52 protein-coding genes (2 of these 52 only partly in view) are annotated in these 56,384 nt (G+C 73.0%); 21 read left to right on the forward strand and 31 right to left on the reverse strand.

Translation table 11 applies throughout. The features are described from left to right. Positions 1-947, reverse strand: the start of a protein-coding gene (locus tag ACFQPP_RS08285) for a UvrD-helicase domain-containing protein (protein ID WP_376916093.1). It extends 2,200 nt beyond the left edge of the window; the window shows 947 of its 3,147 coding nt (coding positions 1-947); the start codon lies at positions 945-947; the stop codon falls past the left edge of the window. Continuing rightward, on the reverse strand, positions 944-3,955 hold the full coding sequence (locus ACFQPP_RS08290; protein WP_376916094.1) for a PD-(D/E)XK nuclease family protein: 3,012 nt from the start codon (positions 3,953-3,955) through the stop codon (positions 944-946). Before ACFQPP_RS08290 ends, ACFQPP_RS08285 begins: the two co-directional genes overlap by 4 nt. A 98-nt stretch (positions 3,956-4,053) precedes the next feature. Between ACFQPP_RS08290 and ACFQPP_RS08295 the strand changes: the two genes are divergently transcribed. Beyond that, positions 4,054-4,272, forward strand: coding sequence for a DUF3107 domain-containing protein (locus tag ACFQPP_RS08295; protein ID WP_376916095.1), 219 nt, complete (start codon positions 4,054-4,056; stop codon positions 4,270-4,272). Continuing rightward, entirely contained in the window at positions 4,272-4,565 is a 294-nt protein-coding gene (locus ACFQPP_RS08300) for a hypothetical protein (protein WP_376916096.1), read from the forward strand. The genes ACFQPP_RS08295 and ACFQPP_RS08300 overlap by 1 nt, the downstream gene beginning before the upstream one ends. 55 nt (positions 4,566-4,620) lie before the next feature. Here ACFQPP_RS08300 and ACFQPP_RS08305 read toward each other — a convergent pair whose 3' ends face one another. Further along, positions 4,621-5,337 (reverse strand): ferritin-like fold-containing protein, encoded by a 717-nt coding sequence (locus ACFQPP_RS08305; protein WP_376916097.1) that lies wholly within the window; start codon positions 5,335-5,337, stop codon positions 4,621-4,623. A 133-nt stretch (positions 5,338-5,470) separates the two neighbouring features. On the opposite strand from ACFQPP_RS08305, the gene ACFQPP_RS08310 reads away from it, so the two are divergent. Continuing rightward, on the forward strand, positions 5,471-6,934 hold the full coding sequence (locus ACFQPP_RS08310) for a DEAD/DEAH box helicase (protein WP_376916779.1): 1,464 nt from the start codon (positions 5,471-5,473) through the stop codon (positions 6,932-6,934). Positions 6,935-6,987: 53 nt separating this feature from the next. Here ACFQPP_RS08310 and ACFQPP_RS08315 read toward each other — a convergent pair whose 3' ends face one another. Next, on the reverse strand, positions 6,988-7,656 hold the full coding sequence (locus ACFQPP_RS08315; RefSeq protein ID WP_376916098.1) for a suppressor of fused domain protein: 669 nt from the start codon (positions 7,654-7,656) through the stop codon (positions 6,988-6,990). A 95-nt stretch (positions 7,657-7,751) separates the two neighbouring features. Next, complete coding sequence (locus ACFQPP_RS08320) at positions 7,752-8,639, reverse strand: PHP domain-containing protein (protein ID WP_376916099.1); 888 nt, start codon at positions 8,637-8,639, stop codon at positions 7,752-7,754. 53 nt (positions 8,640-8,692) lie between these two features. On the opposite strand from ACFQPP_RS08320, the gene ACFQPP_RS08325 reads away from it, so the two are divergent. After that, complete coding sequence (locus ACFQPP_RS08325) at positions 8,693-9,700, forward strand: endonuclease/exonuclease/phosphatase family protein (RefSeq protein ID WP_376916100.1); 1,008 nt, start codon at positions 8,693-8,695, stop codon at positions 9,698-9,700. A gap of 63 nt (positions 9,701-9,763) precedes the next feature. Here the strand turns inward: ACFQPP_RS08325 and ACFQPP_RS08330 are convergent, their stop codons facing one another. Genes ACFQPP_RS08330 through ACFQPP_RS08340 form a run of 3 tightly spaced genes read right to left on the reverse strand, consistent with a single transcriptional unit; the run spans position 9,764 to position 13,698 of the window. After that, positions 9,764-10,558 carry a ferritin-like domain-containing protein gene (locus ACFQPP_RS08330; RefSeq protein WP_376916101.1) on the reverse strand — a complete coding sequence of 265 codons (795 nt, stop codon included), beginning with the start codon at positions 10,556-10,558 and terminating at the stop codon, positions 9,764-9,766. A gap of 51 nt (positions 10,559-10,609) precedes the next feature. After that, a complete protein-coding gene (locus tag ACFQPP_RS08335) occupies positions 10,610-12,901 on the reverse strand; it encodes an HAD-IB family hydrolase (RefSeq protein ID WP_376916102.1) in 2,292 nt (763 codons plus the stop codon). Continuing rightward, a complete protein-coding gene (locus ACFQPP_RS08340) occupies positions 12,898-13,698 on the reverse strand; it encodes a hypothetical protein (RefSeq protein ID WP_376916103.1) in 801 nt (266 codons plus the stop codon). The genes ACFQPP_RS08335 and ACFQPP_RS08340 overlap by 4 nt, the downstream gene beginning before the upstream one ends. Positions 13,699-13,761: 63 nt before the next feature. On the opposite strand from ACFQPP_RS08340, the gene ACFQPP_RS08345 reads away from it, so the two are divergent. The 3 genes from ACFQPP_RS08345 to ACFQPP_RS08355 are packed head-to-tail and all read left to right on the forward strand — an operon-like array spanning position 13,762 to position 16,892. Next, positions 13,762-14,517, forward strand: coding sequence for an SDR family NAD(P)-dependent oxidoreductase (locus ACFQPP_RS08345; protein ID WP_376916104.1), 756 nt, complete (start codon positions 13,762-13,764; stop codon positions 14,515-14,517). Between the two features lie 9 nt (positions 14,518-14,526). Continuing rightward, positions 14,527-15,228, forward strand: coding sequence for a lysophospholipid acyltransferase family protein (locus ACFQPP_RS08350; protein ID WP_376916106.1), 702 nt, complete (start codon positions 14,527-14,529; stop codon positions 15,226-15,228). Then, positions 15,225-16,892 (forward strand): FAD-binding oxidoreductase, encoded by a 1,668-nt coding sequence (locus tag ACFQPP_RS08355; RefSeq protein ID WP_376916107.1) that lies wholly within the window; start codon positions 15,225-15,227, stop codon positions 16,890-16,892. Before ACFQPP_RS08350 ends, ACFQPP_RS08355 begins: the two co-directional genes overlap by 4 nt. Here ACFQPP_RS08355 and ACFQPP_RS08360 read toward each other — a convergent pair. The 3 genes from ACFQPP_RS08360 to ACFQPP_RS08370 all read right to left on the reverse strand — a co-directional run bounded on the left by ACFQPP_RS08360 (position 16,864) and on the right by ACFQPP_RS08370 (position 19,468). Further along, the gene (locus ACFQPP_RS08360; protein WP_376916108.1) at positions 16,864-17,871 is read right to left on the reverse strand and encodes a hypothetical protein; all 1,008 of its coding nucleotides are present in this window, start codon (positions 17,869-17,871) and stop codon (positions 16,864-16,866) included. The genes ACFQPP_RS08355 and ACFQPP_RS08360 overlap by 29 nt on opposite strands. 65 nt (positions 17,872-17,936) lie before the next feature. Beyond that, on the reverse strand, positions 17,937-18,665 hold the full coding sequence (locus tag ACFQPP_RS08365; protein ID WP_376916109.1) for an esterase/lipase family protein: 729 nt from the start codon (positions 18,663-18,665) through the stop codon (positions 17,937-17,939). Beyond that, the gene (locus ACFQPP_RS08370; RefSeq protein ID WP_376916110.1) at positions 18,662-19,468 is read right to left on the reverse strand and encodes an alpha/beta fold hydrolase; all 807 of its coding nucleotides are present in this window, start codon (positions 19,466-19,468) and stop codon (positions 18,662-18,664) included. Before ACFQPP_RS08370 ends, ACFQPP_RS08365 begins: the two co-directional genes overlap by 4 nt. A gap of 51 nt (positions 19,469-19,519) precedes the next feature. On the opposite strand from ACFQPP_RS08370, the gene ACFQPP_RS08375 reads away from it, so the two are divergent. Then, complete coding sequence (locus ACFQPP_RS08375; protein WP_376916111.1) at positions 19,520-21,013, forward strand: aminopeptidase P family protein; 1,494 nt, start codon at positions 19,520-19,522, stop codon at positions 21,011-21,013. Between the two features lie 6 nt (positions 21,014-21,019). Here the strand turns inward: ACFQPP_RS08375 and ACFQPP_RS08380 are convergent, their stop codons facing one another. Continuing rightward, positions 21,020-21,685, reverse strand: coding sequence for a LysE/ArgO family amino acid transporter (locus ACFQPP_RS08380; protein WP_376916112.1), 666 nt, complete (start codon positions 21,683-21,685; stop codon positions 21,020-21,022). Between the two features lie 85 nt (positions 21,686-21,770). Between ACFQPP_RS08380 and ACFQPP_RS08385 the strand changes: the two genes are divergently transcribed. Further along, complete coding sequence (locus tag ACFQPP_RS08385) at positions 21,771-22,703, forward strand: ArgP/LysG family DNA-binding transcriptional regulator (RefSeq protein WP_376916113.1); 933 nt, start codon at positions 21,771-21,773, stop codon at positions 22,701-22,703. On the opposite strand, the gene ACFQPP_RS08390 is transcribed toward ACFQPP_RS08385, so the two are convergent. Continuing rightward, positions 22,648-23,187 carry a general stress protein gene (locus ACFQPP_RS08390; RefSeq protein ID WP_376916114.1) on the reverse strand — a complete coding sequence of 180 codons (540 nt, stop codon included), beginning with the start codon at positions 23,185-23,187 and terminating at the stop codon, positions 22,648-22,650. The two genes, ACFQPP_RS08385 and ACFQPP_RS08390, sit on opposite strands and share 56 nt — an antisense overlap. A 76-nt stretch (positions 23,188-23,263) precedes the next feature. Here ACFQPP_RS08390 and ACFQPP_RS08395 point away from each other — a divergent pair, with 76 nt between their 5' ends. The 3 genes from ACFQPP_RS08395 to ACFQPP_RS08405 are packed head-to-tail and all read left to right on the forward strand — an operon-like array spanning position 23,264 to position 26,149. Then, the gene (locus tag ACFQPP_RS08395; RefSeq protein ID WP_376916115.1) at positions 23,264-24,496 is read left to right on the forward strand and encodes a magnesium transporter MgtE N-terminal domain-containing protein; all 1,233 of its coding nucleotides are present in this window, start codon (positions 23,264-23,266) and stop codon (positions 24,494-24,496) included. Further along, positions 24,489-25,070: a DUF1003 domain-containing protein gene (locus tag ACFQPP_RS08400; RefSeq protein WP_376916116.1), complete on the forward strand. Its 582-nt coding sequence runs from the start codon at positions 24,489-24,491 to the stop codon at positions 25,068-25,070. Before ACFQPP_RS08395 ends, ACFQPP_RS08400 begins: the two co-directional genes overlap by 8 nt. Continuing rightward, positions 25,067-26,149, forward strand: a complete 1,083-nt coding sequence (locus ACFQPP_RS08405; RefSeq protein WP_376916117.1) for an Mrp/NBP35 family ATP-binding protein — start codon at positions 25,067-25,069, stop codon at positions 26,147-26,149. Before ACFQPP_RS08400 ends, ACFQPP_RS08405 begins: the two co-directional genes overlap by 4 nt. Before the next feature lie 12 nt (positions 26,150-26,161). Here the strand turns inward: ACFQPP_RS08405 and ACFQPP_RS08410 are convergent, their stop codons facing one another. The 3 genes from ACFQPP_RS08410 to ACFQPP_RS08420 form a co-directional block, all read right to left on the reverse strand. Then, positions 26,162-27,580, reverse strand: coding sequence for a pyridoxal phosphate-dependent decarboxylase family protein (locus tag ACFQPP_RS08410; RefSeq protein WP_376916118.1), 1,419 nt, complete (start codon positions 27,578-27,580; stop codon positions 26,162-26,164). After that, on the reverse strand, positions 27,577-28,932 hold the full coding sequence (locus ACFQPP_RS08415; RefSeq protein ID WP_376916119.1) for an MFS transporter: 1,356 nt from the start codon (positions 28,930-28,932) through the stop codon (positions 27,577-27,579). The genes ACFQPP_RS08410 and ACFQPP_RS08415 overlap by 4 nt, the downstream gene beginning before the upstream one ends. 65 nt (positions 28,933-28,997) lie before the next feature. Continuing rightward, positions 28,998-29,402: a Sec-independent protein translocase TatB gene (locus ACFQPP_RS08420; protein WP_376916120.1), complete on the reverse strand. Its 405-nt coding sequence runs from the start codon at positions 29,400-29,402 to the stop codon at positions 28,998-29,000. 112 nt (positions 29,403-29,514) lie between these two features. On the opposite strand from ACFQPP_RS08420, the gene ACFQPP_RS08425 reads away from it, so the two are divergent. Next, on the forward strand, positions 29,515-30,147 hold the full coding sequence (locus tag ACFQPP_RS08425; protein WP_376916121.1) for an O-methyltransferase: 633 nt from the start codon (positions 29,515-29,517) through the stop codon (positions 30,145-30,147). Positions 30,148-30,222: 75 nt separating this feature from the next. Here ACFQPP_RS08425 and ACFQPP_RS08430 read toward each other — a convergent pair whose 3' ends face one another. From ACFQPP_RS08430 to dapE, 3 genes are all read right to left on the reverse strand, one after another. Continuing rightward, positions 30,223-30,396: a DUF3117 domain-containing protein gene (locus tag ACFQPP_RS08430; RefSeq protein ID WP_144718937.1), complete on the reverse strand. Its 174-nt coding sequence runs from the start codon at positions 30,394-30,396 to the stop codon at positions 30,223-30,225. 98 nt (positions 30,397-30,494) lie between these two features. After that, a complete protein-coding gene (locus ACFQPP_RS08435) occupies positions 30,495-31,649 on the reverse strand; it encodes a hypothetical protein (RefSeq protein WP_376916123.1) in 1,155 nt (384 codons plus the stop codon). A gap of 16 nt (positions 31,650-31,665) precedes the next feature. Beyond that, complete coding sequence (gene dapE / locus ACFQPP_RS08440) at positions 31,666-32,754, reverse strand: succinyl-diaminopimelate desuccinylase (RefSeq protein ID WP_376916124.1); 1,089 nt, start codon at positions 32,752-32,754, stop codon at positions 31,666-31,668. A 24-nt stretch (positions 32,755-32,778) separates the two neighbouring features. On the opposite strand from dapE, the gene ACFQPP_RS08445 reads away from it, so the two are divergent. The 3 genes from ACFQPP_RS08445 (at position 32,779) to ACFQPP_RS08455 (ending at position 36,107) form a co-directional block, all read left to right on the forward strand. Next, on the forward strand, positions 32,779-33,717 hold the full coding sequence (locus tag ACFQPP_RS08445) for a DapH/DapD/GlmU-related protein (RefSeq protein ID WP_376916125.1): 939 nt from the start codon (positions 32,779-32,781) through the stop codon (positions 33,715-33,717). A gap of 69 nt (positions 33,718-33,786) precedes the next feature. Next, on the forward strand, positions 33,787-34,548 hold the full coding sequence (locus tag ACFQPP_RS08450) for an ABC transporter ATP-binding protein (RefSeq protein ID WP_376916126.1): 762 nt from the start codon (positions 33,787-33,789) through the stop codon (positions 34,546-34,548). After that, positions 34,530-36,107, forward strand: a complete 1,578-nt coding sequence (locus ACFQPP_RS08455) for a hypothetical protein (protein ID WP_376916127.1) — start codon at positions 34,530-34,532, stop codon at positions 36,105-36,107. The genes ACFQPP_RS08450 and ACFQPP_RS08455 overlap by 19 nt, the downstream gene beginning before the upstream one ends. Positions 36,108-36,130: 23 nt before the next feature. Here the strand turns inward: ACFQPP_RS08455 and ACFQPP_RS08460 are convergent, their stop codons facing one another. The 7 genes from ACFQPP_RS08460 to msuE form a co-directional block, all read right to left on the reverse strand. Beyond that, the gene (locus tag ACFQPP_RS08460) at positions 36,131-37,075 is read right to left on the reverse strand and encodes a hypothetical protein (RefSeq protein WP_376916128.1); all 945 of its coding nucleotides are present in this window, start codon (positions 37,073-37,075) and stop codon (positions 36,131-36,133) included. A gap of 56 nt (positions 37,076-37,131) precedes the next feature. Continuing rightward, positions 37,132-38,580, reverse strand: coding sequence for an NCS2 family permease (locus ACFQPP_RS08465; protein ID WP_376916129.1), 1,449 nt, complete (start codon positions 38,578-38,580; stop codon positions 37,132-37,134). A gap of 47 nt (positions 38,581-38,627) precedes the next feature. Next, positions 38,628-39,914, reverse strand: coding sequence for a citrate synthase (locus ACFQPP_RS08470; protein ID WP_376916130.1), 1,287 nt, complete (start codon positions 39,912-39,914; stop codon positions 38,628-38,630). 9 nt (positions 39,915-39,923) lie between these two features. After that, positions 39,924-41,024 carry a succinyldiaminopimelate transaminase gene (gene dapC / locus ACFQPP_RS08475; RefSeq protein ID WP_376916131.1) on the reverse strand — a complete coding sequence of 367 codons (1,101 nt, stop codon included), beginning with the start codon at positions 41,022-41,024 and terminating at the stop codon, positions 39,924-39,926. A gap of 17 nt (positions 41,025-41,041) precedes the next feature. Continuing rightward, complete coding sequence (gene fdxA, locus ACFQPP_RS08480) at positions 41,042-41,359, reverse strand: ferredoxin (RefSeq protein ID WP_376916132.1); 318 nt, start codon at positions 41,357-41,359, stop codon at positions 41,042-41,044. 79 nt (positions 41,360-41,438) lie between these two features. Next, entirely contained in the window at positions 41,439-42,491 is a 1,053-nt protein-coding gene (locus tag ACFQPP_RS08485; RefSeq protein WP_376916133.1) for a PIG-L family deacetylase, read from the reverse strand. A gap of 50 nt (positions 42,492-42,541) precedes the next feature. Further along, positions 42,542-43,120, reverse strand: a complete 579-nt coding sequence (msuE, locus tag ACFQPP_RS08490) for an FMN reductase (RefSeq protein WP_376916134.1) — start codon at positions 43,118-43,120, stop codon at positions 42,542-42,544. Between the two features lie 119 nt (positions 43,121-43,239). On the opposite strand from msuE, the gene ACFQPP_RS08495 reads away from it, so the two are divergent. Together ACFQPP_RS08495 and ACFQPP_RS08500 are read left to right on the forward strand one after the other, a co-directional pair. After that, positions 43,240-44,625, forward strand: coding sequence for an LLM class flavin-dependent oxidoreductase (locus ACFQPP_RS08495; RefSeq protein ID WP_376916135.1), 1,386 nt, complete (start codon positions 43,240-43,242; stop codon positions 44,623-44,625). Positions 44,626-44,770: 145 nt separating this feature from the next. Then, entirely contained in the window at positions 44,771-45,670 is a 900-nt protein-coding gene (locus tag ACFQPP_RS08500) for an endonuclease domain-containing protein (protein ID WP_376916136.1), read from the forward strand. Between the two features lie 63 nt (positions 45,671-45,733). Here the strand turns inward: ACFQPP_RS08500 and typA are convergent, their stop codons facing one another. Together typA and ACFQPP_RS08510 are read right to left on the reverse strand one after the other, a co-directional pair. Then, positions 45,734-47,650, reverse strand: coding sequence for a translational GTPase TypA (typA, locus tag ACFQPP_RS08505; RefSeq protein WP_376916137.1), 1,917 nt, complete (start codon positions 47,648-47,650; stop codon positions 45,734-45,736). Positions 47,651-47,816: 166 nt separating this feature from the next. Beyond that, the gene (locus tag ACFQPP_RS08510) at positions 47,817-49,670 is read right to left on the reverse strand and encodes an ABC transporter ATP-binding protein (RefSeq protein WP_376916138.1); all 1,854 of its coding nucleotides are present in this window, start codon (positions 49,668-49,670) and stop codon (positions 47,817-47,819) included. A 65-nt stretch (positions 49,671-49,735) separates the two neighbouring features. Between ACFQPP_RS08510 and ACFQPP_RS08515 the strand changes: the two genes are divergently transcribed. After that, positions 49,736-50,323 (forward strand): PH domain-containing protein, encoded by a 588-nt coding sequence (locus tag ACFQPP_RS08515; RefSeq protein ID WP_376916139.1) that lies wholly within the window; start codon positions 49,736-49,738, stop codon positions 50,321-50,323. Positions 50,324-50,327: 4 nt separating this feature from the next. On the opposite strand, the gene ACFQPP_RS08520 is transcribed toward ACFQPP_RS08515, so the two are convergent. The 3 genes from ACFQPP_RS08520 to ACFQPP_RS08530 all read right to left on the reverse strand — a co-directional run bounded on the left by ACFQPP_RS08520 (position 50,328) and on the right by ACFQPP_RS08530 (position 54,846). Beyond that, complete coding sequence (locus tag ACFQPP_RS08520) at positions 50,328-51,338, reverse strand: ABC transporter permease (RefSeq protein WP_376916140.1); 1,011 nt, start codon at positions 51,336-51,338, stop codon at positions 50,328-50,330. After that, entirely contained in the window at positions 51,335-52,870 is a 1,536-nt protein-coding gene (locus ACFQPP_RS08525) for an ABC transporter permease (RefSeq protein WP_376916141.1), read from the reverse strand. Before ACFQPP_RS08525 ends, ACFQPP_RS08520 begins: the two co-directional genes overlap by 4 nt. A 176-nt stretch (positions 52,871-53,046) precedes the next feature. Then, positions 53,047-54,846: an ABC transporter family substrate-binding protein gene (locus tag ACFQPP_RS08530; protein WP_376916142.1), complete on the reverse strand. Its 1,800-nt coding sequence runs from the start codon at positions 54,844-54,846 to the stop codon at positions 53,047-53,049. 466 nt (positions 54,847-55,312) lie between these two features. Between ACFQPP_RS08530 and ACFQPP_RS08535 the strand changes: the two genes are divergently transcribed. Together ACFQPP_RS08535 and ACFQPP_RS08540 are read left to right on the forward strand one after the other, a co-directional pair. After that, positions 55,313-55,702 (forward strand): thiol-disulfide oxidoreductase DCC family protein, encoded by a 390-nt coding sequence (locus tag ACFQPP_RS08535; RefSeq protein ID WP_376916143.1) that lies wholly within the window; start codon positions 55,313-55,315, stop codon positions 55,700-55,702. Beyond that, positions 55,699-56,384 carry the 5' portion of a CPBP family intramembrane glutamic endopeptidase gene (locus tag ACFQPP_RS08540; protein ID WP_376916144.1) on the forward strand. It continues 127 nt past the right edge of the window, so only the first 686 of its 813 coding nucleotides appear in the window; its start codon is at positions 55,699-55,701; the stop codon falls past the right edge of the window. The genes ACFQPP_RS08535 and ACFQPP_RS08540 overlap by 4 nt, the downstream gene beginning before the upstream one ends.

Here is a 56,384-nt window from a genome sequence, read left to right on the forward strand (position 1 = left end):
TTCGGATCGCCGACCGCCATGACGGGGTCGCCGCGGAACAGCGTCGTGAGCAGCCGCACCTGCGACACGGAGGTGTCCTGGTACTCGTCGAGCAGCACGACCCCGTGCCGTGCACGGACCTCGTCGACGAGCCGAGGGGCCGCCTGCAGCGCCTGGAGCGCGAAGCGCACCTGGTCGCTGAACTCGATGACGCCGAGCTCGCGCTTGCGCCGGTCGTAGGTGGCGGCGAGCGCGGCGAGCGGCTCGAGCGCCCGCATGGCGAGGACGTCCTTGTCGCGCTCGCGGCCCACGCCGACCTGGCCCCTGCCCACCTCGAGGCTCGCGATGCGCTCGAACGGCCGAGCGAAGCCGTCGAGCACGTGGGGCTCGAGCGCGTTGTCGCCGAGCTCGGAGGCGAGACGGCGCAGACCGTCGACGACGACGTCGTTCGAGCGCAGCGCCGCGAGCCGCAGGTCGTCGCTCGCGAGCGCGACGTCGCGGGCGAGCAGCCATGCCGCGGTGTCGCCGAGCAGGTCGGCGTCGGGATCGCGTCCGAGCACGAGGGCGTGCTCGCGGTACAGCTGGCTCGCGAACGCGTTGTACGTCGACACCGTCGGCTCGACGGCTGCGGCGGACTCGTCGACGAGACCGGCGCGCACCAGCTGCTCGATGCGCTCGACGAGGCGCACGCGCAGCTCGCTCGCGGCCTTGCGCGTGAAGGTGAGGCCGAGGATGCGCTCGGGCTCGACCATGCGATTCGCGAGCAGCCACAGCACGCGCATCGACATCGTCTCGGTCTTGCCGGATCCCGCGCCCGCGACGACGAGCGCCGGCTCGAGGGGCGCCGTGATCACGGCGGCCTGCTCGTCGGTGGGCACGCGTGGCGCACCCTCGGCCCCGGACGCCGCGTGGAGTCGCTCGGCGATCTCGGCGGGGCTGATCGTCGCCTCGTGGATGCGCTGGCTCATTCGGTCACCTGTCGTCGCACGTGGATCTCGCACTGCCCGTGCGCGAACTCGTTGAGGCAGTGCTCGAGGGGCACGGCCGTGAACGTCGCGGCCGCCATGCGCGCGGCGACGTCGACGACGCGCGCCTCGAACTCGCCGAGCTCGTCGGCGGCGAGCGGCGCCTGGTCGCCGACCGGCCTCGGGTCGCGCGGGTACAGCAGCCGCGCACCTGCGGACGTCGTCTCGGGTGCGACGGTCGCGATCGCGCCGCGTGCCGCGGCGAGCTGGTAGGCGCGCAGCTGCGCGTGCGCCGCGATCGCAGGACCGCTCGGCTTCTCCTTGCCGGTCTTCAGGTCGACGATGCGCACCTCGTCGCCGCGGCGCTCGATCCAGTCGATCGAGCCGCGCAGCACGACCTCGCCGATCGCGAGCTCGAAGCGCCGCTCGTGGTCGCCGACCTCGATGCGCCACCCCTGAGCCCGCTCGGAGCGCACGTAGTCGGCGATGGCCACCACGATCTGCTCGACGACGGCCCGCTCGCGCGCCGACTCCCACGGCGAGCGGAACGCCAGCTCGGACCATCGCGCCTCGACCGCCGCCATGAGCGATGCCGCATCGGCGGCGTCGGCGTGCTCGACGGCCGCGTGCACGATCGTGCCGATCGCCTGCGGCGTGGCCGAGCCCGTCGGGGCGAGACGACCGACCGCCCAGTCGACGGGGCACGTCTCGAAGCCCTCGAGCGCCGACGGCGAGACGCCGATCGGCTCGCCCTCGTCGGCGAGGGGAGCATCGGTCGTCGCGGCGGCGAGCCCCGCCCACTGGGACGGGTCGGCACCCGGCACGCCCTCGCTCGCGAGCCTGGCGAGGGCCGCCGCCGCGTCGCGCCGCAGGGGCTCGGACGACTGCGGGTCGACGAGCAGTCGCCGCAGCGTGCCCACGAGCTCGCGCAGGCTCCTGCCACGGGCGTCGACCTCGTCGGGCGCGGGCGGGAGCCCCGCGAGCCAGCGCGCGGGCCGCTCCTCCTCGGTCTCGATCGCGACGACGTGCACCGCCGCCCGTGCCCGCGAGACGGCGTGCACGAACATGCGCAGCTCGTCGCCGGCGACGTCGGTGACCGACGCCTCCCCCGCGAGCTGCTGCGCGCCGAGCAGCGACCCGCGCGGCCGCAGGTTGGGCCACGCACCCTCCTGCACGCCGGCCACGACGACGGTGTCGAGCTCGACGGACACGAGCTGCGACGGCGTGCCGATGCGCACCGACGCGGCGACCTGCCTGCCTGCGAGCGAGTCGAGCTCGAGCGCCGCCGACCGCCACGCGCGCACGAACTCGTCGGCGCGCACGTCGGGATGGCGCTCGGCGTGCCGCGCGGCGTGGTCGAGCAGCGCGACGACGGCGTCGAGCCTGCGGTGCGCCCATGCGGCGTCGCCGCCGCCCGCGAGCGCCGCCTCGCGCCACGCGTCGGCGACCCCCGCGCCGTCCCACAGGCGCCACAGCAGCTCGACGGCGGTGTCGGGGTCGTCGCCGTGCGCGAGCTCGGCGGCGTAGCGCAGCCGCGACGCGACGGCGCGCGCGATGCGTGCCTCCTGCCCTCCGACGCCGTCGAGCGAGGCCTCGTCGGCGAGGGCGATCGCGAGCAGCTCGTCGCCGGATGCCGGCACGCGCTCGTCGGCGAGCGCGCGGTGGCGCACGGCACGGCGCAGGCGGCGCAGACCGACGGCGTCGAGCCCGACGAGCGGCGACGAGAGGATGCGGCGCGAGACCTCGGGCCCGAGGGGCTCGACGCCCGTGACGACGGAGAGCATCGCCACCAGGTCGTCGGCGACGCTCGAGCCGCGCACGGCCGACCCCCCGCCCTCGCGCAGCGTCGGCACCTCGAGATCGGCGAGCGAGCGCTCGAGCTCGGCCGCGAGCCTGCCCGAGCGCGTGACGACGGCCATCTCGCCCCATGGGACGTCGTCGACGAGGTGCCTGCGACGGAGGATGCGCGCGATGCGCCTCGACTGCTCGACGGCGCCGTCGACGAGGTGCACCGCGATCGCGCCGGCGTCGCCCACCGCGTCGGCGGCTCGGTGCGTGCCGCCGAGCGCCGTGCCGATGCGCCCCGACAGCCCGGCGATCGCCGAGCGCAGCACCTCGCCGTGCCGGTGGTCGTGCGCGAGGTCGATGCGCGTCGAGAAGCCGAGTCGGGCGCCGAGCGAGCCGAGGATCGACGGGTCGGCGCCGCGGAACATGTCGGTGGCGGTGTCGGGGTCGCCGAAGGCCACGACGGTCGTGCCGGTGGCGTGCAGTGCCTCGACGAGTCGCGTCGCGCCCTCGGTGAGCTCCTGCGCGTCGTCGACGACGAGGAGGCGCAGGCGGCGCTCGCCGGCGCGCACGATGGCGGCGGCCCGAGCCAGGAGGCCGGGGGCGTCGAGCGCGCCGACGCCGTCGCGGTGCGCGAGCGCGAGCACCTGGTCGAGCTCGTGCTGCACGGCGCCCGCGGCCGCCCACTCGGGACGGTCGTGCATGCGCGCGAGGTCGTCGAGCGCCGCACGATCGAGCCCCTGCTCGCGCGCTCGCGCGAGCACGTCGCGCAGCTCGGTGCGGAAGCCCTGCTGCTCGCGCACCTCCGCACCCAGATGCTCGGGCCACTCGGGCCCCGCGCCGAGCTCGGCGTGCCCGGCGAGGAGCTCGGCGAGCATGCCGTCCTGCTCGGCACCCGAGAGCAGCTGCGGGCGCTCGGTGCCCTCGGCGAGGGCCTGCTCGCCGAGGAGGGCGTACGCGAAGGACGCCGCCGTGCGCGCGAGCGGACCGGGCGTCACGACCGCGACGCGGGCGGCGAGCCGATCGCGCAGCCGCGTCGCCGCGGCGCGCGAGCCGGCGAGCACCAGCACGTCTCCCCCCGCCCAGCCGAGCGTCTGCAGCCGCTCGGCCACGAGCTCGACGACCGTGGTCGTCTTGCCCGATCCCGCGACGCCCAGGACGACGGCGCTCGCGTCGACGGGCAGGTCGAGCACGGCGCGCTGCGAGGCGTCGAGGGTCGTGGGCACCCCTCGACGCTAGGGCCCGCCGCCGACATCCACGGCACCCCGGCCGCTGTCGGCGAACGCGCACGATGCGCCCACGCCCATCCCATATCCTTCTCGACATGGACATCCGCATCGGCATCAAGGACACCGCGCGCGAGATCGCGTTCGACTCCGCGCAGACGGTCGCCGAGGTCGAGCAGGCCGTGACCGCGGCGTTCGACGGCGGCCACCTCTCGCTCGACGACGCCAAGGGGCGTCGCTACCTCGTGCCGAGCGCGCAGATCGCGTACGTCGAGATCGGCTCCGAGTCGGCGCGCCGCGTGGGATTCGTGGCCTGATGGAGCTCCTCTGGATGCCGGTGCTCGGCGCTGCCGTCGGCGCGGTGCTGCGCTACGTCATCCCCGGTCGTGCCACGCACGGCATCCTGCTGCTGCCCGCGCTCGGCGCGTGCACGACGGCCGTCGCCTGGGTCGTCATGGTCGTCTCGGGCTGGAGCCTCGCCGACCCGTGGATCTGGCTGCTCGCCCTCGTCGCGCCGGTCGTCACCTGCACCATCGCAGCCCTCGCCCTCGCTCGCGTGCGTCCCGCTCGCGACGAGCAGCGCCTGCAGCACCTGCTCGCGACGCGCTGACGACCGCTCGGGCCGCGCGCGCAGCGACCGCGCCGACGCCGGCGACGGCGATCGCCTAGGCAGTGAGGCCCAAGGCGTCCATGCGGCGCGTGTGCGCGGCGACGATGTCGTTGAACGCGGGCTCGAGCCTGCGAGCGGGCGCGGGCGAGGCGTCCTGCGGCCCGTGCACGGCGAGGTACATCTGCAGCAGCGTGTCGCCCACGAGGCGGCGACCCCACAGCGCCATGCGGGCCGCGAGCCTCGGGTTCTCGGCGATCGCGCGCTGCAGCTCGCGTGCGAGCAGCGGATGCCCGGTCTCGCGCGTGAGCACCCGCAGCACCGCGCCGCGCTCGTCGTCGGGCAGGCCGCCGCCGTAGGCGACGAAGAAGTCGGTGAGCAGCCCCGTCGTCACGTGCAGCGCGAGCACCTGCTCGTACCAGTCGGCGCCCGCGACCTCCTTGGCGAAGCGCTCGCTCGAGACGTAGAACGGCTCCATCGCCGCGAGCGGCTCGACGTCGCGCGGCAGCAGCTCGGCGAGGTCGCGGTAGCGCGACGAGACGATGCGCAGCACCTCGACGAGGTTGGCCTTCGCCGCGAGCGTCGGCGACTCGTCGACCGCGCGTCCGGCCTGCTGCAGCACGACGAGCTGCAGGGCCAGCAGCTGCCCCAGGTACTGCTCGAGCCGCGGCTCGAGATCCTGCAGCAGCACGCGATCGCCCTCGGGGACCACCGTGCGGGGTCGCAGCAGCGACCTCGTCACCTCGCGCGGCGTGCGATCGAACCAGCGGACCACGGCGACGAGCCTAGCCAGTCCCGGCGCCGCCGACCGGCATCCAGGCGACCCGCCGGTAGACTGGCTCGGATATATCACGCAATCCAGAGACGGATCCGACTTGACGTTCGCAGCACTGCACATCGATGCCGACATGGTCGAGGCCCTCGCCTCCCACGGCATCCACGAGCCCTTCCCCATCCAGCAGCAGACCATCCCCCTCGGTCTCTCCGGTCAGGACATCATCGGCCAGGCCAAGACCGGCACCGGCAAGACGTTCGCGTTCGGCCTGCCCATCGCGCAGCGCATCGGCGCCGACCCCGAGCCCGGGGTCAAGGTGCTCATCGTCGTGCCGACGCGCGAGCTCGCGGTGCAGGTCACCGAGGACATGGTGCTCATCACCGGCAACCGCCCGACGCAGATCGCCTCGATCTACGGCGGCAAGGCCTACGAGGGCCAGATCGAGCAGCTGAAGGCCGGCGCGCAGATCGTCGTCGGCACCCCTGGCCGCCTCCTCGACCTCGCGAACCAGCGCATCCTCGACCTGTCGAAGGTGTCGGAGATCGTGCTCGACGAGGCAGACAAGATGCTCGACCTCGGGTTCCTGCCCGACATCGAGCGCATCTTCTCGCTCGTGCCGCCCGTGCGCCACACCATGCTCTTCTCGGCCACGATGCCCGGCCCGATCGTCGCGCTCGCCCGCCGGTTCATGTCGCGCCCGATCCACATCCGGGCGACCGACCCCGACGACACGATCGCGCAGGCGAACATCCGCCACCTCGTCTACCGCGCGCACTCGCTCGACAAGGACGAGGTCATCGGCCGCATCCTGCAGGCCGAGGGTCGCGGCAAGACCGTGGTCTTCACGCGCACGAAGCGTGCGGCCTCGCGCCTGTGCGAGGAGCTCATCGACCGCGGCTTCGAGGCGGCCGCCGTGCACGGCGACATGAGCCAGGAGGGTCGCGAGCGCGCCATGGCCGCGTTCAAGGCCGGCAAGAAGGACGTCCTCATCGCGACCGACGTCGCCGCTCGAGGCATCGACGTCGACGACGTGACGCACGTCATCAACCACACGATCCCCGAGGACGAGAAGACGTACCTGCACCGCGTGGGCCGCACGGGCCGCGCCGGCCGCACCGGCATCGCCGTGACGTTCGTCGACTGGGAGGACCTGCACAAGTGGGTCTTCATCGACCGTGCGCTCGAGCTCGGGATGCCCGAGCCCGCCGAGACGTACTCGTCGTCGCCGCACCTGTTCGAGGACCTCGCGATCCCCGCCGGCTCGAAGGGTCGCCTGCGGGCGACGCCGCCCGACCGCATCGCCAAGCGCGAGATCGAGCGCGACCGCGAGCGCGCCAAGCGCGACGGCGGGCGTGGCGGCTCGAGCCGGGGCGGTCGCGACGGAGGCCGCGACGGCGGCCGGGGTCCCCGTCGCGACGGCGCCGCCCGGTCGGACGCTCCCGCGCGCGAGGCCGAGCCGGCCGAGGGCCGCGGCACGCACGACGGCGGCGGCTCGGAGCACCACGACGGCAACGCCGCCCCCGCCCGGCGCAGGCGCCGACGTCGCCGCTCCGGCGGCGCGGGCGGCGCAGGCGCCGCCGCAGCGCCCCAGGCCTGACGCACGCACGACGAGACCCCCTCGGCCCACGGCCGAGGGGGTCTCGTCGTGCATCAGACGACGGACGCCCGCCCAGGATCGACCGCGATCGTGACGCCCGCGGCCTGGAGCCGGTCGATGAGGTCGTCGGAGCCGCCGGCCGTCGCCGTCGCGTGCTGCATCTCGGCGTCGGTGATGGGCAGCACGGCGAGGTAGGAGACGCGCCCGACGGCGGTCTGCGCCGCCATGATCGACGTCGGCAGCCCCAGCGGCGGGCCGATGAGCGCCGTCGAGAACGGCACGCCCTCGTGGAAGGGCGACCCGCTGGGGACGGTGTGCCCCCACGAGACCCACGTGCTGCTGCGACGCGGGTAGCGGGCGAGGCCCTTCACGAGCCGGATGGGCCAGTACGCGTCCTCGTCCTGCAGGGCGCCCTCGACGTCGGCGAGACCGTCTGCGAGCCCCGGCCAGTCGGCCGGCACGCCGATGAGCAGCTCCTGGCGGGCATGCTCGGCGAGCTCGGAGGGCACGTGCATCGGCAGCGCCGACATGCCGACGGTCGCGAGCGTCACGAACGGCCGCTCGTCGGTGGGCGGGAACACCACGAGGTCGATGCGGAGCTCGTCGGGCACGGCCTCGGCGAGCATCGTGCTGGGCTCGCCCAGGTGCCGACGCAGGTGTTGCACGAGCGTCTGCGCGTGCTCGTCGCCCGCGCGCAGCTCTGCCGGATCCGACCATGCCATGCGCAGGTCCTCTCGTGCTCGGGATGGATGCAGGGTACTGGAGCCGCGCGCGAGACGCGCCGTCCGCGCGTCCCCTCGCCCGCGGCGTCGGCGTCTCAGGCGGGCAGGATCGGCTCGGCGCCCGTGGCCTCCGCCACGATCGCGTCGAGCACCTCGGGGCTCGTCGTGTGCTCGCCGAAGAGGTTGGGCTTGCCGCGCCCGTGCCAGTCGCTCGACCCCGTCGTGACGAGGCCGTACCTGGCGGCGCGGTCGCGCAGCCAGGAGCGAGCGTCTGCGGGGTTGTCGCGGTGGTCGACCTCGAGGCCGAAGAGCCCCGCGTCGACGAGGTCGCCGAGCACCTCGTCGTCCATCGCCGCCTGCCCACGGCCCGCGGGATGCGCGATGACGGGCACGCCGCCCGCTGCGCGGATGATGCGCACGGCCTCGAGCGGCGCCGGCGCGCGATGCGGCTGGTAGTAGCCGCCGCGCCAGTGCAGGATGCCGTCGAACGCGCTCGAGCGGTCGGGGACGATGCCGAGCGACACGAGGGCGTCGGCGATGTGCGGTCGCCCGATCGTCGCGGTGGGCGAGGCGTGCTCCTGCACGATCTCCCACGTGAGCGGGTAGTCGGCGCCGATGCGCTCGACCATGCGCTGCGCACGATGCACGCGCTCGACGCGGATGCGCTCGCGCTCGGCGAGGAACGCGGGCGCCACGGGGTCGAGCAGGTAGCCGAGCACGTGCACGCTCGCCCACTGCTGCTGCGCCGAGAACTCGACGCCGGGGATGAGCCCCATGCCGACCTCGTGCGCCGCCTCGGTCGCAGGGCCCCACCCCGCGGTGGTGTCGTGGTCGGTGATCGCGACGGTGCCGAGCCCCGCCGCGTGCGCCTGCAGCACGAGCTCGCGCGGCGACTCCGTGCCGTCCGACTCGGTCGAGTGCGCATGCAGGTCGATGCGGCCCCACGACGTCGCACCCGCGGGGTTCGTGCCGGCTGCGCTCATCCCACCATCGTAGGAGCCGCCGCAGCAGCGCCGCGGCACCTACCCTGGAGAGGATGAAGGTGCTCGGATGGCTCGTCGGCATCGCCGTGGCTGCGGCGTTGCTCGTGGCGGCGTGGCCGCAGACGTTCGGGCTCGAGCAGGCGCCGGTGGTGGCCCAGGTCGTGTCGCTGCGCATGGGCGTCGTGTGCATCGCCGCCGTGCTGGCCGTCGTGGCCCTGCTGCTCATGGCGGCGAGGCGCATCCGCCGCTTCGCGGGCGCCATGGTCGTGCTGCTGCTCGTCTTCATGGTCGCGTCGTCGGGCATCCACCTCTCGCGCGGCGTCGACGACTCCGCGGCGGTCGCCGAGGAGGGCGACGTCGTGGTGCTGACGTGGAACACGCTCGGCGACGCGCCCGGCGCCGAGGCCATCGCGGGCGTCGTGCGCGACTCCGGCGCGGACGTCGTGATGCTGCCGGAGACGACCATCCAGATGGGCACGGAGGTCGCGGTGCTCCTGGGCGCCGAGGGCAACCCGTTCTTCGCCCTCACGACCGACTTCGCGAACGCCGACTACGGTGCGCTCAACACCACGATGCTCGTGTCGACGTCGATGGGCACGTACACGGCGCAGCCCTCGGTCGACGTCGGCCAGACGAACACGCTCCCGACCGTCGTCGCCACGCCCGACTCGGGCATCGGGCCCACGCTCGTGGCGACGCATCCCGTCGCCCCCATCCCCCAGCAGATGCGCAACTGGCGCGACGACCTCGAGTTCGTCGCGACGCTCTGCGCGCAGGGCGAGTCGATCATCGTCGGCGGCGACTTCAACTCGACGCTCGACCACTGGTCGTCGCTGGGCTCGGGCACGGGCGACATCGGCACCTGCGTGGATGCGGCAGGCGACGCCGGATCCGGGGCCGTCGGCACGTGGCCGACATGGGCGCCCGCGTGGCTGGGGGCGCAGATCGATCACGTCGTCGCCTCCCCGGACTGGCGCGTCGTCGACGCCGAGGTGCTCACCGGCTACGACGACCTCGGCAGCGACCACCGCCCCATGGTGGCGGTGCTGCGGCAGCGCTAGGCGGCGCGAGCGCCCGCGAGCCGGCGGACGAGGTCGGCGCGCGGCCCCGCCGCCGCCTGCGCGTCAGGCGGGGACGCCGCGAGCGTCCATCGCCCGCTCGACGATGTGCAGCCCCTCGAGACCCGGCAGCGCCGAGATCTTCGTGTCCATGTCGCGGATGAGCTTGCGGCCGTCGGGCCCCTGGAACAGGTGCGTCATGACGTGCGAGACCTCGTCGTCGGTGTTGATGCCGGAGCCCACGGGCTGCCACACCTTCGACATGACGAAGCGCGTGATGACGCGCGCCTTCTTGCTCTTCTCGAGCCGCTTGCGCGCCTGCGTCGCGTAGAAGGCGATGTGCTTCGACTCCTGGATCGCGATGCGCTTCAGCAGCGGCGTGAGCACGGGATGCGACTGCAGCTTCGCGAGGCGGTGGTAGGCGGCGTTCGCCGAGTACTCGTTGGCGGCGCCCCACGTCATGTGCACGGCGACGAAGTCGTTGCCGACGACGTTGCCGAGCAGCGACTGCTTCACGGGGTCGAGGCGATCCTTCCACCCGAGCTTCAGCCGCGTGGCCTTCAGCACGTCGTAGTCGACCGTGACGCCGTGCTTCGCGAGCACGGCGGCGAGCGCCTCGCCGTGCCAGAACTCCTCGCGGTTCCACATCGTCATGAAGGCGCCCACCTCGGGCTCCTTGTGCGACGGGGTCGTCAGGAGGTCCCGCAGATAGCAGACCGTGTGGTACTCGACGTCGCACATGTAGCGCAGCGTGCGCAGCGTCGACTCGGGCAGGGGGTCGGAGTCGAAGGCGTCGAGGTCGAGGTCGCCCCACTGGACGCCCTCGGACTGCTTCGTGTACTTGTCGATGTCGAAGGCCATGCTGTCGGGCGCGAGCCCGTCCCTCCTGCGCGGTGTGTGCCGGGCGACCGCCTACGCGGTCGCCTCGGGGATGGTTCGGAGCAGCGCCCTCGCCCGGTTGGCCGGGCCTCGGCGCCAGCGCGCCGACGTCCAGCCGCGACGGTCGGCCTCGCCCGCGAGCCGACCGTCCGGGTTGACGGCCGTGGGGTTGCCCACGAGCGCGAGCCAGCCGAGGTCGGCGTGGCTGTCGCCGTAGCCGTACGACGCCGACAGGTCGGCGCCGTGCTCGTGCGCGTACTGCGCGAGCCACGAGGCGCGCGCCTCGTCGACGAGCGGCGGCGTCGCGAGGTAGCCCGTGAGACGGCCGTCGCGCTCGTGCATCGAGCCGGCGACGACCTCGTCGAACAGGGCGGCGACGGGCGCTGCGAGCCGGTCGAACGAGCCGGTGACGAGCACGGTGCGGTGGCCGGCTGCCCGGTGCTGCAGCACGCGCTCGATGGCGTCGGCGCTCGCGTGGGACAGCATCCGCTCGCGGTAGCCGCCCTGCACGATGCGCTCGAGCCGGTCGACCGACATGCCCTCGTACCTGCGCATGAACTCGCGGATGAACTCGCCGCGGTCGCGACGCTCGGCGGCGAGGTAGCGGGGCACGTCGCGCAGCATCCGCGCGACCTCCGCCGGGTACGCCGTGCGGCGCACGCCCTGCGTGCGCACCCAGAGGTACTGCTCGACGATGTTCGAGTCGATGAGCGTGCCCTCGAGGTCGAAGACCGCGAGCACGTCGGAGCGCTGCGGGAGGCTCGCAGCCGCCTGCGCGATCGCCGCGCTCGCCTTCGCCCGTCGGCGCGCCGAGAACGACGTCGCGAGCTCGGTGACCGCGGGCAGGTGCACGTCCTGCAGGTAGTGGTCCCAGTCGACGGCCGTGATGTCGAACCCGCGGTCGGCGGCGACCTCGGGCGGCAGCGAGGCGTGGAGCGCCCGCGTGTTGGCGTCGTCGAAGATGATCTCCGACTGCACGTACACCTTGTAGAGCGCGATGAACTGGCGCAGGCGACCGATGTCGCGCACCGCCTTGTCGGTCGCGGTGCGCCACCGGCGCGTGCGGTCGGTCGTCGGCAGCGCGCCGAGCGCCCGCTGCGCCGCCGTCACGGCGCGCTGCTGCTGCGCGAGTCGACGATCGACGCGCGTGCCGCCCGGGAAGGTCCAGTTCGGCACGATGACGGGCGCGTCGCCCTGCTGCATCGGATGCGCGGTGAAGTAGCGCCGCACCGCCTGGAAGATCTCGTGGTACGGCAGCGGGTTCGAGCGACCGGACGACACCTGGTAGTAGGCGGGGCGGCCTGCGGGCGGCGGCTGCATCGCCGCCGCGAGCGCCGCGTTGACGACGTGATCGACGGGGATGACGTCGAGCACGGAGTCGGGCGAGCCGGGGAACTCGGGCAGCTGCCCCTTGCCGTAGGCCACGATGAGCGGATCGGCGACCTTGAAGCCGTCGATCCAGCCCGGGTAGGGGTGCTGGGCCGCCGACTCGATGATCGACGGGCGCACGATCGACAGGCGGCGCTCGGCGCCCCACAGCTGCTCGGCGGCGCGCTCGGCGAATGCCTTCGTCAGCGTGTACACGTCGGTCCAGCCGAGGCTCTGCGCACGCGTGCGGCCCGCCTCGACGAGCTGCTCGGTCACCCAGGCGCGACGCGCCTCCTCGCTCGCGGATGCGACGGCGAGCGGGCCGGCCTTGCCGTGCTCGGCGCGGGCGGCGTCGAGGAATCCCGTGAGCAGCTCGGGCATGCGCGACTGCATCTCGACGCGCTCGCGCGCCTGCCGCGCCGCGGCGTGCTCGAGCCGCCAGTCGACGTCGTGGTCGAGGCTCTGCTCGAGCGCGACGCCCTTGCGCAGGCCGCCGACGTAGCAGGTGGAGATGTGCACGACGTGCGGGTCGGCGCCCGTGGCGCGCACGGCCTCGTAGAGGCCGACGGCGCCGCCGAGGTTCGTGTCGAACGACTCGTCGATCGGCGGGTCGAACGAGACGCTCGCCGCCGAGTGGATGACGACGTCGATGCCAGAGGGCAGCGGCGCGACCTCGTCGAGGCCCGAGTCGATCACCGTCACGCGCGTGCCGATCGCAGCGTCCGCGGCCTCGTCGCCCACGGCGGCGCGCCACCGGTCGAAGACGGGCTTGCGCAGCAGCGCCGCGGCGCGGTCCTCCGCCGACTCGTCGCCCTTGCCGCGCACGAGGATCGACACCGTCGTGGACGGGAACGTCGCAAGCAGACGCTCGAGGATCGCCTGTCCGACGAAGCCCGTGGCTCCGGTCAGGAGGACATGGGCGTCGCCGAGGTCGTGCGGCGTGCGTGTGGGGCTCATGCCACCAGCCTGGCAGCCAGACGGTCGGCTGTCGCATCCATCCCCGGCAGGGCGGCCACCCGGTCGCGCACGCGCTCGAGGGCCGCGCGCCCGGCGGCGCCTGCGAAGGTCAGCCGCTCGAGCAGGTGTCGGGCGGACGCCGGCACGTGGATGGCGCCGATCGGCCATGCGGTGCCGAGCAGCGCGCGCCGCGTGAGGCGGCGTGCGCGCGGCGAGTCCGCGAGGCGACGCTCGGCCTCCTGGCCGAGGAACTCGAGGTGACGCTCCTGCACCTCGTCGACGATGCGCACGAGCGCATCGATCGTCGCGTGCCGAGCGTGGCGCTGCAGGGCGCCGAACGCCTCGCCGACGATCCACTCGTCGACGAGCCCCGCCGCGGCGTGGATCGCGACGACGTCGACGCCCGTGACGTTCGCGATGAGGGCGCGGCGGATGGGCCCGCGGCGCTCGGCGAGCTCGCGCAGCCGCACGCGCGAGCGCCCGCGCAGCTCGGTGGCGTGCCCGTGCGCGTCGAGGATGGCGCGCAGCGCATCCGCGATCCAGAAGCGCTCGTACGCCCACGTCACGAGGAACGCCGTCATGCGGGCGTCCTTGTGGGTCGCGGTCACGAGCATGTCGCGCAGGCGCTCCATCGTGGCGGCCTCGACGTGGTGCAGCACCGCCACGAGGCGCAGGGCGACGTCGTCGAGCGGCGCGTCGACGAAGGCCGCGAGGTCGAGGGCGTCGCGATGGCTGCCGCGCGCGTCGCGCGCGAAGGCGCGGACGTCGAACGCGCGCTGCGTGGCGGTGGTGGTCATCGTCTCGACGATACCGTCGCCCGCATGGCGGAAGCGTGCTGCGGCGCGGCTAGTGTTGGGCGCATGCGTGCGCTCGTCACCGGTGCGTCCTCCGGCATCGGAGCCGCGTTCGCGCGTGCCCTCGCCGCCAGGGGTCACGACCTCGTCCTCGTCGCTCGGGACTGCGGGCGGCTCGAGGCCATGGCGGCCGAGCTGCCCGTCGACGTCGAGGTGCTGCCCGCCGACCTCGCGGTGCGCGACGAGCAGGAGCGCGTCGCCGCCCGCATCGAGTCGGAGGACGCCCCCATCGGCATGGTGGTGACGTGCGCCGGGTTCGGCATGCACGCGCAGATCATGAGCGCCGACCCCAGCGAGCACGATCGCGCATGGGAGGTCATGGGGCGTGCGACGCAGCGGCTCGCGGCGGCGGCGGCACGCACGATGCGGCCGCGCGGCGAGGGCGCCATCGTCACGGTGTCGTCGACGGCCGGCCTCACGTCGATGGGCGCGTACGCCGCCATCAAGGCGTGGGTCACGACGATCACCGAGGGGCTCGCGAACGAGCTGCACGGCTCGGGCGTGACCGTCACGGCCCTCATGCCCGGCTGGGTGCGCACGGAGTTCCACGAGCGCGCGGGCATGGCCGCCTCCGGTCTGCCCGACGTGCTGTGGCTCGAGCCCGAGGCCGTGGTGCAGGCGTGCCTGCGCGACGTCGATCGCGGCAAGGTGCTGTCCATACCGAGCGTTCGCTACAAGACCTTCGCCGGATTGCTGCGCGTGATGCCGCGCGCGAGCGTGCGCGCCCTGTCGCGTGCGCTGCGATCGCGACGAGATCGGTAGGTTGTCCTGGTGGCAGACGCCCCGCACCCCCGCGACCGCTTCGACTCGAAGGCGCACGAGGTCGCTCGCTTCGGCGCGCAGCGCGGCGTGCTGAAGAGCGCCGTGCACGCCACGGTGACGCTGCACGCCGTCGACGAGCACAAGGCCGCGGCCCTCGAGGGCCAGCCGTTCATCCTCGTCGCGAACCACTCGAGCCACCTCGACGCGCCGTCGATCCTCTCCGCGCTCCCCTGGCGCATCGCGAAGACCCTCGCGATCGGCGCCGCAGCCGACTACTTCTTCGACGTCTGGTGGCGGCGCGGCCTGACGGCGCTGTTCTTCAACGCCTTCCCCGTGCAGCGCTCCGGGCGCCGCAAGCAGGTGGTGTCCGCGCGCTCGCTGCTCGAGCGCGGCATCCCCGTGCTGCTCTTCCCCGAGGGCACGCGCTCGAAGACGGGCCGCATGGCGCACTTCCGGCCGGGCTCCGCGGCGCTCGCGATCCAGCTGCAGGTGCCCATCCTCCCCGTGGCGCTCGTCGGCGCCCACCACGCGCATCCGCGCGGCTCGTCGTGGCCGAAGCCCGGCAGGCTGCCCGTGACGGTCGTGTTCGGCGACCCGATCGCACCGATCGAGGGCGAGACCGCCCGCGACCTCACCGCCCGCGTGCAGGCGGAGGTCGTCCGACTCGTGACCGTCCACGGCGGTCCTGACGCGAAGGAGCTGCCTGAATGACCGTCGAGCACATGAAGTGGTGGGGCTGGGGCCGTGAGGGCGTCGCGTTCCACCACGAGGACAAGCCCGCGTTCGCACCCTTCGTCGAGCGGGCCGTCGGGCTCGACCTCCACGCCTCCGAGGCCGTCGACACGCCGTCGTTCGACGACATCGACGTGCCCGCGTCGCAGGCGCCCGACTCGCTGCTGGGCGAGCTCCGCGGCGCCATCGGCGCCGAGCACGTCGTCACCGACGACCTCGACCGCGTCGTGCACACCTACGGCAAGTCGATCCGCGACCTCATCCGCGTGCGCGCCGGCATCCTGCCCCGCATCCCCGACGTCGTCGCCTACCCGGGCGACGAGGACGACGTGCAGCGCATCGTGCAGGTCGCCGCGGCGGCGAACGCCGTGCTCATCCCCTTCGGCGGCGGCTCGAACATCGCGGGCAGCCTCGAGCCGACCGCGACCGAGACGCGCCCCATCGTCTCCGTCGACATGGGCCGCATGCGCCTGCTGCTCGACATCGACGAGCCCTCGCAGGTCGCGCGCATCCAGGCGGGAGCCCTCGGGCCCGACCTCGAGGCGCAGCTGAACGCGAAGGGCTGGACGCTCGGGCACTTCCCCGACTCGTTCACGCACTCGACGCTCGGCGGCTGGGTCGCGACGCGCTCGAGCGGCATGCAGTCCGACAAGTACGGCGACATCGCCGAGATCGCGCGCGGCATGCGCGTCGTGCGCCCGGACGGCACCCTCGTGATCCGCGCGATGCCCAACGCGTCGACCGGCCCGAGCGTGCGCGAGATGATCCTCGGCTCCGAGGGCCGCCTCGGCATCATCACCGAGGTGACGGTGCAGGTGCACCGCGTGCCCGAGGAGCGCGTCATCCACGCGTACTTCTTCCCCCGCTGGGCCGTCGCGCTCGGCGCGATGCAGGCCATCGCGGCGTCCGACGCCGCACCGTCGATCACCCGCGTGTCCGACGCGCGCGAGACGGCGTTCTCGATGGCGACGAGCAAGACGCGCACCGGCACGTCGCGCATCCTCGCCGAGGAGGTCCTGCCGCGGCTCATGCGCTCGAAGGGCTGGGACCTCGACGAGATCTGCATGTCGTTCATCGGCTACGAGGGCTCGCCCGCGCACGTGCGTCGGCAGCGCGCAGCGGTCGAGCGCATCGTGAAGGCCTACGGCGGCATGGGCGTCGGCACGGGCCCCGGCGTGCTCTACGACCAGAAGAAGTTCGACACGCCCTACCTGCGCGACTTCCTCCTCGACCGCGGCGCCGTCGCCGACGTGTCCGAGACCGTCGCGCCGTGGTCGCGCCTGCTCGAGCTGTACGAGGCCACCGTCGCCTCGGCGAACGCCGCGTACGAGCGGATCGGCCAGCCCGGCTGGATCATGTGCCACCTGTCGCACTCGTACCACTCGGGCGCATGCCTGTACTTCACCTTCGCGTGGGTCGCGGGCGGCGACTCGATCGTCGAGTACGAGACCGTCAAGTCGGCGATCCAGCAGTCGTTCGTCGACCACGGCGGCGCGATCTCGCACCACCACGGCGTCGGCTTCGAGCACGCGCCGTGGCTCGAGCAGGACATCTCGACCGAGGGCGTCGCCGTCATGCGCGGCCTGTTCGCGGCGTCCGACCCGCAGCGCATCCTCAACCCGGGGGCGATCGTCGCCGACTGAGGCCCTGCCTGGCGGCGTCGACCTCGACCCACGCATCGCCCTCGTCGCGCTCGAAGCGACGGGGGCGATGCGCGTCGAGCGGGATGGGCTCGTGCAGGCGGACGGTGGCGTCGGGCGACCAGCCGGCGATCACCGTCGCCCGCTCGTCGTCGAGCGGCAGGGCACGGCCCGCACCCTCGAGCCAGCAGCGCACGTCGAGGTGCACGGCGTCGTGATGCTCGGCGACCGCAGCCCAGTCGGGCACGATCCAGCGGTGCTGCTCGCCGGTGGCCCGACCCCAGTCGTGCCTCCTGGCGAAGGTCGTCTCGAGCGGATGCGCACGGGCGAGCGCGACCCAGGCGCTCGCCGAGTCGATGCGCAGCAGGCGCTCCGGCTCGCGGACGGCGACGGCCGTCGCGCCGCGCCACCCGAGCTCGTCCTCGACGAGGTCGAGGGCGATCGGGAGCCTGCCGACGGTCTCCGGCGTCTGCGGCGTCGACCACCACGACCCGGTGAGCGGCGGGCCTGGCGCGTCGAGCGCATGCGCCCGCATCGCCTCGTCCTCGGCGTGGGCGGCGTCGCGCGCTGCACGCAGGTCGATCGGCGGCCTGGGCGGCGTCTCGTCCCAGCGCACGAGCCACGAGCCGGGCGCGCGGCCCGCGTGGAGCCAGTGCCCGCTCGCCGCGATGCGCTCGGCGATGGGGAGCATCGCCGCCACGACGTCCGGGCTCGAGGCGAGGTCGTCCTCCGCGTCGGGCTCCTGCCAGGACATGGCGGAGCCGACGGCCGCGCCGAGCGCGGCGTCGATCGCGGCGTCGTCGACGACGACGCTCGCCTCGACGATCGCGTGCGCGACGTCGGCGGAGGTGCGGACGGGCGCCTCCGGCGCCGTCGTCGACGACCCGTCGAGCGGGATCCACGTGCGACCGACGGAGGGCTCCTCGCGCCGCGCCGCCCACGCCGCCCAGACGACCGCGCCCCGCACGTCGTCGTCGCGCATCGCGACCTCCAGGCAGAGGCGTCGCCCGCGCGGGCCCGTCAGGATGCGCGCGGCGAGCGGCGTCGTCACGACGCCTCGGCGCGTGCGCGCAGTCGGGCGATGCCCGCGACGATCTCGTCGAGGACCTCCCGCGTCTCGAGGCTCGAGAAGTGGCCGGCCGCACGCAGCCGCACGACCTCGGAGCCCGGCAGCGGCGCGGAGGCGGGCACGTGGGGATCCCAGGACGGCACGAGCTCGACGATGCTCGCGTTCGCCGCGGTCTCGGCGGCGAGCTCGACGAGGGCGGGCGAGCCGTCGCGCAGCTCGGCGAGCGAGCGCCACCACGGCACGAGCCGTGCGCGCGCGGAGCCCTCGAACGGCGTCGCAACCGCGACGAGCCCGACGAGGCGCACGCCCGCGGGCGTCTCCCCCGCGATGGCGTCGCGCGCCCAGTCGACGAGCACGCGCTTGCCCGTGAGGCCGCCCTTCGAGTGCGCGACGAGCACGACGTCGCCCGGCAGGTCGTCGATGGCGGCGCGCACGAGCGGCACGGCGTCGACGAACGGGGCGAGGTTCCAGCCGAGCGCGGGCACGGCCCGCACGCCCAGGCCGCGGGCGGCGAGCCGGTGCGCGAGCGACTCGAGGTAGCGCCACCGCTCCCAGACGCCGGGGAGCAGCACCACGGTGACGCCGTCGGGCGGCGCCGCGACGTCGAAGGGGGTCGTGCGACGCATGAACCCGCGCAGCTGGCCCCGGGTGGCGTCGACGTAGTCGCGCGCCCACGTGAGGCCGCGCCGCAGCACGCCCCCGATCATGCGTCGGCTCGCTGCACGAACTCGGACAGCATCCGCGCGACGGGCTCCGCGCCCGTGATCATCGCCTCGTGCCCCTTGCCCTCGGCCTCGCGGAACGTCGCATCGGGGATGCGATCCGTCAGATGCCGCGCCCAGCGGCGAGGGCTCACGAGGTCGCCGGATCCTCGCACGACGAGCGTCGGGCACGCGATGCGCGGCGCGACGTCCTCGAGGCGGTGGTCGAGCATGGCGTCGAACTGCGTGAAAAACCATCGCGGCCCGGCCTGCGCGTACATCCGCAGCCCCACGGCGACGACGACGGGCGGGTCGTTCACGAGGTCGAGCAGCAGCCGTGCGGCCTGCGAGCGCTTCGAACGGTGCCTCGCGTCGACCGTCGGCCCGATCAGCACGAGGCGCTCGACGACCTCGGGGTGGCGCACGGCGAGCTCGGCCACGACCTGCGTGCCCATCGAATGGCCGACGGCGATGACGCGCTCGATGCCGAGGTCGCGCAGCACGGCCGCGACGTGGTCGGCGCACTCGGGCATCGTCGCGCGCTGCGCGGGCTCGGGCGACTCGCCGAAGCCTGGGAGGTCGATCGCGACGACGTCGTGGTCCTTCGCGAGCTCCGCCCGCAGCAGGCCGAAGTACTGCTGCCCCATGCCGATGCCGTGCACGAGCACGATGGTGCGCTCGTGGCCGCCTCGCCAGTGCCATGCGAGCACGACGTCGTCGCCGCGTCGGTGCTCGGTGCGCTCGGCGGCGAGGCGCCCCCGATTCTCGGCGCGCCACGTGCGCCCGCCCGGTCGCAGCCGATCACCCATCGTCCGATCCTAGATCGGCGCGGCTGCGCCGCCGGTGCCAGGATGGAGGCCATGAGCGAGACGACGACGAGCGCAGCCGAGACCACCGCCGAGCCGCAGGGCGACGGACGCAACGCCGGCCGGTCGACGACGCCGCTGTCGAGCCGCTTCGTGGAGCACGTGCAGCAGGGATGGGCGGATCGCGAGGAGGTGCTGCCCGAGCGGCGCGCCGCCGCCGAGGACGCCGCAGCCCGCCGCGCCGCGCTGTCGGCCATGCACGAGGGCGCCAGGATCGTCGTGCCCGCCGGACCCCGCAAGCAGCGCTCGAACGACACCGACTACCCCTTCCGCGCGGCACCCGACTTCGCGATCCTCACCGGCTGGGGCGCCGACGCGGAGCCCGACTCGGTGCTCGTGCTCGAGCCCGTCGCCTCCAGCGGTCACGAGGCGACGCTCTACTTCCGCCAGCCCGCGGGCCGCGAGACGACGGAGTTCTTCGCGAACGCCGAGATCGGCGAGTTCTGGATCGGCCCGCGCCCCTCGCTCGCGCACGTCGCCGCCGACCTCGGCCTCGCGACGCGCGATCTCGCCGACGTCGACGCCGTGCTCGACGACGCCTCGGTGCCCGTGCTCGTCACGACCGAGGGAGATCCCGCGGTCGTCGCACGCCTCGGCGATGCGGCGAACGCATCCGTCGACGGCGAGGACGTCGTCGGCCGCGACCTCGCCGAGCTGCGCCTCGTGAAGAGCGCATGGGAGGTCGAGCAGGTGCAGCGCGCCGTCGACGCCACGAAGGACGGCTTCGAGGACGTCATCCGCGACCTCGACGCCGCCAGGGCGCACGCGCGCGGCGAGCGCGTCGTCGAGGGCACCTTCCACCGTCGCGCGCGCATCGACGGCAACGCCGTCGGCTACGACACCATCGCGGCGTCGGGCGCGCACGCCTGCGTCCTGCACTGGACGCGCAACGACGGCGCCGTGCGCGACGGCGACCTCATCCTGCTCGACGCAGGCGTCGAGGTCGACAGCCTCTACACGGCCGACATCACGCGCACGCTGCCGATCTCGGGCACCTTCACGCCCGTGCAGCGACGCGTCTACGAGGCGGTGCTCGAGGCTGCCGACGCGGCGTTCGCCGTCGCGCGCCCCGGGATCGTCTTCAAGGAGATCCACGCCGCCGCCATGGAGGTCATCGCCCGTCGCACCGCCGAGTGGGGGCTGCTGCCCATGACGGCGGAAAAGTCGCTCGAGCCGGAGAACCAGCTGCATCGCCGCTGGATGGTGCACGGCACGAGCCACCACCTCGGGCTCGACGTGCACGACTGCGCCCAGGCTCGCCGCGACTTCTACCACGACGGCATCGTGGAGGAGGGCATGGTCTTCACGATCGAGCCGGGCCTCTACTTCCAGCCCGACGACCTCACGGTGCCCGAGGAGCTGCGCGGCATCGGCGTGCGCATCGAGGACGACGTCGTCGTCACCGCCGACGGCGTGCGCAACCTCTCGCACGCCATCCCCCGCACCGTCGACGAGGTCGAGGCGTGGATGGCGGGCCTGCGCGGCTGACCCGCGTCAGAGCGCGACGAGCGCGACGGCGATGCCGAGCATGACGACGGCGATGCCGGCGTCGAGGATGCGCCAGGCGCGCTCGGTGCGCATGATCGGCGCGAGGAACCTCGCGCCGTAGCCGAAGCCCACGAACCAGATCGCGGAGGCGACGAGCCCCCCGACGAGGAACGACCAGCGCGCGTCGCCGTGCGTCGCGGCGATCGACCCCATGACGAGCGTCGTCTCGATGAGGGCGTGCGGGTTGAGCCACGTGAGGGCGAGGATCGTGAGCACCGCCGTGCGCCGCGACGTGCGCTGCCGCAGCGCGACGCCCGTGCCACCCGCGCCACCCGCGCCTGCCGAGGCGTCGGCATCCGCCGGAGCCTCGACGAGCGAGCCGCCGCCGCGCCACGCGCGGCGCGCGCAGACGAGCGCGTAGCCGACGAGGAAGATCGCGCCCGCCCATCGGGCGACGCCGTCGAGCCACGGCACGTGCTCGACGAGCACGCCGACGCCGGCGACGCCAGCCGTCTGCAGCACGACCTCGCTCGCGATGCACGCGATGACGATGGCGCCCACGTGCTCGCGACGGATGCCCTGGCGCAGCACGTACGAGTTCTGCGCACCGATCGAGATGATGAGGCCGAGGCAGATGGCGAGTCCGGCGAGGAAGGCTGCGAGGGAGAGCACGCGTCGACGCTACGGCGCCGCGACCTGCAGCACCAGCGCACATCGCTGCAGCACCTGCAGCAGCGCTTCAGGTAGCCTGCGACGCATGGAGCTGCCCCGCGACCTGCTGCGCACGCTCGTCGCCGCGGTCGACACGGGCACGCTCGACGGCGCCGCGAAGGCGCTCGCGCTCACCCCCTCGGCCGTGAGCCAGCGCATCCGAGCCCTCGAGCGGCAGCTCGGCCGCGTGCTGCTCACCCGTACGCGGCCGGTGCGCCCCACGCCCGACGGCACGGTGCTGCTGCGGCTCGGCAGGCAGCTCGCGCTCCTCGAGCACGAGGCGCTCGCCGAGCTCGGCGCCGAGCAGGGCACCGCGACCGTGCGGCTCGGCGTCAACGCCGACTCGCTCGCGAGCTGGTTCCTGCCCGCGGTCGCCGCCGTCGCGTCGGCGCACGACGTCGTCGTCGAGCTGCACCGCGAGGATCAGGAGCGCACGGCGGCGCTGCTCGAGTCCGGCACCGTCATGGGTGCCGTCACGGCGCAGCGCGAGCCCGTGCCCGGGTGCGTCTCCTCCCCCATCGGCGGCATGCGCTACGTCGCCGCCGCGAGCCCCGCGTTCGCGGCGCGGTGGCTGCCGCACGGCGGCACCGCCGCCGAGCTCGCGCTCGCGCCCTACGTCGACTTCGACGACTCCGACGTGCTGCAGTCGCGCCACCTCGCGGCCCGCGGCGTCGCGGGCACGCCGCCGCGTCATCTCGTGTCGGCGTCCGCCGAGTTCGGCCGCGCGATCGAGCTGGGGCTCGGATGGGGCATGCTGCTGCCGTCGCAGCTCGACGAGGGCGCGTTCGTGGCGCTGCACGGCGAGCCGATCGACGTGCCGCTGCACTGGCAGCGCTGGAACCTATCGTCGACGCTGCTCGACGCCATCACCGACGCCGTCGTCGCCGCGGCGGCGGATGCGCGGGACATCGTGCCCGCGCGACCTACGGCTGGGGCGACTCGGGCTGGGGTGCGACCGGCGCCTCGGCGGGGGTCGTGACGGGCGCGGAGGCGCGCTGGCCGATCGCGTGCATCGTCTTGCCGGCGATGGCCTGTGGCGCGACGATGTCGTAGCGCGATGCGAGCACCTGCTGCACGCTCGAGAACTGGCGGCGGCGGCGACCGATCGAGTGCGTGACGATCGCGAGCACGATGCCGATCGCGGCGCCGAGCAGCGGCAGCACGAGCGCCGACTGCAGCGCCGCGTCGCCCATCAGCAGGTAGATCGCGAGCGCGAAGAAGATGCCGAACGAGAGGCCGCGCAGCATGCCGCCCATGGCGACGCGCCCCCACGTGAGCCTGCCGACGACGCGCTCCACCAGCTTGAGGTCGTTGCCGACGATCGCGAGCCCGCGGATCTCTCCCTCGGTCTCCGAGATCCTGTTCACGGCGGCCTGCGCCTCGGCGTAGGTCGAGAACGTCGCGACGACGACGCCGTCGGGCAGCCGCTGCTCGCCGCGGTCGGAGGGCTGGAGGATGCTCACCCCGCCATCGTCCCACGTCGTCCCGCGTCCGCGCGGGGCGTTCGCGACCCGCGAAGCCCACGGGTAGCGTTGCACCGTGAGCAGCAAGGCATTCGTCGCACGGCTCGCGGGATGCCCCGTCTTCGATCCTCAGGGCGACAAGGTGGGCCGGGTCCGCGACGTCGTCATGGTGCCGCGCGATGGCGCGTCGCCGCGCATCGTCGGCTTCGTCGTCGAGGTGACGGGCAAGCGGCGCGTGTTCCTGTCGATCGGCCGCGTCATGTCGATCGGTGGCGGCCAGCTCATCACGACGGGCCTCATCAACCTGCGCCGCTTCGAGCAGCGCGGCGGCGAGCAGCTCGTCCTCGCCGAGGTGCTCGGCCGAGCCGTGACGCTGCGCGACGGCACGCAGGCGCGCCTCGAGGACCTCTCGATCGTCGAGCAGCACACGGCCGACTGGATCGTCGACCAGCTGTTCCTGCGCAAGCCCCGCACGTCGCCGTTCGGCAAGGGGCCGACGACCCTCACGGGCTGGAACGACGTGCTGCACTCGCCCGAGGGCGAGCACGAGTCGGACCACATCCTCGCGCAGCTGCAGGACCTGCCGGCGGCCGACGCCGCGACGGCGCTGCTCGACCTGCCGGCGCAGCGCATGCTCGAGGTCGCGGAGGATCTCTCCGACGACCGGCTCGCCGACGTGCTCGAGGAGATGGGCGAGGACGACCAGGTCGCGATCCTCGACGCCCTCGGCGATGACCGCGCCGCCGACGTGCTCGACCAGATGCAGCCCGACGACGCCGCCGACCTCATCGCCCAGCTGCCGGTCGAGCGCGGCGAGGCGCTCCTCGAGCTCATGGAGCCCGAGGAGGCCGAGGACGTGCGCATGCTGCTCGCCTACGGCCAGGACACCGCGGGCGGCCTCATGACGACCGAGCCCGTCATCCTCGCTTCGGACGCGACGGTCGCCGAGGCCCTCGCGACCATCCGCAGGCACGAGATCGCGCCTGCGCTCGCCGCGGCGGTCTTCGTGACGCTGCCGCCGTACGAGGCCCCGACGGGCGCGTTCCTCGGCGTCGTGCACTTCCAGCGACTGCTGCGGTACCCGCCGAACGAGCGCCTCGGCACGCTGCTCGACCCCGCGCTCGAGCCCGTGCGCGTCGACGAGTCGGCCGCCGAGCTCACGCGACGCATGGCGACGTACAACCTCGTCTCGGTGCCCGTCGTCGACGACGCGTCGCGCCTCGTGGGCGTCGTGACGGTCGACGACGTGCTCGACCACATCCTCCCCGACGACTGGCGGCGCGACGACCCGGAGGTGCGTCGTGGCTGACCGCCAGGCACGCGACCGCGACGAGCGTCAGGATCGCCTCGCGACGCCGAAGGGCTCGGGGCGCCGGCTGCTCGGCCGCCCGCGCGGCAAGCGCGAGTCGAAGGACCGCTTCGGCGGCTTCAGCGAGGCGATGGCGCGCGGCATGGGCACGCCGTGGTTCCTCGTCGGGATGACGATCTTCGTCGCGTTCTGGCTTGGCTACAACTCGATCGCGCCGCACGACTCGCAGTTCGACCCGCAGGACCAGGGCTTCCCGCTGCTGACGCTCGCCCTGTCGCTGCAGGCCTCGTACGCGGCACCGATGATCCTCCTCGCGCAGAACCGGCAGGACGACCGCGACCGCGTGCAGATCGAGCAGGATCGCGTGCGCGCCGAGCGCAACCTGAACGACACCGAGTACCTCGCCCGCGAGGTCGTGGCCCTGCGCCTCGCGATCAAGGACATGGCGACGAAGGACTTCATCCGCGCCGAGCTGCGCAGCCTCCTCGAGGACATCGACGAGCAGCGCCGGGCGGATGCGGAGGCCGCCGAGCCCGAGCGGGTCGGCGAGCGCCCGGAGCCCGGGCGCCCGTGACGATCGCCGCCATCCGCGCCGCGCTCGCCCGCGTGGTCGACCCCGAGATCCGCAGGCCCATCACGGAGCTCGACATGGTGGGCGAGGTCTCGCTCGAGGCGGGCACGGCGCACGTCGACCTGCGGCTGACGATCGTCGGCTGCCCCGCCGCCGACCGCATCGAGGCCGACGTGCGCGCGGCCGCGGCGTCGGTCGAGGGCGTCGACGCCGTCGACGTGGCCGTCGGCGTCATGACGCCGTCGGAGCGCCAGGCGCTCGTCGAGCGCCTGCGCGGCAGGCGCACCATGGCGTTCGGGCCGGAGTCCCTCACCCGCATCCTCGCGATCACGAGCGGCAAGGGTGGCGTCGGCAAGTCGACGCTCACGGCCAACCTCGCCGTCGCGCTCGCAGCCACGGGGCTGCGGGTGGGGCTCGTCGACGCCGACGTGCACGGCTACTCGATCCCCGGCATCCTCGGCGTCGACGACGTGCCGACGCGCGTCGGCGACCTCATGATGCCGCCGAGCGCCCACGGCGTGCACGTCGTGTCGATCGGCATGCTCGTCGAGGGCAACCGCGCCGTCTCGTGGCGCGGTCCCATGCTGCATCGCACGCTGCAGCAGTTCCTCACCGACGTGTGGTGGGGCGATCTCGACGTGCTGCTCATCGACATGCCGCCCGGCACGGGCGACGTCGCCATCTCGCTCGGGCAGCTCCTCCCCCACGCCGAGGTCGTCGTCGTCACGACGCCGCAGCGCGCCGCGGCCGACGTCGCCGAGCGCTCCGCCGAGGTCGCGCGCCAGACCGGTCAGCGCGTCGCTGGCGTCGTCGAGAACATGGCGGGCCTCGTGCAGCCCGACGGCAGCGTCCTCGACCTCTTCGGCTCCGGCGGCGGAGCCGAGGCCGCGGCGCGCCTCGACGTGCCGCTGCTCGCGAGCGTGCCGCTGTCGATGGCGCTGCGCGAGGACGGGGATGCGGGCACGCCGGTCGTCGTCGCGCATCCGCACGACCCGGCGGCGCTCGCCATCGCGGCGCTCGCGCAGCGGTTGCGCGGCGGACTCGGGCTCGCCGGTCGCGCGCTGCCGTTCTCGACCCGCTGAGGCCGCCCGGGCTCAGTCCCCCAGCTCGCGCGCGAGCAGCTCGACGAGCAGACGGTGCACGACCGAGCGCGGCGTCGCCTCGATGACGGCGATGAGCTCGGCGCGCTCGGCCCCGAGATCCTCTGCGCCGATCTGCGCGAGGATCGCGCCCGCCGTCGCCGCGTCGAGCTGCACGCCCTCGAGCGCGCGCAGGGGCGCGGCTGCCTCGGCGGTGGCGGCTGCGACGCCGCGCACCTCCTCCGCGCACGCCCTGAGGGCCTCGAGCAGCGCGTCGAGGTGCTGCTCGAGCGCGGGCGTCACCGTGAGGTGCAGCGTCGAGGGCAGGTCGGGCTGCCCGTGCTGCACGAGCCCCGGCTGCGCCTGCGCGAGGAAGCCGCGTGCGACGAGCGCGTCGCCGAGGCGCAGCGGATCGACGGGCGAGGCCGAGGATGCGTCGCTCGCGATCGCGAGCGCGACGCCGACGGGAGCGCCCACGACGCGGAGGCCGTCGATGCCCTCGACCGTCGTGCGGATGGCGTCGGAGATGCGCTTGCACTGCGACTGCAGCTCGCCGAACCCGACGGTGCCGAGCGCCTGCAGCACGGCCCACGCCGCCACGAGTCCCGCCGCCTGCCGCGAGCCGAGCAGCGTCGAGGTCGCCACCGGGTAGCCGGGCCAGTCGGCGTCGGCGAACATCATGCCGCGCTGCCGGTCGGCGCCGCGCTGCAGCAGCACCGACGCGCCCTTCGGCCCGTAGCCGTACTTGTGGAGGTCGGCGGAGATCGACGTGACTCCCGGCACCGCGAGATCCCAGGCGGGCACGTCCGGCAGGAACGGCAGCACCATGCCGCCGAAGCAGGCGTCGACGTGGAGGTCGATGCCGCGCTCGAGGCAGGCGGCCGCGATGGCCTCGACGGGGTCGACGACACCGTGCGGATAGCTCGGGGCCGAGACGACCGCGAGGGCGACGTCGTCGTCGAGGGCCGCGACGAACGCATCCACGTCGGCCGTGCCGTCCGGCAGCACCGGCACGACGTCGAGCGTGAGCCCGAGCAGGTGCGCGGCCTTCGCGAACGCGGGGTGGCGCGTCGTGGGTGCCACGATGCGCGTGCGGCCGGGGTGCGCCTCGCGCGCCGCGAGGACCGCGAGGATCACGGACTCGGTGCCGCCCGACGTGCACGTCGACACGACGTCGTCGCCGCCGTGCAGCAGCTGCTTCATCGTCGCGCCGATCTCGCGCTCGACGACCGCGAGCGAGCCGTACACGAACGGGTCGAGCCCGTTGAGGTGCAGCACCTCGAGCGCCGACTCCTCGACGAGGCGGTGCAGCTCCGGCACCCCCGAGTCGTACACGTAGGAGAGCACGCGGCCGCCCCGCGTCGGGGCGTCGCGCTCCGCGCGCAGGGAGCGAAGACGCGCGAGCACCTCGTCTGGCTGGATGGCGAACGTCACCGTGCGACCTCCTGATCGGGTGCCACGTCGGCGTCGACGACGGCTCGGGTGAGTCGGTAGCCGCGCAACGGCAGCAGGGACAGCAGGGCGATGGCGGCGGGCAGGACGCTGAACGCGATGGCGATGCCCACGAGCACGCCCTCGGGCTGATCGGTGCCGCCGCGGCTCGCGACGTAGCCGGTCGCCGCGAGCACGAGCGCCATGACGATGCCGCCGATCGCGAAGCCCGAGGTCTCCATCGCGGTCCACACGCCGCCGATCACGCCCGAGCGGTCGACGCCGGAGCGGCGCCGGTCGTTCGACATCGCGTCTGGCAGCATCGCCATGGGCAGCGACTGCATGCCCGCGTAGCCGAGGCCAGCGAGGGCGACGGGCGCGTACACCCACGCGTCGGGCACGAGCAGCGCGGGCACGAGCAGGATGCCGCCGACGATGAACACGATCGACGAGAGCTGGAACGCGAAGCGCTTCGACGTGCGCGCCGACAGCCACTGCCAGCCGGGCGCCGCGACGATCGCGGGCGCGATGAGCGCGACGAAGAGGAACGTGATCGCGTCCTCGTCGAGCAGGATGTAGGTCGCGACGTACTGGCCGCCGGCGAGCATGAGCCCCGTCGCGACCGCCTGCAGGAAGAACGGCACCACGAGCGCGCGCAGGCTCGGGCCGTGCCGCAGCACGTCCCACGTCTCGCGGTAGATCGACGCGATCGAGCGGCGCTCCACGAGACGCGGCGTGCGTCGGGGCGCGCTCGTGACGGCCACGAGCGCGCCGACCGCGAGCAGCACGGCGCACACGAGGCCCATGAGCAGGTAGCCGGAGTGGTCGTCGCCGCCGAGCGAGCGCAGCGCCGGGCCACCGCCGCCGAAGGCGAGGATCGCGATGGTCAGCACGATGACGCGTGCCGTGAGGAGCCGCGTGCGCTCGTCGTAGTCGTGCGAGATCGCGGCCGGCAGCGTCATGTACGGCACCTGGAAGACGCTGAATGCCGTCGCGGCGCCGAAGAACGCGACGCCCACCCACACCGCCGCGGCGGCGGGCGCGAGCGAGGCGGGCACGGCGAACGTCGCGACGAAGAGCACCGGCAGCGCGATGGCGCCCGCGAGCATCCATCGGCGACGCGAGCCCGTGCGTGCGTCGTCGTCGTCGGAGAGCGCCCCGAGCACGGGGTCGGCGACGATGTCCCAGACCTTCACGGCACCGATGACGAGGCCGGCCCACAGCGCGGAGACGCCGAGCGTGTCGGTCATGAAGTACAGCAGCACGAGCCCGGGCAACGTGCTGAACCCGCCTGTTCCCAGGGAGCCGATCGCGTAGCGCCAGACCGTGGAGCGGGGGATGCGGTCCTGGGCCATGCAGCCGACTCTACGGCAGAAGGTGAGACATCGTCACCGGCGTGCCGCCCGCGGACGGATGCGGATCACGTCGCCTCGGCGTCGTAGGGGGCGCCGTCGGTGAGCGGATCGCGCGGTGCGGCCTGCCTGCGCGACGACCGCCCGGCAGCCGCCATCGCCGCGACGCTCCCCGCGGCAGCGGCCGCCGAGCCCGCGGCAGGAGCCTTCGGGGCGTCGTCCTGCAGCGCCTCGCGCACGATGCGGCGGGGGTCGTACTGCCGCGGATCGAGCTTGCGCCAGTCGACCTCGTCGAACTCGGGGCCCATCTCCTCGCGCATGCGATCCTTGGCGCCGTTCGCCATGTCGCGCACGCCGCGCACGAGGCCCGCGAGCCGCTCCGCAGCGGCGGGCAGCCGCTCGGGACCGAGGATGATCGCGGCGATGATGCCGATGACGATGAGCTTGTCGAGGGTCAATCCGAGGAACGTCACGGCCCTCTCCTCTCGACAGGCCACCAGCCTACGCGGTGCGTGGCCGGCGCGGCGCGGCGCGGCGCGGCTCCCAGCCTCGCCCATCCGGCTAGCCTCGCTCTCGGAGGCACCCGTGGAGACTGCACTGACGTCGAAGTACCTCGACGACCTGAGCCCCGAGGATGCGATCCTCGCCGGCGCTCGAGACGCCGCCGACGAGCTCGGCATCACCCCCATCGACCCCGCCGTCGGAGCGCTGCTCAAGCTCACGACCGCGACGCTCGCCGCATCCGCGATCCTCGAGATCGGCACGGGCACGGGCGTGAGCGGCCTGTGGCTGCTGCGGGGCGCCCCCACGGCGACGCTCACGTCGATCGACACCGAGCTCGATCACCACAGCCACGCGCGCGCCGCCTTCACGCAGGCCGGCTACGCGCAGGCGAAGGTGCGCCTCATCACGGGCTCGGCCAACGAGATCCTCCCGCGCATGAACGAGGCGAGCTACGACGTCGTGCTCGTCGACGCCGACCCCGCCGACCGCATCGAGCACGTCGAGCACGCGCTGCGCCTCGTGCGCGCGGGCGGCACGGTGCTCGTGGCGCACGCGCTGCTGGGCGGCCGCGTCGCCGACCCGGCGCAGCGAGGGGACGTCGTCGCCGACGCCCGCGCGCTGCTGAAGGAGCTCAGCGCGAGCGACGCCGTCGCCGTCGCCGTGAGCCCGGCAGGCGACGGCCTCCTGCACGTCACGCGCCTGCCCGAGCCCTGACGCGCGGCGACGCGGACGCAGAAGGGGGCGAGCCATGCGGCTCGCCCCCTTCTCGCCCGATGGCGTCGCGCTCGGTCAGGCCGAGACGACGACGCCGCTCAGCGCAGCGTGGAGCTCTGCCGCCTCCGCGTCGTTCACCGACACGACGAGGCGGCCGCCGCCCTCGAGGGGGACGCGCACGACGATGAGCCGTCCCTCCCTCACTGCCTCCAGCGGACCGTCACCAGTGCGAGGCTTCATAGCAGCCATGTGGGGGTTCCCCTCTCGTTCCCAGGCATCCAGTATCCCATGGAACCCCGTCGCGGCCCTGGGATGCGACCCGGAGCGACACGATCGTCACGCAATCGTCACGGGATGGTCCAGTCGACGCCGACGACCCACCAGCACGCCCACAGCCACGCGACCTGCCCGGCGACGCCTGCCGCGAGGGCGAGCGGACGCCACCACCTGCCCGGCAGCGTCGCGACGACCGCGACGAGCGCGAACGCGGGCAGGAGGATGCGGAACGTCGACGACTGCGGGAACCACACGGCCAGCAGGTACAGGAGGTAGGCGACGGTCCACGCCCATGCCTCGACGCCCATCGCCGCCCGCGTCGCGCGGCGCGCCAGCAGCCACACGCCGCCGCCGACGGCGAGCGCGAGGAGCGACAGGCCTGCGCCGCCGAGCCACCACTGCGCCCCCGCGACCCAGCCGGTGCCGGGGACCAGCGCCATCGGCCCGACGTACGGCGCGCGCCAGCCGAGCTCCGTCGCGACGTACGCGCCCGGCTCGCCCGTGCGGATCGCGGCGTACGCGGGCCACGCGAGCCCGCACGCGAGCGCCCATGCCGCCATGACGCCGAGCACGACCCGGTCGCGCGTCGGCCACGCATCCGGCCTGCGCAGCACCGCGTGCGCGAGCACGACGACGAGCGCGAGCGCGACGGCGAGGCCGGAGGGCCGTGCGAGCGCCACGAGCGGCACGAGCGCCGCGAGCATGCCCCACGAGCGGTGCCGCAGCGCGAGCAGCGCACCCGCGAGCAGCGCGAGATGCAGCGACTCGGCGTAGCCGACCTGCAGCAGCGGCGACACGGGGCCGAGCAGCACGAGCGCGAGCGCGAACGAGGCGTGGCGCGGGATGGTCTCGCGCAGCAGTCGGTGCGCGAGCACCGCGAACGCGGCGGAGGCGATCCAGGCGATGCCCAGCGCCGCGAGCTCCCAGTCGAGGCCGAGCCGCACGAGCGCGCGCACCAGCATCGGGTAGACGGGCATGAACGCCCACGCGTTGTCGGCGATGCCACCGTCGGCCTCGCGGGGCAGCACGTCCGGGTAGCCGAACGCGGCCACGTGCTCGTACCAGCGCGCATCCCAGATCGTCGACAGCTCGACGACGCTCGGCGACGCGTCGGTGTAGACGTTCGCGCCCTGCGCGGCGGCGAACGCGGCGAGCAGCGCCGTCGACACCACGCGGCTCGCCGCCCAGATGGCGAGCGCACGCCCCACCATGGGAGCCGCGCCCACGACGCCACGGCGCGACTCAGGCGGTGGTGCCCGTGAGCCAGGCGCGCAGGCCCCGCTCGACGTCGACGATCTGCTGCAGCGAGACCCGCTCGTCGTCGGCGTGCGCCTTCAGGGGGTCGCCCGGGCCGTAGTTGACGGCGGGGATGCCGAGGCTCCAGAAGCGGGCGACGTCGGTCCACCCGTACTTCGGGCGCGGCTCGACGCCCACGGCGTCGACGAACTCGCGCGCGAGCGGGGCGTCGAGACCGGGCCGGGCGCCCTCGGCGGCGTCGAGCACCTCGACGTCGAAGCCCTCGAAGAGCTCGGTGACGTGGTCGACGGCCTCCGCGACCGTCCGCGACGGCGCGAAGCGGTAGTTGACGTGCACGCGGCACTCGTCGGGGATGACGTTGCCGGCGACGCCGCCCTCGATGCCCACGGCGTTCAGGCCCTCACGGTACACGAGCCCCTCGACCTCGACGTCGCGGGCACGGTACTCCTGCAGCGTCTGCAGCACCTGCGCGGCGTCGTGGATCGCGTTGTGGCCGACCCACGAGCGCGCCGAGTGCGCGCGCACGCCGCGCGTGCGCACCTCGACGCGCAGCGTGCCGTTGCAGCCGCCCTCGATGTGACCGTTCGACGGCTCGCCGAGGATGGCGAAGTCGCCCTGCATGAGGTCGGGGCGCTCGGCGGCGAGGGTGCGCAGGCCGTTCTGCTCCTCCCCCACCTCCTCGTGGTCGTACCAGATCCACGTGACGTCGACGACGGGCTCGGCGAGCTGCGCCGCGAGCAGCAGCTGCACGGCGACGCCCGACTTCATGTCGACGGCGCCGCGCCCCCACAGGTACTCGACGGCGCCGAGGGTCTCGAACCGCGACGGCACGTTGCCGTTGATCGGCACCGTGTCGATGTGGCCGGCGATGACGACCCTGCGGTCGCGGCCGAGCTCGGTGCGGGCGACGACGGTGTCGCCGACTCGCGTGACGTGCAGATGCGGCACGGCGCGCATCGCCGACTCGATCGCGTCGGCGAGGGGGCCCTCGTCGTCGGAGACGGAGGGGATGTCGAGCAGCTGCCGTGTGAGATCCACGGCGGATGCGGTCAGGTCGAGCGTGGGGGCAGCCATGCGACCCAGCCTAGGCTGGACGGCATGACGCGCCTCGCCCACGGTCACGCCCTCGCGACGTTCGCCGGAGACCGGCTGCTCGACGCCTGGTTCCCCGCCCCGGCCCTCGGCGCCGCACCCGAGGGCGACGCCCGCTGGCTCGCCGCGCGCATCCTCGACGAGCACGCAGGACCCATCCCCGCGCTCGGCGTCGAGCGTCGCGTCGTGCACGCCGAGATCGACCTCGACGCAGCGCCCGTCGACGCGCTCGACGTGCTCCTGCGCCTCCACCTCCTGAGCCATCGGCTCGTGCAGCCGAACACCATCGCGCTCGACGGCGTCTTCGGCCTGCTGCCCCTCGTCGCATGGACGACGCACGGCCCCACGACCCCCGAGCACGCTCGCGCCGAGGCGCCGTCGCTGCGGCTCGCCGGCATCCAGGTGCAGCTCGTCGACCGCTTCCCCCGCATGACCGACTACGTGCTGCCGGAGGGCGTGCGCATCGGCGACGCCTCGCGCGTGCGCCTCGGCGCGCACCTCGCCCCGGGCACGGTGGTCATGCACGAGGGGTTCGTGAACTACAACGCCGGCACGCTCGGCACGTCGATGGTCGAGGGGCGCATCTCGCAGGGCGTCGTCGTGGGCGACGGCTCCGACGTCGGCGGCGGCGCATCCATCATGGGCACGCTGTCGGGCGGAGGCACCGAGCGCGTGACGATCGGCGAGCGCGTGCTGCTCGGCGCCAACGCGGGCGTGGGCATCTCGATCGGCGACGACTCGATCGTCGAGGCCGGCCTCTACGTCACGGCGGGCACGAAGGTCTCGGTGCTGACGCCGGGCGAGGACGGGGCGGGCGAGCAGGTGAAGGCCGCACGGCTCTCGGGCGTGCCCGGCCTGCTGTTCCGCCGCAACTCCGTCACGGGCGCCGTCGAGGTCCTGCCGCGCGCCGGCGCCGGCGTCGCGCTCAACGCCGCGCTGCACTAGGCGCTCCCCCACGCGGACTCCGTCGACGGAGGGAGGCTGCGTCCAGGTGATCGCTGATGGGATGGACGCATGAGCGATCCCGTGCTGACCCTGAGATCCCTGCAGAAGCGATTCGGCCAGAAGGTCGCCGTCGACGGGCTCTCGCTCGACGTGCCCGCAGGCTCCATGCTGGGCCTGCTCGGCCCGAACGGCGCAGGCAAGACGACGACGCTGTCCATGGCGACGGGGCTCCTGCGGCCGGACGGCGGCACCGCGACGGTGCTCGGCGTCGACGTGTGGCGCGACCCGCAGGGTGCGAAGGCGCGGATGGGCGTGCTGCCGGACGGCGTGCGCATGTTCGACCGGCTGACGGGCGCCGAGCTGCTGCGCTACACCGGGCTGCTGCGCGGGATGCCAGAGGCCGACGTCGTGTCGCGCGCGGGCGAGCTGCTCGCCGCCCTCGGGCTCGACGACGCCTCCTCGACGCTCGTCGTCGACTACTCGGCGGGCATGCGCAAGAAGATCGGCCTCGCATGCGCCCTCATCCACGCGCCGCGCCTGCTCGTGCTCGACGAGCCGTTCGAGGCCGTCGACCCGGTGTCCGGCGAGGCCATCCGCTCCATCCTGCGCGGCTTCGTCGCCTCCGGCGGCACCGTGGTGCTCTCGAGCCACGTCATGGAGCTCGTCGAGTCGCTCTGCGACCGCGTCGCGATCGTCGCCGAGGGGCGCATCCTCGCCGACGGCACGCTCGACGAGGTGCGCGCGGGCGAGTCGCTGCAGCAGCGGTTCCTGCAGCTCGTCGGCGTGCACGAGCTCGGAGAGGGGACGCTCTCGTGGCTGCGCTCGTCCTAGCACTCCGCCTCCGGCAGCTCGGGCGGTCGCTGACGCGCAGCCCGTGGCACATCGTCGGCCTCGTCTTCGGCGCCCTCTGGGCGCTGTCGATCATCGGCATGGTCGGGGCGCTGTCGTTCGCGCTGCGCGTCGGCGCATCCGACGGCGCTCCCCTGCTGCTCGTCGTCGCGACGAGCGTGCTCGTCGTCGGCTGGATCGTCGGCTCGGTGCTCACGAGCGCCGACGACTCGATCGCTCCGGAGCGCTTCGCGCTGCTGCCCGTGCGCGCCAGGCAGCTGCTGCCCGGGCTCGCGCTCGCGCACGCGCTCGGCATCGGCGGCATCACGACGGCCCTGACCCTCGCGGCGCTGCTCATCGCCTGGAGCGGCTCGGTGCCCGCCCTCGTCGCCGCCATCGCGATGCTGCCCGTCGCGCTCCTCACCTGCGTGCTCGCTGCCCGCGTCGTGTCGAGCCTGCTCGCACGCACGCTCGCATCGCGGCGCTCGCGCGACGCGACCGCCGTCGTCCTCATGCTGCTGCTCATCTGCTCGGGCCTCATCGTCACGGGCGTCGCGCAGCTCATCTCCAGCTCGTCGGCGCTGCAGTCGCTGCTGCCCGCGGTCGCCTCGGTGCTCGCGTGGTCGCCGATCGGCGCGACCGCGGGCGTGCCCGCGGCCGTCGCCGCGGGTGACTGGGGTGCCGCGGCGGTGCGCCTCGTCGTCGCGCTCGCGACCGTCGCGCTGCTGGCATGGGCGTGGGGCGCGCAGCTGTCCGCGCGGCTCGTGGAGCCCGTGCAGTCGTCGGGCGGCGGGCGCGTGCGCTCCGGCGGCATCGTCGACCGGATCGTGCCCGCGACGCCCGCCGGCGCGATCGCCGCCCGCGGCATCCGGCTCTTCCGTCGCGATCCGCGCCACCTGCTGAACGCCATCGCCACCCTCGTCCTGCCGCTCATCCTCGTCGGCACGCAGGCGGCCTCCGGCTCGCTCGTGCCCGAGCTCGCCGCGTTCCTGCCGCTCGTGATGGCGCTCGTCGTGCTGCAGGTCGCGCAGCTGTCGCTCGCGTACGACAAGGACGCGCTGGCGCTGCACGTGCTCACGGGCGTGCGCGGCCGCGCCGACCGGGCAGGCAGGCTGCTGTCGTTCGGCATCGTGCTCGGGCCGCCCATCGCGCTCACGAGCGTGCTCGTCGCCGCGGTGACCGTGCGCTGGGATCTGCTGCCCGCGAGCCTCGGCGCATCCGTCGGCATGGCCATGGTCGCTGCGGGCGTGGGCGTCGCCGTCGGCGCCTTCCTGCCGGGCCGCGCGCCCGCACCCGAGCAGGGGCCGTTCGGGCGGGGATCGTCGGGTGGTGCGCAGTCGCTCGTCGCCCTCGCCATCATGGCGCCCATCACGATCGCCGCGTCGCTGCCTGCCATCGCGCTCGCGATCGTCGGCGTGGCATGGATCCCGTGGGTCGGGTGGCTCGCGCTGCCCGTGGGCCTCGGCATCGGCGCCCTCGCCGTGTGGCTCGGCATCCGCATCGGCGGCGACCGCCTCGACCGTGCCTGGCCCGAGGTGCTGGCCGCGGTGTCGAGCGACTGACGCCCGCTCGGCGTCGGCGCGGCTCAGCGCCCGGCGTCGAACCAGCGCAGGACGCGCAGGGCACGCAGCGTCGTCCAGCGGCTCGGCTCGCCCACGGGCGCGTCGAGCCGCAGCTGCTCGGCACCGGGGTCGTCGTCCTCGGCGAGCCAGCGGCCGTCGGGCTGCCGCTTCGCGCGCACGACGCCGATCGCCTCGTCCATCCGCTGCTCGGGGGCGACGCCTGCGAGCCGCAGATGGTCGAGGGCCCGCAGCACGTCGTAGCGCCAGCGCGGCGGGAAGGGGAAGCGCAGGAAGGCATCGTCGACGACGAGGCCCGAGCGCAGCCCGCGCATGAGCGAGCGCTCGAGCAGGTACTCGACCCCTCGCTGCCGCATCGCTGCCGACGACGCCCCCGTCGCCCGCTCATGCTCGAGCAGCCCCTCAAGGACCGAGATGGTGCTCGCGAAGGACGATCGCGACGACCCGGCGTCCTCGAGGCGGAAGCAGTTCCAGCCTCCGTCGGGCTGCTGATCCTCGGCGCAGTAGGCGACGATCGCCGACACGTCGGCGCCGAACCGCGCGCCGGCCCGGATGGTGCGCCCGTTGATGCACGAGTCGACCTCGCCCTGCCAGAAGGGCCCGTCGTGGTACTCCCACCGGCCGTGCTCGGCGATGAGCGCGACGGTCTCGGCCATGACGGGCGCGTCGCCCGGCATGCCGAGGTCGCAGAGCGACTCGAGCACCCACGACGTCGACGTCCACGGCTGGGGCTCGCCCGACTCCCACGACCAGCCGGCGGGCGCCCACGCACCGCCCGCCCACAGGCCGTCGGCGCCACGGGCCGCGAGCAGCGCCGCGCCGAGGCCCTCGTGCTCGACGCGCGCGCGCTCGGCCGCGACCTCGTCGGGCGGCGCGTCGAGGAGATCCTGCAGCACCTGCCATCGGATGGCGGGATCGCCCTCGAGCAGCCAGGCCGTCACGTCGTCCATGGCCGCAGCGTACGCCGCTCCTCAGACGCCTGCCCGTCGCGTCGAGGTCCGAGCGCCTAGAGCCCGAGCAGCGCCTCGATGGGGCCGCGCACGAAGAAGACGACGAAGAGTCCTGCGACGATCCACAGCAGCGGGCTGATCGTGCGCGCGCGACCGGAGACGGCGTGCACGAGCACCCACGCGATGAAGCCGACGCCGATGCCGTTCGCGATGTTGTACGTGAGGGGCATGACGACGATCGTGAGGAACGCGGGCAGCGCGACCCGGAAGTCGGTGAAGTCGATCTCGCGGATCTGACTCATCATGAGCGCACCCACGATCACGAGCGTCGCCGCGGCGACCTCGAGCGGCACGACCTGCGTGAGCGGCGTCAGGAACATCGCCGCGAGGAACAGCACGCCCGTCACGACCGACGCGAGCCCCGTGCGAGCACCCTCGCCGATGCCGGCCGCGGAGTCGATGAACACCGTGTTCGACGACGCGCTCGCGCCACCACCCGCGACGGCGCCGACGCCCTCGACGATGAGCGCGCGCTTCAGGCCCGGGAAGGTGCCGTCGGGCGCCGCGATGCCCGCCTGCTTCGCGAGACCCGTCATCGAGCCCATGGCGTCGAAGAAGTTCAGGAAGAAGAGCGTGAACACGAGCATCGACGCCGCGACCGGGCCGATGCGCGCGAACGCGCCGAACGGATCCACCTGCCCCACGAGCGACAGGTCCGGCAGCGCCAGCAGCGCGCTCGGCAGCGCCGGAGCGTTGAGGTTCCACGCGTTCGGATCCTGCCCGAGCGACGGCCCGACCCGCAGGATCGCCTCGAGCACGATCGCCACGACCGTCGTCGCGACGATGCCGATGAGCAGCGCGCCGCGCACCTTGCGGGCGACGAGGATGCCCATGAGCACGACGCCCAGCAGGAACACGCCCGTCGGCAGCGACACGATCGAGCCGCCGTCGCCCAGCTGCAGCGGCGGCGACGCCACGCCCGTCGCGCGCACGAAGCCCGAGTCGACGAAGCCGATGAACGCGATGAAGAGGCCGACGCCCACGGCGATCGCGCTCTTCAGCTCGCCGGGGATCGCGTCGAAGATGCGGCGCCGCAGCCCCGTGACGCTCAGCAGCACGATGAGGATGCCGTTGATGACGACGAGGCCCATGGCCTCCGGCCACGTCAGCTCGCCCACGAGCGTGAACGCGAGGAAGGAGTTGATGCCGAGGCCGGCCGCCAGCCCGAACGGCACGTTGGCGACGACGCCCATCGCGATGGTCATGAGACCGCCGACGAGCGCCGTCACCGCGGCGACCTGCCCGTTCTCGAGCCAGTTCCCCGCGACGTCCGTCGCCGCCTGGTCGCCGGAGAAGCCGCCGATGATCAGCGGGTTCAGCACGATGATGTACGCCATCGCGAAGAACGTCACGAGGCCGCCGCGGACCTCCTGCGGGATGGTCGATCCGCGTTCGCGGATGCGGAAGTACCCGTCGAGCCGCTGTGCGAGCGCGGTGCGTGCCATGGCTGAGTCTCCTCTGGGACGGACCGCGTCGCTGCGGCAGGTGGATGCTAGATGTGGCGCTCGCCCGGGCCGACGTACAGCTGCTGCGGGCGCCCGATCTTCGTCTGCGGGTCGTCGACCATCTCGCGCCAGTGGGCGATCCAGCCGGGCAGGCGGCCGATGGCGAACAGCACCGTGAACATCCGCTCGGGGAAGCCCATCGCCTTGTAGATGACGCCCGTGTAGAAGTCGACGTTCGGGTAGAGCTTGCGCTCGATGAAGTAGTCGTCCTGCAGGGCGACCTGCTCGAGCTCCTTCGCGATGTCGAGCAGCGGGTCCGAGACGCCGAGCGCCTCGAGCACCTCGTCGGCCGACGACTTCACGAGCTTCGCGCGCGGGTCGTAGTTCTTGTAGACGCGGTGACCGAAGCCCATGAGGCGCACGCCCTGCTCCTTGCGCTTCACCCGCTCGACGAAGCGCTGCACGCCCTCGCCGGAGTCCTGGATGGAGCGGAGCATCGAGAGCACGGCCTCGTTGGCGCCGCCGTGCAGCGGGCCGGACAGCGCGTGGATGCCAGCCGAGACCGACGCGAAGAGGTTGGCCTCGGTCGAGCCCACGAGGCGCACCGTCGACGTCGACGCGTTCTGCTCGTGGTCGGCGTGCAGGATGAGCAGGCGCTCGAGCGCCTTCACCATGACGGGATCGAGGTCGTACTCCTCGGACATGAGGCCGAAGTTCAGCTTGAGGTAGTTCTCGACGAACGACAGCGAGTTGTCGGGGTAGAGGAACGCCTGGCCGATCGACTTCTTGTGCGCGTACGCCGCGATCACCGGGAGCTTCGCGAGCAGGCGGATCGTCTGCAGCTCGACGCGGCGCGGGTCGTGCGGGTCGTGGTCGGCGGCGTAGTACGTCGACAGGGCCGACACCGCCGACGACAGCGCGCTCATCGGGTGCGCGTCGCGCGGCAGCGAGTCGAAGAAGCGACGGAGGTCCTCGTGCAGCAGCGTGTGCCGACGGATGCGCGTGTCGAACTCGCCGAGCTCGTCGGCGGTGGGCAGCTCGCCGTAGATCAGCAGGTACGCGACGTCGAGGAACGACTTCTGCTCCGCCAGCTCCTCGATGGGGTAGCCGCGGTAGCGCAGGATGCCTGCGTCTCCGTCGATGTACGTGATCGCACTCTGCGTCGCCGCCGTGTTCACGAAGCCGTAGTCGAGGGTGGTGTGGCCCGTCTCGCGCATCAGCTTCGACACGTCGATGCTCGATCGGCCCTCGGTGGCGGGGAGGATCGGCAGCTCGACAGTGCGACCGTCGACCGTCAGGTTCGCCGTCTTGGGCGTCTCGTCAGCGTGGGTCACCATCCCACCCTATGGCGTGCGCAGGAGTGGTCGGAAACCGGCCAGACGGCGCGCGGCCTCGGCGATGCGCTCGTCGGATGCCGTGAGCGCGACCCGCACGTGACTCGGGTCGCCGTAGAAGTCGCCGGGCGCCACGAGGATGCCGTGCGCGGCGAGGTCGGCCACCTGCGCGCGGGCGTCGCGGCCGTCGGTCGACCACAGGTAGAGCCCCGCCTGGCCGCGCACCTCGAAGCCCGCCGCCTCGAGCGCGGGCAGCAGCACGTCGCGCCGCGCGCGGTACCGCTCGCGCTGCTCGGCGACGTGCGCGTCGTCGGCGAGGCCCACCGCCATCGCGTGCTGCACGGGCCCGGGCGGGATGAGCCCCACGTGCTTGCGCACCTCGAGCACGCGACCGACGACGTCGGCGCATCCTGCGACGAACGCGGCGCGGTATCCCGCGACCGACGACTGCTTCGACATCGAGTGCACGACGAGGAGGTTCGCCCGGCTGCCACCCGAGACGCGCGCGTCGAGGATCGAGGGCACCTCGTCGACGTCCCACGGCAGCAGCGCGTAGCACTCGTCGCTCGCGACGACCGCGCCGATCGCGCGAGCGCGCTCGACGACGCGCCGCAGCGCCTCGACGCCGGCGACGTCGCCCGTGGGGTTCGACGGCGAGTTCACCCAGACGAGGCGCGTGCCCTCCGGCCAGTCGTCGGGGTCGTCGGCGGGCACGGGCGTGGCGCCCGCGACGCGGGCGCCGATGTCGTACGTCGGGTAGGCGACCGTCGGGTGCACGACGACGTCGCCGGGGCCGAGGCCGAGCCACAGCGGCAGGCCCGCGACGGTCTCCTTCGAGCCCACCGTCGGCATGACGTTCGCGTGGCCGAGGCCGGTCACGCCGCGCACTCGCGCGAACCAGTCGACGATGGCGTCGCGCAGCGCAGGCGTCCCCCAGCACGTGGGGTAGGTCGGCGCGTTCGCCGCGTCGGCGAGCGCCGCCTGGATGACGGCGGGCGTCGCATCGACGGGCGACCCGACCGACAGGTCGACGATGCCGCCCTCGTGCGCGGCCGCGATGGCCTTCGCGTCGGCGAGCGAGTCCCAGGGGAAGGCGGGCAGCTGGTCCACGGCGGGCTCCCGGGTGCTCAGGCCTGCGGAGGCAGCGCCTTGACGATGGGGTGGTCGTCGGCGATCACGCCGACCTTGGCCGCCCCACCGGGCGAGCCGTGCGTCTCGAAGAACTGCACGTTCGCGTCGTAGTACTCGGCCCACTGCTCGGGGACGTCGTCCTCGTAGTAGATGGCCTCGACGGGGCAGACCGGCTCGCACGCACCGCAGTCGACGCACTCGTCGGGGTGGATGTACAGCATCCGCTCGCCCTCGTAGATGCAGTCGACGGGGCATTCGTCGACGCAGGCGCGGTCCTTCACGTCGACGCATGGGAGCGCGATCACGTAGGTCACGAGGGGGTCCTTCCGACCGCACCAGCCTACCTGCGGCGCGCACGTGCCTCGACCATGCGCGGTGCGCGCCGCGCGGGCGTCAGCTGCGTGCAGCCTCGCGGATGCGCCCGAGCGCCGCCCGCGACGGCCATGCCACGACGACGAGCGCGACGACGCCCGGCACGCCCACCCACAGCCAGCCGGGGAGGTCCGAGGCGAGCAGGCCGGCCGAGCCCGCGGTGCGGAACGGATCCAGCGACACGATCGCGATCGGCAGCAGCACCCCGAGGGCGGCGGCGATCGAGGCGGCGCGGGAGCCCATGAGCCGCGGTCCGACGACGACGCCGACGGCTGCCACGAGCGCGAGCACGAGACCCCACGGCTCGACCGCGCGGTAGGTGAACGTGCCGACCGTGCCGATCACGACCGCGACGAGGCCGACGACGACCGTCGTGCCCCAGCCGATCGGGGATGCGGCGCGCACCGCCCGGTAGTGCTCGACCTGCGCGATCGGCTCGCGCTGCCCGCCGACGTGCACGACGTCGTCTCCGTCGAGGGCGAGCTGGCTGCCGTGCGCCGCGAGCGCCGCCCGCACGCTCGACTCGACGGGCGCGAGCGGCACGGCGACGTCCGCGGGCTGCGCGGCGCGCACGTACACGGGGATGCGCAGGTCGCGCCCCACCGCGACGACCGCCGCGTGCACGGCGCGGTGGTCGGGATGCCCGTAGCCGCCGTCCTCGTCGTACGTCACGAGCGCGTCGGGCCGCAGCCGCTGCACCGCATCGAGCACGAGCAGCTCGACGTCGGATGCGGGCTGCGAGGTGAGCGCGGAGGCCGTGACGTCGGCGGCCGGCGCCGCGACGTCGCCGACCCATGCCATGCCGGAGTCCTCGAAGCGCGCATCCGGCTCGACGCGCGTCGCGCCGAGCGCCACGATCGCGCGGTCGAGCTCGGCGCTGCGCAGCGCGGGCAGCCCGCCCGCCACCGCGAGCGCATCCCGCAGCTCGGGCCGCACCTCGCCGCGCTCCCCCAGCGTGAGGGTCAGGACGGACGCGATGCCCGCCTGCGCGACGGTGGCGATGGCCGCACCCGTCGAGAGCGTCTCGTCGTCGGGGTGCGCGTGCACGAAGAGCACGTGCTCGCCGAGGTCCATCGCACCATCCTCGCATCCGCGGCGACGCGCTCCGGACGCCGCCGCGCCCGCTACCAGCGGGCGGGCACCGTCGGCGCCACGCGATGCCGCACGAGCGGCAGCGAGCGGTCGACCGCCGTCTCGATGCGCGCGAGGAGGTCGGGCGACGCGACGCGCCCCTCGGCGAAGTCGCCGGACGAGCCGTACACGCCCGTCGGCAGCGTGAGCGCCTGGAAGAAGCCGAAGAGCGGTCGCAGCTGGTGCTCGATGGTGAGGGTGTGGCGCTCGCTCCCGCCCGTCGCCGTGAGCAGCACGGGGGTGTCGACGAGGGCGCGCTGCTCGACGAAGTCGAAGAAGTGCTTGAAGAGGCCCGTGAACGACGCGCGGTACACGGGCGTGCCGACGACGAGCACGTCGGCGCCCTCGACGGCGGCGAGCGCATCCTCGACCTCGGGTGAGAGCTGCTCGCGCGCCACGGCGCCCGCGAACCCGGGCGCGATGGGCGCGAGGTCGACGCGGCGCAGCTCGGCGGGCGTGCGGTCGCCGATCGTGGCGAGCACGGCGTCGAGCAGCGCACCCGTCTTCGACACGGTCTGCAGGCTGCCGTTGACGCCGACGACGCGCAGCGGGGACTCGGGGCTGTCGCTCATGCAGGCACGCTATGTCGGCTGCGGGATGCTCGGGCGCGGATTGCGCCGTGTGACGACGCGTTGCGTCGTGCGACGCTGCGGCCTTGCCACGCCGCGCGTCGCTCGCGAACCATGCGTGCATGACCAGGCAGATCCGCTTCAACGCGTTCGACATGAACTGCGTCGCCCACCAGTCGTCCGGCCTCTGGCGCCACCCCGACGACCGGTCGCGCGAGTACGCGACGCTCGAGTACTGGACGTCGCTCGCGCGGCTGCTCGAGTCGGGCACGTTCGACGGCATCTTCATCGCCGACGTGCTCGGCACGTACGACGTCTACGGCGGCTCGAACGAGGCAGCCATCCGCAACGGCGCGCAGGTGCCCGTCAACGACCCCATCCTGCTCGTGTCTGCCATGGCGGCCGTCACCGAGCACCTCGGGTTCGGCATCACCGCCGGCACGGCGTTCGAGCATCCGTACCCGTTCGCGCGGCGTCTCACCACGCTCGACCACCTCACGCGCGGCCGCATCGGGTGGAACGTCGTCACGGGCTACCTGCCGTCGGCCGCACGCAACATGGGCCAGGAGGATCAGCTCGCCCACGACGACCGCTACGACCACGCCGACGAGTACCTCGAGGTGCTCTACAAGCTGTGGGAGGGGTCGTGGGAGGACGACGCCGTCGTCGAGGATCGCGAGCGCGGCATCTTCGCCGACCCCGCGAAGGTGCACCCCATCCGCCACGAGGGCAGGCACTTCCGCGTGCCCGGCATCCACATCTCCGAGCCGTCGCCGCAGCGCACCCCCGTGATCTACCAGGCGGGCGCGTCGCCGCGCGGCATCCGCTTCGCCGCGGGCAACGCCGAGGCGATCTTCGTCGCGGCGCGATCGAAGGAGGTGCTCGCCGCGACGGTGTCGCGCATCCGCGACGCGCTCGAGGCTGCTGGGCGCGAGCGCTCGTCGGCGCGCATCTACACGCTGCTGACCGTCATCACGGCCGCGACGCACGACGAGGCGATCGCGAAGGAGGCCGAGTACCGCTCGTACGCGTCCGAGGAGGGCGCGCTGACGTTCCTGTCCGGATGGATGGGCGTCGACCTCTCCGCGTACGAGTCGGACCAGCCGGTGGGCGACGTCGAGTCGAACGCGATCCAGTCGACGGTGCAGCACCTGCAGGAGGAGGCTGCGCTCGGACGCGAGTGGACGGTGGGCGACCTCGGTCGCCACTCGGCGATCGGCGGCCTCGGCCCCACGATCGTCGGCTCGGGCGAGGAGATCGCCGACGAGCTGCAGTCATGGGTCGAGGAGACGGACGTCGACGGCTTCAACCTCGCGTACGCCATCACGCCCGGCACCTGGGAGGACGTCATCGAGCACGTGATCCCGGTGCTGCGTGCTCGCGGCGCCTACCCGGAGGCCTACGAGCCCGGCACGCTGCGCGAGAGACTGCACGGGGCCGGACCGCGCGTGCCCGACTCGCACCGCGCCGCTCGCTACCGCGTCGCTCCCGCCGTGACCGGGCACTAGATGCTCGCGAGTGGGCAGCAGATGTCGTCGGCGGGCCCCGTCCACGACATCTGCTGCCCACTCTCGATGCTCCACAGCCACGATCCGTCCACAGGGCTGCGCGCCTCGGGGCCGTGCTGACGGATGGGCGGGCTTGGATCCGCGCATGCGATTCGACCCGTCCTCCTCCCCCTTCGTCGTCAGAGACGCGCTCGCGAGCGGCGCGACGCCCGGCGAGCTGCGAGGCTCCTCGCTCGTCATGCCGACGCGCGGCGCACGCGTAGGAGCGGCTCGCGCGGCGATCGACCCGCGCGGAGCGCTGCTCGAGGCGCTGCGTCCGCTCGCTCGCGACGACCAGTTCTTCTCGCACACCACCGCCGCGCGACTGCACGGCATGCCGCTGCCGGGGCGGCTGCTCGACGACCCCGTGCATCTGGCGTCGCCGTCGCTCACGAACCGCGTCCGCCGTCGCGGCGTCGTCGGCCATCGCGTCAAGGCGAGCGTCGTCGAGGTCGACGGGTACCGCGTCGAGAGCATCCCGGATGCGTTCGTGCACCTCGGCGCGTCGATCCTGTCCGTGGACGAGCTCGTCGAGGTCGGCGACTGGATCGTGCACCGGGATCGCGCCGTGCGGCTGACGCCCGCCGACCTGCTCGCGCACGCGCGCGAGTTCCGAGGCGCCCGCGGCATGCGGTCGGTCCTCGCTGCGATCCCGCAGCTCCGTGCGGGCGCCGACTCGCCCGGCGAGACGCGCACGCGCCTGCTGCTGCGACGCGCCGGGCTGCCCGAGCCCGTGCTGCAGCACCGGGTGCGCGACGGTCGCGCGCGACTCGTCGCGACGCTCGACATGGCGTACCCGGATCTCCACGTCGGCATCGAGTACGAGGGCGCGCACCATCATCTCGATGCGGGCCAGTTCGCCTACGACATCCGACGATATGCGGCGCTCGATGCGCACGGGTGGCGCATCGTGCGGGTCACGCACGCCGACATCCGCGATCGCGGCGCACGCGTGATCCCGCTCGTCCGCGCCGCCAGACGTGACAGTGGGCACTCGATGCCGTGAAGCGTGCGCTCCACCGGCATCGAGTGCCCACTCGCGGGCATCGAGTGCCCAGTCAACGGTCGGTCAGGACTGCGACTGCTTCTTCAGGCGCGAGGCTGCGCGAGCGCGCAGCGTCTGGTCGAGCTCGACCTTGCGGATGCGCACGGCCGTCGGCGTCACCTCGACGCACTCGTCGTCGCGCGCGAACTCGAGCGACTCCTCGAGCGAGAGCTGGCGCGGCGGCGTCAGGCGCTCGAGCTCCTCACCGGTCGACGACCGGATGTTGTTGAGCTTCTTCTCCTTGGTGATGTTGACGTCCATGTCGTCGCCACGCGAGTTCTCGCCGACGACCATGCCCTCGTAGACCTCGTCACCGGGCTTGATGAAGAACTCGCCGCGCTCCTGCAGCGCCATGATGGCGTTCGACGTCGCGGGGCCCGAGCGGTCGGCGACGAGCGAGCCCGAGCTGCGCGTCACGATCTGGCCGGCCCAGCGCTCGTAGCCCGCAGCGATCGCGTTCGCGATGCCCGTGCCGCGCGTGATCGTGAGGAACTCGGTGCGGAAGCCGATGAGGCCGCGGCTCGGCACCGTGAACTCGATGCGGACCCAGCCGGTGCCGTGGTTCGACATCGTCTCCATGCGGCCCTTGCGTCCCGCGAGCAGCTGCGTGATCGCACCGAGGTACTCCTCGGGCGCGTCGATCGTGAGGTGCTCGAAGGGCTCGTGCAGCGCGCCGTCGATGTGCTTCGTGACCACCTGCGGCTTGCCGACGGTGAGCTCGAAGCCCTCGCGACGCATCTGCTCGACGAGGATGGCGAGCGCGAGCTCGCCGCGGCCCTGCACCTCCCACGCGTCGGGCTGGCCGATGTCGAGCACGCGCAGCGACACGTTGCCGATGAGCTCGCGGTCGAGGCGGTCCTTCACCATGCGCGACGTGAGCTTCGAGCCCTTCACCTTGCCGACGAGCGGCGACGTGTTCGTGCCGATCGTCATCGAGATGGCGGGGTCGTCGACCGTGATCGGCGGGAGCGGCCGCACGTCCTCGGGGTCGGCGAGGGTCTCGCCGATCGTGATGTCGGCGAAGCCGGCGACGGCGACGATGTCGCCGGGTCGGGCCGACTCGGCCGGCACGCGCTCGAGCGCGCGCGTCGCGAGCAGCTCGGTGACGCGCGCCGACTGCACCGAGCCGTCGTGGCGCACCCACGCGACCGTCTGGCCCTTGCGCAGCGTGCCGTTGAAGACGCGCAGCAGGGCGAGGCGGCCGAGGAACGGCGACGCGTCGAGGTTCGTGACGTGCGCCTGCAGCGGCGCCTCGTCGTCGTACGTCGGCGCGGGGATGTGCTCGAGGATCGCCGCGAACAGCGGCTCGAGGTCCTCGTTCGCGGGCAGCTCGCCGTCGGCGGGCTTCACCTGGTCTGCGCGACCGGCCTTGCCGGACGCGTAGACGACCGGCACGTCGAGGACGGCGTCGAGGTCGAGGTCGGCACGATCCTCGGCGAGGTCGGATGCGAGACCCAGCAGGAGGTCCTGGCTGTCGGAGACGACCTCGTCGATGCGCGCATCGGATCGGTCGGTCTTGTTGACGAGCAGGATGACGGGCAGCGACGCCTCGAGGGCCTTGCGCAGCACGAAGCGCGTCTGCGGCAGCGGCCCCTCGGATGCGTCGACGAGCAGCACCACGCCGTCGACCATGGACAGGCCGCGCTCGACCTCGCCGCCGAAGTCGGCGTGGCCCGGCGTGTCGATCACGTTGATCGTGACGGCCTCGACGCCCTCGGGCACGTGCGAGCCCGCATAGCGGACCGCCGTGTTCTTCGCGAGGATCGTGATGCCCTTCTCGCGCTCGAGCTCGTTCGAGTCCATGACGCGGTCGTCGACCGTGCCGTGGGCGGCGAACGAGTTCGTCTGCTTCAGCATCGCGTCGACGAGCGTCGTCTTGCCGTGGTCGACGTGCGCGACGATGGCGACGTTCCGGATGTCGGGTCGCGTGGCAGTGGCCATGCTCAGCCTCTCGGGCTCGGATGCGGCCGCGCCAGCGCGCACCGCACGACGAGGTCGCCAGGCGGCACCGCCGCGCTCAGCCGCTGCGTGTACGGATCTCGGGATCGCACGCTCACGCGATGCGTCCCTGCCTCGATGCTACCGCGTCGAGGCAGGGACGTGTCGCCTACTGGCCAGGCAGGCGGGGCGGCGCCTCGCCGGCGTCGGGTGCGCCGGGCTCTGCGCGCTCGTCGATCTCGCCCTCGTGGCCGATGACGTCCGTCTGCGCGAGCACCTGCATCCGCAGGTCGCGGCGGGCACGCTGGCGTGCCGGGTCGGCGACGGGGACGGCGGCGATGAGACGCTGCGTGTAGGGATCCCGCGGGGCACGCAGGATCTGGTCGCGCGCTCCCTGCTCGACGATGCGGCCCGAGCTCATCACGGCGATGCGGTCCGACATGAGGTCGACGACCGCGAGGTCGTGGCTGATGAACAGGCACGCGAACCCGCGCTCGCGCTGCAGCTCCTTGAGGAGCTCGAGGACCGTCGCCTGCACCGAGACGTCGAGCGCGCTCGTGGGCTCGTCGGCCACGAGCACGTCGGGGTTCATCGACAGGGCGCGCGCGATGCCGATGCGCTGCTTCTGCCCGCCGGAGAGCTCGTGCGGGAAGCGGTTGCGGTACGACGTGGGGAGACGCACCGCATCGAGCAGCTCCTCGACGCGTCGCTCGAGCTCCTTGCCCTTCATCGTGCCGGCGAGCAGCAACGGCTCGCCGATGCTCTCTCCGATGGGGAGGCGCGGGTTCAGCGAGGACGCCGGATCCTGGAAGACGATGCCGACGCGCTGACGCAGCTGCTTCAGGAGGCTCCTGCCACCGGCCGAGATGTCGACGCCGCCGACGACGAGGCGGCCCTCGGCGATGGGCTGGAGACCGATCGACGCGCGACCGATCGTCGACTTGCCCGACCCCGACTCGCCGACGAGGCCGAGCACCTCGCCCCGGCCGATCTCGATGCTGACGCCGTGGACGGCGCGGAAGGCCGGCACCCGCCCCTGCCCGGGGTACTCGATGACGACGTCCTCGAGCGAGAGGACCGGCTCGGCGACGTGCTCGACGGGCGCGGACGCCTCCGTCACCTCGACGCCCTCCGCCACCTGCGCGGCTGCGAGTCGCAGGGTCGCGGTCAGGTCGATGACCTCGCTGCCGTCGCCGCCCGAGCCGAGCTGCGGCACCGCCTCGAGCAGCGCCTGCGTGTACGGGTGCTGCGGGGCGGCGAAGAGCGCGTGGATCTCGCCCTGCTCGACGATGTCGCCCTTCTCCATCACGACGACCCGGTCGGCGAGGTCCGCCACGACGCCCATGTCGTGGGTGATGAGCAGCACGGCGCTGCCGAGCTCGTCCTTCAGCGACCGCATCAGCTCGAGGATCTCCGCCTGCACGGTGACGTCGAGCGCGGTGGTGGGCTCGTCGGCGATGAGCAGCTGCGGGTCGAGCGACAGCGACTGCGCGATCATGGCGCGCTGCCGCTGTCCGCCCGACAGCTGGTGCGGGTAGGAGCGGAACGCCTTCGCCGGGTCCGGCAGCTCGACCATGTCGAGCAGCTCCATGGCGCGCTCCCTCGCGGCGCTCGGCAGCATCGGCCGGTGGGTGCGCAGCGCCTCGATGATCTGGAACCCGACCGTGTAGACCGGGTTGAGAGCCGTCATGGGCTCCTGGAAGATCGCGGCGACCCGCTCGCCGCGCAGCTGTCGCATGCGAGCCGGCTTCGCGCCGATGAGCTCCTCGCCAGCGACCTCGATGCTGCCGCGCACGCGCGCCGTCTTCGGCAGGAGGTCGAGGATGGCCATCGAGCTCACGCTCTTGCCCGAGCCGGACTCGCCGACGACCGCGACCACCTCGCCAGCGCCGATGTCGTACGAGACGTGCTTCGCCGCCGGCACCCAGAAGCCGTCGACCGCGAAGTCGACCGAGAGATCCGCGATCCGCAGCACCGGTCCGTCGTCGCGACGATCCATCGAGTCCACGCTGTCCTTCGTCATGCTCGTGCCTCCAAGCGCTGCTGCCGCGATGCACCTCGTGGGTGCGACTCTGCGACGATGGTCGAATGCAACCCGTCACGCTGCATTCCCGTGGGAACCGCGCCATCGCGGTGGCGATCTGGGCGCTGTCCGCGGCGATCGCGGCGGCGTCGATCCTGCAGGGCACGCCCGCGATCGTCCCGGCGCTCGCGTACGCGAGCGTCGCAGCCTGGGTGGGGCTGTGGCGCCCGAGCCTCACGATCGCCGACGACGGCATCGTCGTCGGCAACGTGCTGCACGTCGTCCGCGTGCCGTGGGAGGCGCTCGTGCACGTCTCGACACGCTACGCCCTGACGCTGCACGTGCCGAACGCGACCGTCAGCGTCTTCAGCGCGCCGCAGCCGGGGCGCTTCGCGACCTTCCGCGCCCGCCGCGTCGCCAGGCGCGACGGCGCGGAGATCGCCGGCATGCGCCCTGGCGACCTGCCCGGCACCGAGTCCGGCGACGCGGCGACGATCCTGCGGACGCGCTGGGACGCGCTGCGCGCCGCCGACGCCATCGAGGCCGGCATCGCCGACGAGGCCACGGTGCATCGTCGCCTCCGCGTCGACGCCGTCGCCGTGCTCGCATGCGGAGCCGTGGCGACGCTCGCGCTCACGGCGCTCGTCGCCTGACACGTCACGCATCGGCGGGGAGCTCCTTCGTCCGACGACGCGAGAAGCGCTTCTGGCGCGGGTCGAACGCATCGCGCAGGCCGTCGCCGATGAAGTTGATGAGCAGCGCGGGCGTGACGATGAAGAGGGCCGGCCACCAGAACAGCCACGGTCGCGTCGCGAAGGCCGACTGGTTCTGCGAGATCAGCAGTCCGAGCGACGACTCGGGCGCGCGCACGCCGTAGCCGAGGAAGCTGAGGCCGGTCTCGAGGAGGATCGCCGCAGCCATGAGCAGGGTCGAGGACACGATGACGACGCCGATGGCGTTCGGCAGGATGTGCTTGAAGATGATGCGGGCGTCGCTCGCCCCGGCCACGCGCGCCGCCTCGACGAACTCGCGCTCGCGCAGCGACAGGAACTCGGCGCGCACCAGACGAGCGATGCCCATCCAGACGAACAGGCCGAGGAAGATGCCGAGCGGCGCGACGCCGAGGCCACCCGTGGCGCGGCCGACGACGGCTCCGATGACGATCGCGGGGATCACGATGAACACGTCGGTCACGCGCATCAGCACGGAGTCGACCCACCCGCGGTAGTAGCCGGCGACCGCCCCCACCACGGTGCCGAGCACGCTGCCGATGCCGCCGATGAGGATCAGCACCAGGAACGAGTTCTGGATGCCGCGCATCGTCATCGCGAAGTAGTCGACGCCCGTGCGGCTCTGGCCGAACGGGTGCTCGCCGAGGGCGATGCCCGCGCCCCCGAGCCACTCGGGGATGAGCGAGAGCGTCGGGCGGCCGCCGTCGAGCTGCGGCAGCGGGCGGATCCAGTCGTGCTTCCACCAGCCCGGGATGGGGCCGAGGCCGACCGCGGACACCGCGAAGAGGAAGATCGCGAGCAGCAGCGCGAACGACACCATCGCGATGCGGTTCCGCACGAAGCGCTCGAAGACGAGCCCTCCCTGGCTCTTGCCGGGCTTCTCCGCCGCGTGCCGGACGTTCGGCGGCGCGGGGTTCGCGCTGTTCAGGTCGGTCACCGGACCCTCACTCTCGGGTCGAGCGCGGCGTAGCTGAGGTCCGCGAGGAAGTTGAAGAGGATGGCCATGACGGCGATGATCAGGAAGTAGCCCATGAGCGGGTTGAGGTCGACGCGATCGAGCGACGTCGCGAAGAGCGAGCCCATGCCGCTGATCGCGAAGACGCGCTCGGTGATGATCGCGCCGCCCAGGAGCGCGCCCACGTCGGCCGCGACGATCGTCGTGATGGGGATGAGCATGTTGCGGAAGGCGTGTCGCATCACGACGGTCCGCTCAGGGAGACCCTTCGCGCGAGCGGTGCGGATGTAGTCCTGGTTCATGACCTCGAGCATCCCGGCGCGCGCGTAGCGCGTGTAGCCGGCGAACGAGATGAGGAGCAGCGCGATGGTCGGCAGCATGTAGTGCATCAGGTTGTCGATGCCGAGGCCCCACATGTCGCTGTCGAAGCCGGGGGTCGTGCCCTGGGCCGTGGCGATCGGCCGCCCTCGGATGCGCGAGTTCGACACGTAGTCGGGCCATGCCTGCATGAAGCGGTCGAGCAGCACGAATCCGGCGGACGTCACGCCCGTCACGACGGCCGCGCGGATCACCTGGCCGCGATCCGGGCCGCCGACCACGAACCCGACGAGGACCGAGACCACGACGGTCGCGATCGCGAGGATCGCGATCGTCGCGGGGGTCGAGATGTCGAAGAGCCACTGCAGCGAGAAGTAGGCGACGTAGGCGAGCGCGCCGACGATGCCGGCCGCGAGCAGCGCGCGTCGGTTCTCGAAGCCGGCGACGAGCACCACGACGATCGCGACGGTGCCTGCGATCAGGATGGGCAGGCCGATGGGACCGATCGCCGGCTGCAGGAAGAAGTTCGTCGCTTCCATGGCGACGAGCACCGCGGCCGTCGCGGCACCCGACACCGCGAAGACGACGAGGCGTCGACGCAGGTCGCCGCCGATGAGCACCTGCCAGACGAGACCGGCGACGATGCCGATCCCTGCGATGGCCAGCGGCGGGATGACGGGGTTCGCGAGGAAGTCGTTGAAGCCGATGGCGATGAACTCCTTGAGGAGCACCGCGACGAGGAACGACGGCAGCGAGTAGAGGAAGAAGCTGAGGAACGTGATCGACACGTCGAACGCCGAGTACTGGCGCAGCGCCGTCACGATGCCGATCGTGACGCCGAGGAGGATGGCGAGGATCGTCGAGGCGGTCACGAGCTGCACCGTCGACACCATCGCCGTCGGCAGGATCGTCGTCACGTCGACGTAGCTGAGGTTCTGTCCGAGGTTGCAGCCGGCGAAGGGGACGACGCAGGTGAGGACGCCGCCGAACCACGGGAACCAGCGCAGCCACGAGGGGGTGTCGAGGTCGAGGGCCTGGACGCGCGTCTGGATGAGCTGCTGCGCGTTGATCGCGCTCGAGCCCTGCAGGTCGGCCAGCGGATTGCCGGAGTTCGCCGCCAGGTTGTACATCAGGTAGGAGGCGACCACGAGGGTCAGGATGGAGACGAGGATGCGTCTCACGATGAATCCGATCACGGTGCGGATCGTCCTCTCGTCTACGGCAACGGCGCACCGATGCTAGCCCATCGGTCGCCGTCGGCCCGTCGCGCGGCCCGCCGGCTCGTAGCCGGCGGGCGGCGCCATTCGGCATCGCGGGACGCCGGGCTTGCGCCCGACGTCCCGCGACTGGAGGTGCGGTCGCCCGCGAAGTGCTACTCCGCGATCGTCCAGGAGTTCGCGTTCCAGACGACGCCCGTCTGGCCGCCGAAGTAGGACACGCCGTCGACGCGACCGGTGTGCGCGTCGAGGCCCGGGGCCTGGAAGAGCGGGAGGCCGTAGAAGTCCTCCGCCGTCAGCGTGTCGATCTGGATCTGCAGCTCGTCGATCGCCTCGGCGTCGTCGATGATCGTCTGCGTCTGGTCGACGAGAGCGTCCACCTCGGGGTTCGAGTACGCGTTGTAGTTGCCACCGCCGCCGGTCTGCCAGATCTGCGGCAGGCCCGCGTAGCCGGCGCCGGGCGAGACCCAGCCGAAGATCGAGGCGTCGTAGCCACCGGCTCCGAGGAGCGAGGACCAGTCGGGCGAGCCACCGTCGTTGACGATGAAGCCTGCCTCCTGGGCGCTCGCCTGGATGAGCTGGAAGCTGTCGACGCGGTTCGGGTTCTCCGAGTTGTACAGGATCGTGATCTCAGGCGTGGCGCCTGCGAGCAGCTCCTGCGCAGCCGCGATGTCGGGCTCGGTGTAGCGGTCGTAGCCGTTCACGGCCGTCGCGTCCTCGTACTGGGGCTGCGACGACACGAAGAGCTGCGAGTCGAGCACCTCGGCCTCGGGGTTGATCGGGGTGACGATCGAGTCGAGGATCTGCTGGCGCGGCACCGTGAGCAGGAACGCCTCGCGGTACGTCGGGTTCGAGAACACGGGCGAGTCGAACGACAGGTCGAGGTGGTCGTACGAGAGCTGGTCGCCCTGGTCGATCACCGCGTTGGCGTCCTCGAGGGCCGCCAGCGTGTCGGCGGATGCCTGCGGGGCGATGATGTCGACCTCGCCGTTGCGGAGCGCGGCGACCTGGGCGTTCGAGTCGTTGATGAACGACAGGATGAGTCGGTCGTAGGCGACCTCCTCGCCTGCCCACTCGGGGTTCGGCTCGAGCACGATCGAGCCACCGTCGTTGGCCGTGTAGTCGGTGACGACGAACGCGCCGGCTGCGACGAGCAGCGACTCGTCGCTCGGCATCGAGGTGATGTCGTAGCCGGTGTTCCAGACGTCTGCGACTGCCTGGAGCTCGGCGATGGGCTCGGCAGGCGCGGCCGGGTCGCCCGCGGGGGCTGCCTCGAGGATCTCGGTGAGCTCCTGCGCCGTCACGCCCGCCTTGTCGGCGAGGACGTGCGCCGGCTTGCCGATGAGGTTGACGAGCTCCCAGTCCACGTAGGGCTCGTCGTACGTCAGCGTGAGCGTGCCCGCCTCGCGGTCGTACTCGGGGAACGACGTGGTGTCGAGACCGGTCGTCGATCCGGCGAGGGTGAAGTACTGCGTGCCGCCCGTGACCTCACCGGTCTCGGGGTCGAGCGTCGCGTCGTCGTAGTGGCCGGAGCCGATGGCCCAGGAGAGCACGAGGTCGTCGACCGTCATGGCCTCGCCGTCGGACCAGGTCGCACCATCCGCGATGGTGTACTGCACCGACAGCGGGTCGTCGCTGAGGAGCTCGTAGGTCAGGTTCGTCTCGTCGGGGACGATGTTGAACTCCTGGTCGAGCGTGAACGCCGTGCCCGGGCCCTGGCCGTTGCCGGTGAGGTAGTCGACCATGCCGTTGGTGTTCAGGTTCGACTGCGGGGTGCCGCTGTTCAGCGACGTCACCGCGTTGTCGACCGCGACCGTGATCGTCTGCTCGTCGCCGCCCTCGTCGCCGCCGCCGCCACCGGACGTCGTCGTGCACGCAGCGAGCGTGAGCGCGGCGACGCCGGTCAGGGCGAAGGCGGCCGAGAGGCGACGCGCACGAGAGGTGCTGATGCCCAAGGGATCCTCCTGGTGAGATGGGTCGCATCGCACGCATGCCGAGGCACCGAGCGACGCAGGGTTGTCCCGACCCTAGTCTCGCCCCGTCACCCGGAACCGCGCGGGAGGCGAAACGTTACGCAGCGGTGATGTTCATGCGCAGCGTGCCGCAGTCGACGCAACGGGCCCGCGAGAAGTCGCTGCGGGACGCACGATCCTTGCGAGACATGGAGCACGAGAGCGATCCCTCACCATCGCTCCCGCGGACTCCATGGCATGCCCGGAAGGACCTCCGGCAGCGGCCGGAGGGCACCTCGAGCAAGGAGGCTCACGCATGGTGCGAACGAGAGGAGGACTGGCCGCGAGGGGCGCGGCGACCGTCGCGGTGGCGATCGGCCGCGGCTGGATCGCGTCCTCCACCTACCACCACCCTGGCGGACCCCTCTCCGGGCGGACGTCGACGCCCGGGCAGGGCTAGGCTGGCGCCGTGCGCTCAGCCCTGCTCGTGTTCGACGGCGATTGCGGGTTCTGCACGACGGCGGTCGAGCAGCTCCGCGCGTCGCTTCCCCGCTTCCCCGAGGCGCAGCCGTGGCAGCGCGTCGACCTCGACGAGCTCGGCCTCACCCTCGACGACGTCACGACCTACGCCTGGCTGATCGATCGCGAGTCGGGCAGGCGCTGGCACGGTGCGCAGACCTTCGCCGCGCTGCTCTCCGGCCAGCGCGGCGCGCTCCCCCGGCTCGTGGGCGCCGCGCTCGCCGCCCCCGGCATCCGCTCCGTCGCCGCCGTCGGCTACGACTGGGTGTCCGCGCACCGCCACCAGCTGCCCGGCGGCACCCCCGCATGCGCGATGCCACCCGCGGGAGACGCACGGTGACGGGCCTCGCGCCCGCACGCACCTGGTTCCCCGAGATCGAGCCGCGCACGGCATCCCGCCGCTCGCGCTGGGTCGAGATCGCCTGCGTCCTGCTCGTGTCCCTCGGCGCGAGCGCCATCTACGCCGTCATCCAGATCGCCGACCTGGCGACGCGACCCGAGCCCATCGGCGAGCAGGTCGTCGCCCTGAATCCGCAGCGCGACGAACGGGCGTGGCTCGACCTCGCCTACCAGCTGACGGGCCACCTGCTCGACCTCGTGCCCGTCGTGCTCGTGTGCTGGCTGCTGTGGCGCTCCCGCAGACCGCACCTCGCTCGGCTCGGCATCACGTTCGACCGGCCGGCGCGCGACCTCGGATGGGGCGCCGTGCTGCTGCTCGTCGTCGGCATCCCCGGCCTCGCGATCTTCGCAGCCGGTCGCGCGCTCGGGCTCACGGCCGCGCTCGCGCCCAGCCCGCTCGACGCGCAGTGGTTCACGGTGCCGATCCTGCTCGTCGCGGCCCTGCGAGCCGGCGTGACCGAGGAGGTCATCGTCGTCGGGTACCTCTTCGAGCGGCTGCGGAGCCTCGGATGGGGTCGCGCCCAGATCATCGTCGGCGCCGCGCTGCTGCGCGCGACCTACCACCTGTACCAGGGCGTCGGCGGGTTCCTGTCGAACCTGCTGCTCGGCCTGCTGTTCGGCTG

The organism is Agrococcus sp. GCM10030265, from assembly GCF_042666675.1.
In the GTDB taxonomy this organism is placed as follows: Bacteria; Actinomycetota; Actinomycetes; order Actinomycetales; family Microbacteriaceae; genus Agrococcus.

Bases quoted from the DNA above. Each gene is read 5' to 3' on its own strand.
- ACFQPP_RS08430 (WP_144718937.1), bottom strand. From the start codon at position 30,396: ATGGCTGCTATGAAGCCTCGCACTGGTGACGGTCCGCTGGAGGCAGTG.
- ACFQPP_RS08315 (WP_376916098.1), bottom strand. From the start codon at position 7,656: ATGGCATGGTCGGATCCGGCAGAGCTGCGCGCGGGCGACGAGCACGCG.
- ACFQPP_RS08295 (WP_376916095.1), top strand. From the start codon at position 4,054: ATGGACATCCGCATCGGCATCAAGGACACCGCGCGCGAGATCGCGTTC.
- ACFQPP_RS08300 (WP_376916096.1), top strand. From the start codon at position 4,272: ATGGAGCTCCTCTGGATGCCGGTGCTCGGCGCTGCCGTCGGCGCGGTG.
- ACFQPP_RS08310 (WP_376916779.1), top strand. From the start codon at position 5,471: ATGGTCGAGGCCCTCGCCTCCCACGGCATCCACGAGCCCTTCCCCATC.
- ACFQPP_RS08330 (WP_376916101.1), bottom strand. From the start codon at position 10,558: ATGGCCTTCGACATCGACAAGTACACGAAGCAGTCCGAGGGCGTCCAG.
- ACFQPP_RS08355 (WP_376916107.1), top strand. From the start codon at position 15,225: ATGACCGTCGAGCACATGAAGTGGTGGGGCTGGGGCCGTGAGGGCGTC.
- ACFQPP_RS08500 (WP_376916136.1), top strand. From the start codon at position 44,771: ATGCGATTCGACCCGTCCTCCTCCCCCTTCGTCGTCAGAGACGCGCTC.
- ACFQPP_RS08460 (WP_376916128.1), bottom strand. From the start codon at position 37,075: ATGGACGACGTGACGGCCTGGCTGCTCGAGGGCGATCCCGCCATCCGA.
- ACFQPP_RS08450 (WP_376916126.1), top strand. From the start codon at position 33,787: ATGAGCGATCCCGTGCTGACCCTGAGATCCCTGCAGAAGCGATTCGGC.
- ACFQPP_RS08515 (WP_376916139.1), top strand. From the start codon at position 49,736: ATGCAACCCGTCACGCTGCATTCCCGTGGGAACCGCGCCATCGCGGTG.
- ACFQPP_RS08365 (WP_376916109.1), bottom strand. From the start codon at position 18,665: ATGATCGGGGGCGTGCTGCGGCGCGGCCTCACGTGGGCGCGCGACTAC.
- dapE (WP_376916124.1), bottom strand. From the start codon at position 32,754: ATGGCTGCCCCCACGCTCGACCTGACCGCATCCGCCGTGGATCTCACA.
- ACFQPP_RS08485 (WP_376916133.1), bottom strand. From the start codon at position 42,491: ATGGACCTCGGCGAGCACGTGCTCTTCGTGCACGCGCACCCCGACGAC.
- ACFQPP_RS08445 (WP_376916125.1), top strand. From the start codon at position 32,779: ATGACGCGCCTCGCCCACGGTCACGCCCTCGCGACGTTCGCCGGAGAC.
- ACFQPP_RS08325 (WP_376916100.1), top strand. From the start codon at position 8,693: ATGAAGGTGCTCGGATGGCTCGTCGGCATCGCCGTGGCTGCGGCGTTG.
- ACFQPP_RS08370 (WP_376916110.1), bottom strand. From the start codon at position 19,468: ATGGGTGATCGGCTGCGACCGGGCGGGCGCACGTGGCGCGCCGAGAAT.
- ACFQPP_RS08360 (WP_376916108.1), bottom strand. From the start codon at position 17,871: ATGCGCGACGACGACGTGCGGGGCGCGGTCGTCTGGGCGGCGTGGGCG.
- ACFQPP_RS08375 (WP_376916111.1), top strand. From the start codon at position 19,520: ATGAGCGAGACGACGACGAGCGCAGCCGAGACCACCGCCGAGCCGCAG.
- ACFQPP_RS08320 (WP_376916099.1), bottom strand. From the start codon at position 8,639: ATGAGCGCAGCCGGCACGAACCCCGCGGGTGCGACGTCGTGGGGCCGC.
- ACFQPP_RS08465 (WP_376916129.1), bottom strand. From the start codon at position 38,580: ATGGCACGCACCGCGCTCGCACAGCGGCTCGACGGGTACTTCCGCATC.
- msuE (WP_376916134.1), bottom strand. From the start codon at position 43,120: ATGAGCGACAGCCCCGAGTCCCCGCTGCGCGTCGTCGGCGTCAACGGC.
- ACFQPP_RS08495 (WP_376916135.1), top strand. From the start codon at position 43,240: ATGACCAGGCAGATCCGCTTCAACGCGTTCGACATGAACTGCGTCGCC.
- ACFQPP_RS08345 (WP_376916104.1), top strand. From the start codon at position 13,762: ATGCGTGCGCTCGTCACCGGTGCGTCCTCCGGCATCGGAGCCGCGTTC.
- typA (WP_376916137.1), bottom strand. From the start codon at position 47,650: ATGGCCACTGCCACGCGACCCGACATCCGGAACGTCGCCATCGTCGCG.
- ACFQPP_RS08510 (WP_376916138.1), bottom strand. From the start codon at position 49,670: ATGACGAAGGACAGCGTGGACTCGATGGATCGTCGCGACGACGGACCG.
- ACFQPP_RS08340 (WP_376916103.1), bottom strand. From the start codon at position 13,698: ATGACCACCACCGCCACGCAGCGCGCGTTCGACGTCCGCGCCTTCGCG.
- ACFQPP_RS08335 (WP_376916102.1), bottom strand. From the start codon at position 12,901: ATGAGCCCCACACGCACGCCGCACGACCTCGGCGACGCCCATGTCCTC.
- ACFQPP_RS08385 (WP_376916113.1), top strand. From the start codon at position 21,771: ATGGAGCTGCCCCGCGACCTGCTGCGCACGCTCGTCGCCGCGGTCGAC.
- ACFQPP_RS08415 (WP_376916119.1), bottom strand. From the start codon at position 28,932: ATGGCCCAGGACCGCATCCCCCGCTCCACGGTCTGGCGCTACGCGATC.